Genomic DNA, 57671 nt, shown 5'->3' with positions numbered 1-57671 from the left:
TTACAAGATTTGCAGGAAAAATACATTCAGAGGCGCAAAGATTAATTATTTTAGTTGGTGATATTATTAAGCTTTCCCAATTAGATGGCAAGGATATTGCCGTGAAAATGGAACCAATTGATTTATATGAAACAAGTCAGGCAGTTATGGGACATTTAGAGGCGGCAGCGGAAAAGAGAAATATCAAAATGTTTCTTTCAGGAAAGCATCTGGTAATTACCGGGGCAGAGCAGATTATTGAGGAAATGATATTTAATCTGATTGACAATGCCATAAAATATAATAAAACCGGTGGAAAAATCTATGTGAATATTTTAAAAAATGACGATGGAATAAATTTGTCGGTGGAAGATACGGGAATTGGAATAAAAGACGAGGATATCGGGAGAATATTTGAAAGATTTTACCGGGCAGACAAAAGTCATTCTAAGGAAATAGGTGGAACAGGACTGGGGCTTTCCATTGTAAAGCATGGCGCCAATTTTCATAATGCCAAGGTTTTTGTTAAGAGCAAATACAAAGAAGGAACAAAAATCACCATTTTATTCTAAATTTTTCGCAAATTTAACTTAGATTTTACATTACAAATAATTACAATTTACAAGGCACCTATACTATAAAATTAAAGAAACAAAAAGAAACCAAATATTTTATAGTGGAGGGAAAAATGAACATATTTAATTTTTTATCGCTAATAGGTGGTCTGGCACTATTTCTTTATGGAATGAACATTATGGGAGAAGCCTTAGAGAAGCGTGCCGGTAATCAGTTAAAGTCAATTTTGGAAAAACTCACATCCAGCAGATGGAAGGGATTCCTTCTTGGAGCAGGGGTGACTGCCATAATACAAAGTTCATCAGCCACTACTGTTATGGTAGTAGGATTTGTAAACTCAGGTATTATGACACTTAAACAGGCTATTGGAATAATAATGGGAGCCAATGTTGGTACAACCATTACAGCCTGGATATTAAGCCTTACGGGAATTACCAGTGACAACATTTTAGTAAGCCTTTTAAAGCCAACATCATTTACACCGATTTTGGCAATGGTTGGAATAATTCTTGTAATGGGAAAGAAAAATTCAAAAAATGCTGATTTAGGAAACATATTATTAGGATTTGCAGTGCTTATGTTTGGAATGGAGGCAATGTCATCGGCAGTAAGTCCTCTTAGAGAGGTTCCTCAGTTTCAACATATTCTTACAATGTTTAGTAATCCTGTATTAGGTGTGTTAGCAGGAGCTGCCCTTACTGCAATTATACAAAGTTCATCAGCATCAGTTGGTATTTTGCAGGCATTAGCAGCTACAGGAGCAGTAAGTTATGGCAGCGCCATTCCTATTATAATGGGACAGAACATCGGAACATGTGTTACTGCAATGATTTCTTCTGTTGGAGCTAATAAAAATGCCAAGAGAACAGCTGTTGTTCACCTTACATTTAACATTATAGGAACAGCGGTAATACTTACGGTATTTTGTATAGTAAACAGTCTTATACATTTTTCTTTTATAGATGAAAGTGCCAGCCTGCTTGGCATTGCAGTAATACATTCGTTATTTAACATTTTATGTACAATGCTGTTATTCCCATTTGCAAATCAGTTGGAAAAGCTGGCATGCTTTATTGTGAGGGATGCAAAAGTTGGAGATTCTCTTCAGTTGTTAGATGAGAGACTTTTGGCAACACCAACTATAGCTATTGAACAGTGTAAGAAACAGGTTCAGACTATGTTTGACAAAACAATACAGGGTGTTAAATCTGCCTGCCAATTAATAGGTGAATATAGCGAAAAGAATTTTGAAAACATAAAAGATTGCGAAAAGGAAATTGATAAATATGAGGACAAGTTAGGCACATATCTTGTACATGTAAGTAAGCAAAATTTAAGTGAACAGGATAGCCGTGTGGTAAGCGAGTTACTTCATATTATCGGTGATATAGAAAGAATTTCCGACCATTCTGTTGGAATTGCAAAATCAGCAGAAGAGATTGCTGAAAAGAAGTTGAAATTTTCTGATAATGCTTCAAAAGAAATAAGAAAAATGATAGCAGCGGTAGCTGAAATTTTGGAAGAAACTAATATGGCGTATATAAATAATGATGCAGATGCTGCCGTTTCAGTTGAGGCAATGGAAAGGGTGATAGATAAGCTTAAACATGAACTAAAGAAACGTCATATAGACAGGCTTAAAAAAGGTGAATGTACTATTGAACAGGGATTTATTATGACTGATATTATTACTGCACTGGAAAGAATATCAGACCATTGTTCTAACATAGCCGGATGTGTTGAGGAAATTGCCCACGGCAGTCTTGGACTTCATGAGTATAGCAGGGAAATTGACAAAATGCCTGGAAGTGAGTTTTACAACATATATAAAGATAAGCTTAGTAAATATACAGCAGAATTGTAAGGAGGCACTATTATGCATGAAATGTATGGAGTTATATGGAAGGTTGCATTAAGGATACACGAATTTTTGCCGGTGTCAAAAAGAGGATGTTATCTGGCATTAAACACTTTATTATGGTGTTTAATGGGAATGATACTATATGGAGCTGCCATTTTATTGACACCATACATATTTAGCACATTATACTGTTTTGCAACGGCAGGTTATCTGGGAATGATAATGGGATTCGGTGGAGGTTCCATGTTCATCCTGCGAAATACCCAGCCGGATGATTTGGAAAATTAAGAAAATATATAAGGTTAAAAATTGTTAGCATTTTAAACCGAAAATTATAGTGTAGCAGCAAAAGTCACCATGTTATTGAGGGTATCATTTAAAAATATTCTTGTCAATAACAACTAAGATTGTTAAATAAAAACGAAAATATATAGAACGCAGATAAACAGGCATACAAAAGAATAAACAGCTTAGAATTGTGTGTAACATAAAATAAGTTGAGAGAAAATCCTTATGAGTACAGAGAAAACCACCGGCTAAGCCGGTGGGGGTGGATATAAAGTTATTGACTTGTATCCTGTACCTGATTGCCATCCGGTTCGATATGGAAATTGTCCATATATATTAGATGTGATACAGGAACAATTTCATAGCCTTTTTTCTTCAAACCTTCAATTACTTTAGGCAAAGCTTCAGCAGTATATTTTGCACCATTATGCATAAGGATAATAGAACCGTTTTTTAAATCTTTGTGGTTAAGGATGGTACTTACAATAGAATCGGTACCATAGTTTTTCCAATCCTGACTGTCAATATTCCATTGAATGGCATAATAATTAAGAGATTTAGCCTGGGTTAAAAGGGTATTACTATAGTCACCATAAGGAGGGCGGAAAAGATTCATGGTAACTCCGGTAAGCTCTTTTACTTTTTCAGTTACAGTATTAATTTCGTCAGATATTCCGGCGGCATCTAATTCAGGCATATGTTTGTGATGGTAGCTGTGATTACCCAAATCATGACCGGCAGCCTGCATTTTTTTTACAGCCTCAGGATATTTTTCAACCCAGTTTCCTGTAATAAAAAATGTTGTTTTAACATCATATTTCTTTAGAACACTTAAAATCTTTTCTATATCTTCGTTTCCAAAATCGGCATCAAAGGAAAGGGAAACAAGTTTTTTATTGGTTTTTACATTACATATAGGAATGTCCTTTGGGGTATTAGTAGCAGTCAGGGAATCAAAGCCTTCTTTAAAAATATTTTCCTGATAATGGTATGTAACACCAGCCACTGCAATAAGAATGCATAGCCAAAAAATACTTCGCCTCAATAATGAAATTTGCTGTGAACCAGACATAACAATTCTCCGGAAACTTATTATTATAATTTATGCTAAAAAAAATATAATATGATTGTGCAATTCATCAAATTAATATTAATTTTATTTAATAAAATAAGAAAGAGATTAAATATTATCGGGAATAATATTAATGATGCAATTTGTTGATTTTTGCAAAAATGTTTATATAATAAATTGTGGAATTAAATTACGGGTCATGATATTTTCTTGAGGAATGAGAGGCAAAAGAATGAAGAAAAAAAGTTTAATGTTAGTCATGCTTACCCTTGTATTAGCACTGGGAATGAGTATGCAGGTATCTGCGAAAACAAAGGTTAAAACATATAAGGTGACATATGTTTTAAATGGAGGAACAAATAATAAAAAGAACACTTCAAAATATAAATCAAACAAATCAAAAAAATTATATTCACCGTCTAAAAAGGGATATCTTTTTAAGGGCTGGTATACAGATAAATATTATAGAAACAAAATAACTACCATTAAAAAAGGCTCAAAGGGAAACAAAAAGGTATACGCTAAGTGGCAGGCTAGAACATATCAGATTTCTTACAACGTAAATGGCGGAACTTTAAATAAGTCAAGCGTAAAAACATATACATGTCAGGTAACAGTGAAGCTGGCTGCACCAACAAAGAAAAATTATGTATTTATGGGGTGGTATAGAGACAGTAAGCTGACAAAGAAGGTTGCAAGAATTGCCAAAGGAACAACGGGAAATATTACATTATATGCCAAGTGGCAGCTGGAAAAGTTGAATATAAATAAAGTTGGAAATGAAGATATGATATGGAGCTGGTGGTGTTATCCACAGGTGGTTTCATATGCAAACACTAAAGATAATGTTTACTGGGGATTTACCACAAGTGAAGGTTACAGCGGCGTGGCATCCTATAATAATGATACAAAGAAAACAGAAAAGACATATCTGAAAAAGACAACCTCTACTGACGACCATAATGCAATGGCAGTGACTGTTATGAGAAACGGCAAAATAATGTGTGTTTATTCAGGCGGACATAACAGTGATAATGAAATTCACGTTAGAATATCAGGTGAAGCAGAAAGCATTAAAAATTTCAACACGGATGTTGTTTTAAGGTCTCAGGGAAAGACCTGCTACAGCCAGATTTTACAGTATAATAATAAGTATTATATTTTTTACAGAGTTGATAATAAAAACTGGGCATACCGTTCTTCCACAAACGGATTGTCATGGAGTAACGAAACTATATTAGTTACTTCATTAATACAATATTATTGTAAATTTATGCCTACAACAGAAGAAGGAAGAGTCCGTATATGCATGATATCAAACCCAACGTCAGGAGATCCAAATATTAGAATGGGATTTTTGGATTTAGACACAGGAATGATGTACGATTCAGATAACAAAACAGAATTGGGAAAGAGTAACATATCACGGAAAGAATTTAATGTGCTGATAAAGAAACCGGCAAATATTACCCAGCGTATGTTGGATGTGGCAATAACAGCACCGGAAAATCCACTGATTTTATATGCAACATTTTCAACTGACAGGACAGACAAAAATTGTGTGTATAATCTTTATGACACAGATAAAACTATTGAAATATGTAACGGTGGAAATCCACTTTGGAACCCTAAGTATCAGCTGGGGGCATCCTTTATGGGAACTGACAGAATTGTAGTTGCCAGGGAAGAAAATGATTATGATAATATAGAACTTTACGATTATTCTCAGGGACAGGTAACATTGAAGGAGTCGGTTTATTCAGAAGAAATCGGAACCATTCAAATAAGAAATGCCCGTCCTATTGTGGATGTAAACCAAAAAGCATTTTTGTGGCACAGAGGATTTTACAATTCTGACACCTATACGGATTTTTATACTGAGACAAAAATATACACTATGGATTAAATAACAAAATTCTCCTAAAACGGATATTTAAACAAATAGCTGTTTTAGGGGATTTTAATTTTTGAAAAAAATTGATAGAATAATTCTAATGAAATTGCAGCATGTTTGATGAAGAAAAGGAGATTTTATGAAAATAGAATGGAAACAGTGCTTTAAAGTAGGGGTAAGTGTATTTATATTATTTTTATGTATAAATTACTGGAGCGTGGTGGGAAACACCATAGGAGTGTTCTTTAGCGGAATAACACCTATTCTCATTGGATGTTCCTTTGCTTATATTGTTAATATATTTATGTGTTCATTTGAAAAAAGATATTTCCCCAACAGCAAAAAAGCAATCGTTATTAAATCAAGAAGACCTGTATGTATGACAGGGGCAATTTTAATGGTTTTAGGTGTGATTGTGTTATTAATCTATATGATAATTCCTGAACTTGTAAATTGTATAGAAACTTTCTTAAATGCACTGCCGGATTTGGCAACCTATGTTTCTAAAAATGAATATGTACAAATGGTGGTATCTCCTAAGTCATTGGAAAAATTACGAACCATGAAATGGGATACTTACGCTGAAAAAATAGGTGGATTTCTGTTTTCTGGAGTAGGAGGTGCGGTAAATACCGTGGCGGAAGTGGCATCTTCAGTTATTTCTATAGTAGTGACAGTGGCCCTTGGACTTATTTTTACTTTCTATTTTCTTATGGGAAAGGAAAGAATGGCAAGTCAGTTTAAAAGAATAACCTATGTAGTCTTTAAAGAAAAAATGTATAATAAAATTATGCATTGGCTTAATGTGTTTGACCAATGTTTTCATGGATACATAGTTGGAAAATTAATAGATGCGGTGGTTTTAGGTGTAATGTGTATTGTTATTATGCTTATATGTCATTTGCCTTATGCAGTTATGATTGGAACATTAGTGGGATTTACTGCGTTAATTCCTGTAGTAGGTGCTTATGTAGGTGCAATTATCGGAGCATTAATGATACTTACCCAGTCACCAATGAAGGCACTATTGTTTGTGGTATTAATAGTAGTAGTTCAAATGATAGAAGGCAATGTAATATATCCTAAAATCATGGGAAATTCACTAGGGCTTCCGGGAATATGGGTGTTAGCGGCAGTAACTCTTGGAGGAAGTTTGTTTGGAATAATCGGAATGTTAATCGGAGTACCTATATTCGCAGGTTTTTATAAGCTGATAGCAGAGAGCATAGAAAAAAGAGAAAAAAAGATGGGTGTAAAAAGTTAAAAAATGTATGTGTTTTTTTACTTGTAGCGTATATTAATATTGAAAAGAAATGACAAAAATGGTATTCTTATGGTATGGAATTTTAAAGGAGGAGAATAGAATGAGAAAGAGTATATTCCAGAAAATGTCTGCTGTATTTTTGTCAATGACATTAGTAGTAGGCATGGCGGCTTCAGTACCTGCTGCCGTAAAAAAAGGTACAGACATCTCTGCCTCTAAAGCATGGCAATCATTCTCAGTTCAGACAGGTGAAGATAAGAATGAATGGAAAAATGCTTTAATAAAAGATGGTCAGAAATATGACAATAAGGAAAATGTATTCAAAAGCTACACAGAAAATGCTTCTATGAAGACAAAGACACCTAAAAGTTTCCTTATGGATATTGTAAGCACAGGTTCAAGTGCTCAGTGGGGACCAAGCAAGAAAGTCGATGACTTGGGAAATGTTGTTTGGGAAGCAAAGATGAGCAATCCTTGGGGCGTTACAGCAACAAAGATAGTTAATATTGAAAAAGGACGTACTTACACAATTTCATTTAAAATCAAAAGCACACTTGAAAATGAAATTAAAAAGACACAGAACGTTCCGGGAAAATATTACTATGAAACAAAGGACAAGAAGGGTAAGACAATAGTTCATTACACTACTTCTGTTGTAAAGAAAAATGGTAAGACAGTGGATAAGGCTACAGGAAATCCGGTAAGCCACGTTGGAACAGTTGTTGGAACAGGTGTTATGAATTATGTTAAGCATGTTCATTTCAAAGCATACAGAAATAATGAAAAAGACGGCGATCCGGCTCTTACATTACAGAATGTTAAAGCTACATACAATGGAAAATCTGTTTACAGCAAGAAGGGTGATTACACATTCATCGCATTAGACAGCAGAAATAAAGATTATGTTACTGTAACAGCTAACGTAACAATTCCTGGTGACAGCTTAGCATACAAGCAGAGCACAATGGGATTTAAGTTTGCATTTGGTTCATTTACAATGGAATATCCAAATGAAAATGATATGAGTGGAACAATTGATGTTCAGGATTTCAAGGTAGTAGCAGGAAGTGATGTTCCTAAAGCTACAAAGGTATCAAAGGCTACAGCAAAGGCTAAAAAAGGAACTATGAAGGTTTCTCTTAAGAAGGCTAAAGGTGCTAAGGGATACGAAGTACAGTATTTCACATCATACAGCAAGAGTTCTAAGTCATATTCAGGAAAGAAAACTGTTAAGGCTAAAAAGAATGTTGTAACTATTAAGAATAAAAAGAAATTTAAAGCTAAAAAGACAATATATGTCAGAGCAAGATATTACAAGACAGTAAATGGCAAGAAAGCATATAGCGTTTGGTCAGCTATTAAAAAAGTAAAAGTTAAATAGGAAAAAACTTAAAATTTCCAAAAAGGGTAATTTTAATATAATTAAAAAGGGGCAGATGGCTAATAACCATCTGCCTTCTTTATTTGTATTAAATTGTTTATTAATTACTGTAATGGTGAGAACAACGTTAATCTTTTTCTAAGTGAACAAAAATGACTTGAAAAACGGTTTGTTGTTGTTACATTAGCATTGTTACATATATAAACATCGTTGTTATTACCCATGCCGCCTTGGATAACCCAGTGCTTGCAACTGCCGTTCCATGACTTTATCCAGCTTTCATTTCCTGTACAGTTAAGTCCTACGGCATCAGAATTAAGATAATTAACTAAATCCTGCTTAGTATCAAACTTGCCAATATATATGGCTACGTGATGGGCACGTCCACTAGAAGAGGTATAGGCTATAATGTCTCCCGGTATTAAATGCTCCATATTAGATTCGGTGTCAACATCATTTAATTTAAGTGATGTTTTAAACAACGGGTAAGTTGTTTTTCTTATATTTCCTTTTAAGTAATAAGTACATTTCTTTCTTGAAACTTTATAAGTTATTTTTACGTTTCCGCTTTTCCAGTCATTGGCAACGGGAGATTTGTTTACCTTTACACTTGTAAACTGTCCCGAACGGGTTGCTTTTTTTCCCGGAGCTAAAGTCTTACATGATTCTACATACTTGTTAACTAAAACATTACATGGATATTTTTTATGTACATACTTCTTAACGAATTTTCCCAGATTCTTATGAAAATCAAGCTTTAAATCCGAATCGGAAGTTTCAAATACCACTGCATTAGAACTATCTGATAAAAGTTTGTCCTTATAACATTTAATTTTGTAGTAGTAAACTGTGCCGGCCTTTGCTTTTAAATCCTTAAAGGTACCGGTGGTGCTTTTTTTAATGGTTTTGATTCGCTTAAAACCATTGTTTGGTTTAACACTTCTGTAAATCTTGTATCCGGTAACATCCATTCGCTTCTTCCAGGATATCTTGACACCTTTGTTTAATTCTACAATGGAAGTTATATATGTTTTAGGAACAACCGGGACAACCTCTGTGGTAGCTTCTTCCTCCGTTACGTCTACTGACAAGGTAGTTGTTTCCGGTGGTGGTGTGTCCTCACTCCCTAAATTGTTGGTTCCGTCATCTGCATATATCAATGAAGATATAGCTAAAATATTTATGGACAATACCATAATAAATAGTAATTGTTTCAAATGTTTCAAATATTTTTCCTCGATTCTTAGTGCTTAAGCAGGAAAAAGTCCCAATAATATATTCAATTTATTATAATCTGACCTTTAACCCACGTATAATATCATACCATTTTATGGTAACCTGTTCAAGAAAATGTTACGAAAAAATTACATAAAAATTACGAAAAAGCTTTGTGCAATAATATTGAAATAATAAAACAGTGTGATAAGATAAAAAAGGTTAGAATCAACTAACTAAGAATGAGAAAAGGAGTGTAATAAACATGATTAAAACAACTATAAAAATAGATGGAATGGCATGTGGAATGTGCGAGGCACATGTAAATGATGCCTTAAGAAAAGTAATAAAGGCAAAGAAAATTACATCTTCCCACAAGAAAAAAGAAGCGGTTGTGGTTAGCGAGAATGAATTAAATGAAGAAGAAATAAAAAAAGTGATAAATGATACAGGATATACATATATTTCCATGACCAGTGAACCATATAAAAAGAAATTTTTCTTTTAAAACAATTAAAAAAACACTGTTCATAAAACCTGAATGATTTGTCAAGAGAGTTGTTGCAATAATGCAACAATGTGGTAATATGGAAGGAAATATACGTATTACATATTGGAGGCATAAAATTGAAACTCTCTCAGTTGAAACAGGGACAGACAGGAAGGATAGTAAAAGTAGGCGGTGAGGGTCAGCTTAGACGACACTTTCTTGATATGGGACTCATACAGGGCACAGACATTCAGTACATAAAAGCTGCACCTATGGGAGATCCTATAGAATATAAGATTTGGGGATATGAACTGACACTTAGAAAGGATGATGCTAAGTGTATAGATATTGAATTACAGGAAAATAAGAAAAAGAAAAAGGAAAGCAGTGATGTAAAGTATAATTCAACGGAGCATCCCCACATAGGTGAGTCGGGTATATATCATGTTAAGCAAAGAGGGGAAAAAATCGAAAAGGGACAGTTGATTACTTTTGGATTGGCAGGAAATCAAAATTGTGGCAAAACAACATTGTTCAATCAGCTGACTGGCTCAAATCAGCATGTGGGAAATTTCCCAGGGGTAACGGTTGACCGGAAAGACGGTCAGATAAGAAAACAGGAAAATACCATGGTGGTGGATTTGCCGGGAATATATTCCATGTCACCTTATACCAGTGAGGAAATTGTATCAAGGCAGTTTTTCTTAGATGACAGACCAAGAGGTATTATAAATATTGTAGATGCTACGAATATTGAAAGAAATCTTTATCTTACAATGCAGCTTATTGAACTGGACATTCCTATGGTTTTGGCATTAAACATGATGGATGAGGTTACAGCCAACGGCGGCTCAGTAGATGTTAATATGTTAGAGGAATCCCTAGGCATTCCCGTGGTGCCTATATCAGCAGCTAAAAACGAAGGGGTAGACGAACTTATTGAGCATGCTATGCATGTGGCAGTATATCGTGAGCGTCCCGGAAGAATGGATTTTTGCGATGCAAATGGAGAAGATGGTGGAGCAATTCACAGATGTATACATTCCATTATGCATTTAATAGATGATCATGCCCATAATAATAAAGTTCCAATCAGATTTGCAGCAGGCAAGCTTATTGAAGGGGATGAGGATGTTATAGCAAGACTTCATCTTGAAGAAAATGAAAAAGAAATGATAGAACATATTATTCTTCAGATGGAAAAGGAAAGCGGCATGGACAGAGAAGCAGCTTTGGCAAAAATGCGTTTTACATTTATTGATAAAATATGTAAAACGGCAGTGGTAAGGCCACAGGAAAGCAGGGAAAGAGCAAGAAGTCGTAAAATTGATAAGCTGCTTACAGGAAAATATACGGCGATTCCTTCTTTTATTGTAATAATGTCTCTGATTTTCTATCTGACTTTTGGAGTAATAGGTCTTTATCTTCAAAACCTTATGGATATGGGAATCAGTGCCCTAAGCAGCCTGTGCGAAAATGCAATGATTACTTTTAAAGTAAATGAAGTAATCCGGTCGTTAATTATTGATGGTATATTTGTAGGGGTAGGCAGTGTTCTTAGCTTTTTGCCCATAATAGTTGTATTGTTCTTTTTCCTGTCATTATTAGAAGACAGTGGATACATGGCAAGAATTGCATTTGTAATGGACAAGATATTTAGAAAATTGGGCCTTTCCGGTAGAAGCTTTGTACCTATGATTATAGGATTCGGATGTTCAGTGCCGGCCATTATGGCAACAAGAACATTACCATCAGAGCGTGACAGAAAGATGACCATAATGCTTACGCCTTTTATGAGCTGCTCAGCAAAAATACCTATTTATGCATTTTTCTCAGCAGCATTTTTCCCGGATAAGGCTGCGTTGGTTATGATAGGTTTGTATTTTACGGGAATAATAGTAGCAATTATATATGCCCTGATACTTGACCGCACTAAGTTTAAGGGAGAACCGGTTCCTTTTGTTATGGAGCTACCTAATTACAGAATGCCGGGAGCTAAAAGTGTGTTAAGACTTATGTGGGACAAGGCAAAGGACTTTTTAACCAAAGCTTTTACAATAATCTTTTTAGCATCACTGGTTATATGGTTTTTACAGACCTTTGATTTACATTTCAATATAGTAAAGGATGCAGAAGACAGTATTCTGGCAATGATAGGTGGAATCGTGGCACCTATATTTAAACCATTGGGATTTGGTGACTGGCGTGCATCTACAGCCCTGATAACGGGATTTACCGCAAAGGAAAGTGTTGTAAGCACACTTACGGTATTGCTAGGAACAAAGGCTCTTAGCACAATGTTTACTACTAAAAGTGCCATAGTATTTTTGATATTTACCCTTTTGTACACACCTTGTGTTGCAGCAATATCATCAGTAAAGCGGGAACTGGGAAGAAATTGGGCAGTGATAGTAGTTTTATTACAATGCAGTATAGCATGGATAGTAGCGTTTGGTGCCAAATTGATTTTGACATTAATATAAATGACTTTTTGTAAGGAGGCAATAAATTTATGAAACGAGACAGCGTATGGGGAAAGTATAATGGAGTTGACATTGAAAATCTTGAAAAACTAAACAAGAGATATATTGATTTTCTGTCTCAGTGTAAGACAGAAAGAGAATGTGCTGCAAGGTCAGTGGAAATGGCAAAGGCAAAGGGATACAAGTCCATTGAGAATGTAATAAAAGAAGGAAAGCCTCTTAAGGCAGGTGATAAAATATACGGTCTTTATATGAACAAGGCAGTAGCATTATTTAACATAGGAAGACAGCCGTTGGAAAAAGGTATGAATATTTTAGGTGCTCACATTGATTCTCCAAGAATGGACATTAAGCAGAATCCGTTATATGAAAAAGAGGATATGGCATATTTTGATACACATTACTATGGCGGAATTAAAAAATATCAGTGGGTTACTCTTCCTCTTGCAATACACGGTGTTGTAGTGAAGAAGGATGGCACCTCAGTTAATGTAAATATAGGTGAAAAAGATACTGACCCGGTATTTTGTGTTACTGACTTACTGATTCATTTAGCATCTAAGCAAATGGACAAAAAAGCCGCAACTGTAGTTGAAGGAGAAAATTTAGATATTTTAGTAGGAAGTATTCCTGTAAACGAAAATGAAAAGAAAAGCGTAAAGGCAGGAGTTTTGAAAATATTAAAAGATAAGTACGGAATGGATGAGGAAGATTTCTTCTCAGCAGAGCTGGAGGTGGTTCCGGCAGGACCGGCAAGAGAAATGGGATTTGACGGAAGCATGGTTATGTCATATGGTCAGGATGACAGAGTTTGCGCTTATACATCATTAGAAGCTATTCTTGACAGTAGTGTTAATGAAAGAACATCCTGTTGTCTTTTAGTTGACAAAGAGGAAATCGGAAGTGTAGGAGCAACAGGTATGCAGTCACGTTTCTTTGAAAACATGGTAGCCGAATTAATTAATTTAAACGGAAACTACAGTGAATTAATTCTTAAGAGATGCCTTAAAAACAGTAAAATGCTCTCATCTGACGTAAACGCAGCTTATGATCCGTTATATGCAGATGTATTTTCAGAGCAAAGCACATCTTATATTGGAAAAGGTGTTGTGTTTAACAAATTTACCGGCTCAAGAGGAAAGTCAGGCTCTAATGATGCCAACGCAGAATACTTAGCAGAAATAAGAAAGGTTATGGATGACAATAAGGTTTATTTCCAAATGTCAGAGTTAGGAAAGGTTGATGCCGGCGGTGGCGGAACCATTGCATACATTATGTCATTATACGGAATGGAAGTAATTGACTGTGGTGTGCCGGTGCTTAGCATGCATGCACCTTGGGAGGTTACAAGCAAAGCTGATGTTTATGAGGCTTTCAAGTGTTATAAGGCATTTTTAAGAATGAAATAGAAAGAAAAGCGTTGCCATAAGCATTATGCTGTGCATAATGCTTATGCCGCGCTGTCGCGCTATACAGATACACAAAAAAGGTCTGCCTGTGAGCAAACTCCCGGCAGACCTTTTTTGTGTATCTGTGCAACGCTTGTAGGAACGCGCAAATTTGTATTTGACACTTGGTGTTTACTATTATATAATCAAGAATAATGGCGTTGACGGAGAGAAGTAGCTTTAATTATCGCTAACAGAGAGCAGGTGTTGGTGGAAGTCCTGTAGAATGAATTAATGTGAATAACACTCCTAAGCTGCAACCTGAACGTTTAATAATCAGTAGGGAAGCCGTTGTCGAGCGATAATCGATGGGTTGTAAGACCATGAGTGGCTGCATAAGCAGTAAATCAGGTGGTACCGCGGACATATTAAGTAATTAGTGAGTTCGTCCTGGATTAATTTTTCAGGATGGGCTCTTTTTATATTTAATAGGAAATTCTATTATTTTAACCATACCGTAATTTATAATATTGGAGGAAGTGTAATGGATATTAACACAAATAACATTTATCGTGATGTAACAATGGATTCATTGTCAGAAGCTAATGTTGGACAAAATGTAAAGATTGCAGGCTGGATTGAAAACATTCGTGACCACGGTGGAGTATCATTTATTGATTTAAGAGATATGTATGGAGTTATGCAGGTAGTTATGCGTGACACATCATTACTTGAGGGATTAAGTAAGGAAGACTGTATTTCAGTAGAGGGACCTATTGAGCATAGAGATGAAGAAACATATAACCCTAAGATTCCTACAGGAACTATTGAATTAGAGGCAAAAAAGGTTGAAGTTTTAGGGAAGGTTTACAAGCAGTTACCTTTTGAAATTATTACATCAAAGGAAACCCGTGAAGATGTGAGACTTAAATATCGTTACCTTGATTTAAGAAATCCAAAGGTTAAGGATAACATGATTTTCCGTTCAAAGGTTATTTCATACCTTAGACAGAAAATGGTAGATATGGGATTTTTGGAAATCCAGACACCTATTCTTTGTGCATCATCTCCGGAAGGTGCAAGAGATTATATTGTGCCATCAAGAAAGTTTAAGGGAAAATTCTATGCACTTCCACAGGCACCACAGCAGTATAAACAGTTACTTATGGTGTCAGGATTTGATAAGTATTTCCAGATTGCCCCTTGCTTTAGAGATGAAGATGCAAGAGCAGACAGATCACCGGGAGAATTTTACCAGTTAGACTTTGAAATGAGTTTTGCCACACAGGAAGATGTATTTAGAGTTGGCGAGGAAGTTTTAGCTGACACATTTAATAAATTTGCACCTGAAGGATACGAGGTTACACAGGCTCCGTTCCCTATTATAAGCTATAAGGAATCAATGCTTAAATACGGAACAGATAAGCCGGACCTTAGAAATCCGTTAGAAATAATTGACGTAACAGATTTCTTCCAGAGATGTACATTTAAACCGTTCCACGGAAAAACTGTAAGAGCAATTGTAATTAACCAGAAGTTGTCAAAGGGACAGCACGAAAAATTACTTAAGTTTGCTCAGAGCATTGGAATGGGTGGTCTTGGTTACCTGGAAGTTTTAGAAGATGGAAGCTATAAGGGACCAATTGATAAGTTTATTCCTGAAGATATGAAGGAAGAAATAAGGGAAATGGCATCATTAAAGGCATTAGATACTATTTTCTTCATTGCTGATAATGAGAAGAATGCTTCACTTTATGCAGGACAGATTAGAACAGCTCTTGGTGAGAGACTTGATTTAATTGATAAAAAGTCATACAAGTTCTGTTATATTAACGACTTCCCTATGTATGAATATGATACGGAAGCTAAAAAGATGATATTTACACATAATCCGTTCTCTATGCCACAGGGTGGACTTGAAGCATTAGAAACAAAGAATCCGGAGGATATTTTGGCATATCAGTACGATATCGTATGTAACGGTGTTGAATTATCAAGTGGTGCAGTAAGAAACCATGATATGAGGATTATGGTTAAGGCATTTGAAATTGCAGGATATACAGAAGATGACCTTAAGGAGAAATTTGGAGCCTTGTACAATGCATTCCAGTTTGGTGCACCACCACATGCAGGTATGGCTCCGGGAGTTGACCGTATGATTATGTTACTTCGTGAAGAAGAAAATATTAGAGAAATTATTCCATTCCCTATGAACGGAAACGCACAGGATTTAATGTGCGGTGCACCGGGAGAGGTAACAGAGCAGCAGCTTAGAGAGGTTCACATTAAGGTTAGAGCATAAGGAGGAGATTTATTTCTAATATGGCGGTTACACTTATTTTAGGAGCAATAGCAATTGCATTAATAGCGATTATTGTAGCAGTAATTGCAATTGTCATTAATCACAGTAATAAAGATTGATAAAATATTGTCTGCTGGATTTATTAGTCCGGCAGATATTATGTAGAAAAGTGAAGGTGAGATAGATATGTATAAAACAGTAGTTTTTGATTTGGATGGAACACTTTTAAATACTCTTGAAGATTTAACAGATGCAGTTCTTTATATTCAGAAGAAATTTGATTTCCCTCTTCATAATATTGAATTGGTGAGACAACATGTGGGAAATGGAATAAGAAAGCTGATTATACGTTCTATTCCTGATGGAGAGGACAATCCAAGGTTTGAAGAGGTTTATCAGGAGTTTCTGGATTATTATCAGAAGAACTGTCAGGTAAAAACCAGAGCCTATGATGGAATAATGGAACTTTTAAAGGAACTTCATGAAAGCAACATAAAAATGGCAATTGTGTCAAATAAGGCTCATGGAGCAGTTGATGAATTAAATGAAATTTATTTCAAGGATTATATAAAGGTTGCCATAGGGGAAAACGAGGCGGCAGGAATTAAGAAAAAGCCGGCACCGGACAGTGTTTTCCATGCATTAAAGCTTCTTGGAAGTAAAAAAGAGGAAGCGGTTTACGTGGGAGATTCAGAAGTAGACAGGGCAACAGCAGAAAATGCAGGTATGGATTGTGTGTTATGTAGCTGGGGCTTTAGGGAAAGAGAACTTCTTGAAGGTCTTAAACCAATAGCTATAATAGATGAGCCAAAGGACCTGCTTAAAATAATTAAATAACAAAAAGCCTGTAGAGTTATTCAAAAGATATATGATATATGATATTATATACACAAATTCATTATTACATAAGAGTGGGTTTGTGTATTTTTATGTAGATTGATTGAGAGAAAATTTAAGGAGGGAAAAAAGAATGCAAAGAAGGAGAGTTTTGTCAATTTTGCTCGTGGTTATGCTGATAGTCACAATTATTTATCCAATGAATAAAAATGTTCAGATAAGAGCAAATGATAATGGAGCGAAAACACATATATTATCTAACCCGACGAAGGATACCACAGGAAATACCATTTGGGACTGCGTTTATTTTGGAAACTATTATCAGAATGATGTAGAAGGAAAATACAAAGAACCGATTAAATGGAGAGTACTCAAGGTAGATGGGAATGATGCATTTCTTTTGGCAGACAAAGGATTAGATGTGAAACCATGGCATGAGTCAGGGGATGGTGTTGATTGGGAGACATGTACTCTTAGGAGCTGGCTTAATGGTTATAAAAGCAGTATGAATAAAAATGGGATAGATTATTCAAATGACAATTTTATGGATACAGCTTTCACAGCAGAAGAACAGCAGGCAATTAATACAACATTAGTATCAAACGCTCAGGATCCGTTTTTGGATTCACCGAAGGTCAATGATACATACGATCAGGTTTATTGTTTGGCATATAAGGAAGCGTTAAATACGGAATATGGCTTTTCAGGAGAGTATAATGTAGACCCTACAAGAGCGCTTGTTGTTACTCCATATGCAAATGCCAAATTGGATTGGGAAACATATCCGTGGCTGATGCCGGGGTGGTGGCTTAGAACAATGGGAGATGATAAATATCGTGATGTCAACACTTATAAGGGAAAATGTGCGGCATATGTATTTCAGTCCGGTTTTGTTTATCCGAATGGTTCATCAGTAAATGATACATTTATGACAGTACGTCCGGTACTGCATTTAAATACACAAAATACTGATGTTTATTCCTATGCAGGAAAGGTAAGTAGTGATGGAACAGAATCAGATGTTCCGACAACACAGGAAGTAACAACGCCAAATGAAACAACAACACAGGAAGGAATCGAGACATCTCCTGAAGCAACCACAACACCAAATATAGAAACAACAAAGGAATCGACAACACCGGAAAATCTCCCTCTTACACCGGGACAGGCAGATGCAAATCTTTGGTTTGAAATTGGTGGATATACATATTATTGCGGTCCGTGGAATGGGTCTACGGTACAGCTGGGGGCAGACCCTGAGGATCCGGATCATGTTCAGATGCAACAGCTGACAAGTAACTGGGGAAGTGCCTGGGGATTGCAGCTCAAGAAAACAGTAACCGGATTGGTGCCGGGTAAAATATATACAATATCGATCGATATGTATTCACCATCAGAAGACGGTTCTTATAAAATTACAAACGATCTGAATGAAAGTGAGCCAAGAAAATTAGTGATTGGCACAACAACTCTTTCCACAGAACTTATGGCAGATGGAGATGGAACAATTGAATTTATGGTAGGAGCCGGATTAGTCGGAACTTCAGTTGTTCTTGATTTTTCTAATGTAGTTGTAAAAGATGAAGATGGAAATATCGTATATCCAAAAGCAGAAGAGCAGACAACGAAAATGGAAGAAAACACAACGGTGGCCCCAACAACGGAAGCCCCAACAATAGAGGCACCAACAGAGGCACCTACACAGGCACCGACAGAGGAACCTACTACAGCTGATCCTAAGACTATTACAATCAGTGATGATGTTAATATTGAAGGATATCAGGTAAGTACGACCCTTGGAGGAAGTAGAGTTGTTGGTTCTGTAGAACCTACAATAGATGGAAAGAATGTTACTAAGTGGGGATTTGTTTATGCGGTAGATACAATAGATGGAAATTCTTTGGGAGTAACAGATGCAGATATGTATGTTGGTTCAACTAACAAATATGTAGTTTCATTAGATTCTACACCGGCAGGAACAAGTAATACAGTTCTTGGAAAATCAACAACAGCAACATATTTTGTAAGAACTACATTGTTTAGTACAAACACTGCCAGAGAGTTCACAACAGAATATAAGGTAAGAGCATACGCGGTTCTTAGTGATGGAAGCTATGTATATAGTAAGGCACATACTTACTCAGTATATAAGATTTGTGATCAGCTGTATCAGTCAAAGAAGATGAATTCAAGCGCTGCACATGATTACTTATATAATAATATTCTTAAGGTAGTTGATCCTTTATATAAAGAAGTAGATTACAACTGGAGCAGTATAGTTGTTAAATAACAACATAATAATATAATTACGGGGGACCGTTGAATTGGTACATATCAGTTCGACGGTCTCTTTTAACTTCTGACTGCCCATTTCGAAGGACCTTTCACTCAGATCAAGGATGGGCATATCAGATGAAAGCTTATTCACATAGACTAAGAGAAGAGAAAATATTTCAAAGCATGTCACGAAAAGGTAATTGCCTTGATAATTCAGTCATGGAAAAATTCTTTGGTCTGCTTAAACAAGAAATATACTATGGAACTGTTTATTACAGTTATGAAGAATTGAAAACTGAAATTGAAAAATATATAAGATATTACAATGAAAAAAGAATTAAAGAAAAACTAGGATGGTTGAGTCCTGTCCAATACAGACTCAGCCTCTTGGTTGCATAAAAAATGCGTAACAGATATTAAAACCTGTTACGCAATAAAAGTCTAACTTTTTGGGGTCACATCACAACTCCGCAGGCTTTTTTTGCAAGGCTATCAGCTAAATCATTATATTTATCACCGGAATGACCTTTCACTTTCTCAAAAGTTATGTCAACCGATTTTTTGATTTTATCATAATATTTTTTGTAGGCAATGGTACCGTCCTTATTGGTTTTCCACTCTCCGGTACACCATTTTGCAATTCCCATATAATCATAATATATTGAAAGCTTCTTAATGCCTTTTTCCAAGGCATATTTCATAGCCGCCATGGAACCGTAAATTTCACCGGCAACATTCCTCATAGAAGCCATTTGGACATCATTTCCGGAATCATAAAGGTGGGTTTCAGTACCATTATGAAACATAACCACACCGTATCCAAAAACACCGGTTGCAGAATTAAAGCTTCCATCCACATATGCTACTGCCTTAGACGGAGTGGTAATAGGCATGTCACTGTCAAAGGTTGTATCATCATCTTCATCCTTTGGTGCCTCTGTGTCAAAAAGACTTAACTGAGTACCCTCCTGCCCTAAATATGCGTAGGCATCAGATATGTTTTTGAAGCTTTTGTACAATGCACCGGGATATCCGTCAACGTTTGCTTTACATTCCTCCCAGGTTTCGTATATTCCAGTTTTTTCACCAACTTTAACGGCATAATATTTTTTTGCCATAAGATTTCATCTCCCAAAATAATTTATTCATTAATCTGCTCCGTGGCAGAAGTCTGTTCTGTAGTAGGAACCTGCTCTGTATCAGAATTGTCTGTAGCAGTATGGTTTTTCCAAGGGTTACTGATATTAGAATCCGTGGGATCCCAGGTTTTATAAGGGTCCGATTCCTTTATTTTCTTAATCTTTTTAACTTTAATAGGAGACTTTTCTCCTTTTTCGCTATAAATAGTTACAGATGTTCCTTCATTACAATGGTCATAAATCCATTTAATATCCTTAACACGGAAACGTATACAACCAAGGGAGGAAGCTGTTCCTAATTTATTATACTCCCAATATTCCAAAGAATCGTTAGTTGCATATTGGTAAGGTACTGAATGAAGCATAATCTGACCATAAATGCGGATGGCGTACTGGGCATAGGTATTATCTACCATAAGGCGCCAGTCATATCTCTCAGAAATACTAAAAGTACCAAGTGGAGTAGATTCCGGGTCTTTACCGGTGGAACAGATAAATGCCTTGTGAGGAATACTGTAAACCCCCTTTTTGTCAATGCCATAAACAACAGCAAAATTTTCAGCACGGTTTATCTTTATCATATAAGGGTGCTTGGCCTTGTGGTCAATGGCTTTTTTTTTCTTAACTTTTTTCTTTGTAGTTTCTTCAACAGTGGTGGTTTCCGGCACTGTTGTAGTTTCCCGGGTAGTAACATTAACTGTAGTACATGTCTCTATATTTGTAATATTGTCGGGGTTATTTTCCTGTAATACTAATGCTAAAAACATAATAAAAATAGTAGTGGAAAAAATACCCAGCATAATGTGATTTTTGTATTTTATCATTGGTTTTCTCCGTTAATTTTTCTTGCTAACTTATTGTATAATGTTAAAGAATTAATTGCAATAGGATAAAATTACTAATTTCATTCTATCAACTTTATTGACGGAAATAAGGGTATTTGATATTATTTAGAAAGAGCTATTTTGAAAGGAGCAGAAACAAAAATGGGTTACACAAAACAAAAAATCTTAAATATGGCAGAGACGGAAGATATTGAATTTATCAGACTTCAGTTTACGGATTTGTTTGGAACATTAAAGAATGTTGCCATTACAAAAAGCCAGCTCGCAAAGGCACTTGACAATAAAATTATGTTTGACGGTTCATCAATTGAGGGATTTGCCAGAATAGAAGAGTCCGATATGTATTTATATCCGGATTATAATACCTTTGAGATATTACCTTTCAGACCACATCAGGGAAAGGTTGCAAGAATGATTTGTGACGTATATAAGCCTGATGGAACACAGTTAGAAAACGATCCGAGATGCATTTTAAAGAAGGTTATTAAGGAAGCATCAGATATGGGTTATATTTTTAATGTAGGACCGGAGTGTGAGTTTTTCCTTTTCCACACAGATGATAATGGCGGACCTACAACTATCAGCCACGAAAAAGGAAGTTATTTTGATTTAGGCCCTACTGATTTAGGTGAAAATGCACGTCGTGATATGGTACTTAACCTTGAAGAAATGGGATTTGAAGTAGAAGCATCACATCATGAGGTGGCACCTGCACAACATGAAATAGATTTTAAATATGGCGAAGCATTAGATATAGCTGATAAAATTATGACATACAAGCTTACAGTTAAAACCATTGCAAAACGTCATGGTTTATATGCATCATTTATGCCAAAACCAAAATACGGAATGTGTGGTTCAGGTATGCATATTAATATGTCATTGTCAGATAAAGAAGGAAATAACATATTTGCCAAAGCTGATGATGAAAACGGACTTAGCGAGGAAGCATACAGCTTTATAGCAGGATTAATGGAACATATGAGAGCTATGACAGCCATAACTAATCCTATTGTAAATTCATATAAGAGATTAGTTCCGGGATATGAAGCACCTACATATATTGCATGGTCAGCTACTAACAGAAGTCCACTTATAAGAGTTCCCGCTGCAAGAGGAGCAGGCACAAGAGTTGAGCTTAGATGTCCTGACTGTGCTTGTAATCCATATCTTGCCATTGCAGTATGTTTAGCAGCAGGACTTGATGGCATTAAGAGAAAATTAAAGCCTGTAACTAGTGTACAGAAAGATATTTTCTCAATGACAGACGACGAAAGAGAAGAAATTGGAATTGAAAGTCTTCCAAAGAACCTGTACGAAGCTATACAGGAAATGAAAAAGTCCCCATTTGTAAAGAATGTACTGGGAAAAGATGTATACAAGAAGTATATTAAGGCAAAAGAAGATGAATGGATGGAATACACTTCACAGGTAACAGATTGGGAAATCGACAGATATCTTGACCGAATCTAGTTTAGGAGGGCAAATTGGCAGGAATTATAGTAGTATTCCCCAAGCCGGAGGACAGCAAGGCCATAAAAAATCTGTTGGTGCATAACGGATATGAAAGTGTATTTAACTGTACTACGGGTTCAAAGGCGATTACATTGGCAGATACTTTAGGTGAAGGGGTTATTATCAGTGGGTACAGAATGACTGATATGCCTTATACAGACATCCTTGACAATGTAGAAGGAAGATTTGAGATGTTGCTTGTGACATCGAAGCAAAAGCTCCTTGAAGATAACCGTGGCGTGGCAATGGTAGAAATGCCTATTAAGGTTAGGGATTTCTTAAATTCAGTGGAGCTGATGCAAAACAATATTTATGCTAAATTAAGACGTAAAAAACGCGTTGTACACCAAAGGACTGAAGAAGAACAAAGTGTAATAGATGAGGCAAAGTCAGTTTTAATGGAGAAAAATAATATGTCAGAAAACGAGGCTCACAGATACATTCAGAAGTCGGCCATGGACAGTGGCAGAACTATGGTGGAAACTGCGATATCGGTTCTGAAAATTATGTATAAAGAATAAGGAAAGAAGGACAGAAAAAGATGTACAAAATTAATGAAAACTACTTAAAGTTACCGGGAAGTTATTTATTCTCAAATATTGGGAAAAAGGTGACTGCATATAAGGCTGCAAATCCGGACAAAGATGTTATCAGTCTTGGAATCGGCGACGTTACACAGCCGTTAGCACCGGCTGTAATTGAGGCATTGCATAGTGCCGTGGATGAGATGGCAGATGCTGCTACATTTCATGGATACGCACCGGACCTTGGATATGAATTTTTAAGAAGTGCAATCAGGGACAACGATTACAGGGAAAGAGGAGTAGACATTGCTTTAGATGAAATTTTCATCAGTGACGGAGCAAAGTCAGACTCAGGAAACATTGGTGATATTTTTGCTGTTGATAATAAAATAGCAGTTTGTGACCCTGTATATCCTGTATACGTTGACACAAATGCCATGGCAGGCAGAACTGGAGATTACATTGCTGATGAGGAAAGATGGAGCAACGTAATTTATATGCCTTGTACCAAGGAAACAAATTTTGCACCGGAACTTCCAAAGGAGACACCGGATATTATTTATCTTTGCTTCCCTAACAACCCTACAGGTTCAACAATTACAAAAGACCAGTTACAGGAATGGGTAGATTATGCTAACAAGGTTGGAGCAGTTATTATTTATGACGCTGCTTACGAAGCATATATTTCAGAGGAAAATGTTCCTCATACAATTTATGAATGTGATGGTGCAAAGACATGTGCCATCGAACTTAGAAGTTTTTCAAAGAACGCAGGATTTACGGGAACAAGACTTGGATTTACGGTTATTCCTAAAGAATTAAAGTCTAACGGTGTTATGCTAAATTCATTATGGGCAAGAAGACATGGAACAAAATTCAATGGTGCACCGTATATTATTCAAAGAGCCGGAGAAGCTGTTTATTCAGAAGCAGGAAAGGCACAGACAAAGCAGCAGGTGGCTTATTATATGAATAATGCTAAGACTATTATTGAAGGTCTTAAGTCAGCAGGATACACAGTTAGCGGTGGCGTTAATGCACCATATGTGTGGTTAGAGACACCTGATGGAATGTCATCATGGGATTTCTTTGACTATCTGCTTACAAAGGCAAATATCGTGGGAACTCCAGGTTCAGGATTTGGACCAAGTGGAGAAGGATATTTCCGACTGACAGCATTTGGAACATATGAAAACACATTAAAAGCAATAGACAGAATTAAAGCATTATAAAATTAAAAAGTGCTTTTATGGATTATATTAAATAAGAAATGGATGCTACATTAGTGGCATCTGTTTTTTGTAGCAAAAGTGTGACTGTGGATGTTATGCTCACACAATCCAAATAGTTGTTAAGTATATTTACCATCCATAAATTTTATTATAATAGGAATCCACTTACTATGATTAAAAACAAGAGGGAAAATAGTGTTGCATATAATTATATAGCTATTGAGTGTGGATACAGAGGAATTATGCATTTATGGTAGGTTAAAGAAAAAATGTTATTTTAACCGGTAATAATGTCATTTAAACAGTGTTGTATTGAAAAAAAATGTTAATATGTAATAATTGTCATTGTAAACATTAAATCTGGATTGAATACAATTTAATCTGCAAGACAGAAAAGATAATCTGAGAGGAGAAACAAATTAGGATGAAAAAAAGAATGTTGACAATGGGATTAATCATTTGTTTTTGTTTGGCTATGTGTTTGACGCTAGAAACAACGGTAGAGGCCAAAACCGTGCATTGGAATGGGTATGTTTTTGATGTGCTTGATTACACGTGCTGGGATAAAGGAGGGCATATTGATTGGGAATATGAGGGAAATGTTTTTGGTAAACACATTAAAAAGGCAGCAGCTAAATGGAACACCGAAGCAAGTGCTATTACTGTATCTAGATGTAAATCAATTTTTAGAAAGGATACAAGCACTACGGTTTGTGATGTCACCATAGACGATTATAATAAAAATGACGGAATCAATGCATACCTATCAACAAACATTAGAGGATTTGGTGATATGAGATTGAACAGGTATTATATGAACAGCAATAATATGACACGATTGACTAAAATTGCAGTAATAACACATGAATTTGGGCATGCGTTAGGTATGGATGATAGTAATTCAAAAAAAACAATAATGTATAAGAGTACACCAGTGGTTAATGGGTTACAAAAAATTGATAGTGCAGCATTGGAATATTTAATGAGAAGTCATACTGGATATTGGGGGTAGAATAAGATGAAAAAAATAATGATGATATTAATATGTTTAACGGTAATAGTTGGGGCACTTGTGATAAAAGATGTAGGGGGAAAAAACAATGATAAGAATAAGGATAAACAGGTTGGCTTAAATATAGTACATGCAAACTATAGTTATAATGTGAAGAGTTTAACGGATACAGTAAAATTTATGGACTGTATATTTGTTGGAAAGGTTAAAAGCATAGATGGATACTGCTATGAAGCACCTATAGTTGTTGATGGAAAATCAGGAGAAGAAGTTGTTTATGATACATATACTAATTATGAAATAGAAGTTTTGAGTATATTGAAAGGGAATATTCAAAGAGGAACAACGATCTGTGTGAAAAAGAGGGGCGGTTTGGAACGTGATGGAAAGAGTATTTTAATAATGGAAAATGATGTGTTACCTGATGTTGGTGAAAAGTATCTTTTTATGGCATTAAAACAGGAAGATGGAAGTTTACTTCTTTCTGGCGAAGCATCGAATATTTCGTTAAATAAGTATAAAGATGTGAAAAAAATATTGGAAAGGTAAGGCTATATGAAAAAAAAACAGATATGTATTTTTGTAATTGTAATTATTGCTGTTATTATTGGTGCAATGATTTATTTTTACAGCAATGGAAATAATAATACGATTGAATTAAAGAAATCTGATGGTGGAATAGAAGTAAGCTATGTGGATGGAAATTATAAAAATGAGTCAAAAAGTAATTTGGCTGAGATAAAGCAGGATAAAATCTGGAATGATGATAAGTATTGCATAGTTGAGGGTACAGTAGAAAAGGCGAATAATATAGAAATCAGGATTGATGATAAAAAAATGTATAATGCCATTATTGAAATCAAGGTTGAATCAGACATTAAAGGAAAAATAAAAGAAGGAAGCACGATTTCTGTTTTATCAGGATGTGCCACCATGAAAGAGGAAATATATCAGGAAGATTCATATATTAACTCTCAGATAGAAGAGGGGGACAGAGGAATATTTATAATTCACAAATATGGTATAGATGACACTTTGGAATTAAACCAAAAGATTTTATATTTGTCAGAACTTGCCGACTATGGATTTGAAGATGCTGAAAGATTTGCTTTTATTGAAAAAAATGGGAATATATTATTTAGCAGTAACTTTTATAGGGATTTAAAAGATAATGCCAAGCTTGATGAGGTGAAGAGTTACATAGAGGACAAAATTAAATAAATGTAAGTTAATACGTTACCGGATATGTTTATAGTAAGACGTCCGGTAACATTTTTTTGTAGCAAAAGCCCGGCAAGCTAATCGCATTTGCACGAAATATCATTTGTTGGGCATAAGAACATCGAAAAACTACAACTTATGAAACACTTGATGTGTTTCATAATCTACACTTTGAGATATCCGCTGCCTACAATCGGGTAGGAGTCAGCCTACTTGATTTAATAGAATTGTATATAATTGGTGGCTTTTTGCATATTGTTGGCAAATTTGAGATTAACAATATTAAAATGTTTCAAAATGTGATAAAATGCTGAAATTAAAGTACATTGTGTGAAAAAAGGAAGAAAGACAAATATGATGAACATTGGAATGTATGACCTAAATAAAAATGACCGCACAATTTTGGAAAGAATATTAATTGATATGAAAACAGATGATAAAATATATAATTATAAAAACTATAATGATTTAGTTAAAAGTCTTGAGAGATTAGATTTAATAATTCTTGAAATAACATTATGGGATTGTGATGGAATAAGTCTGGCAAGAAAGATTAAAGAGAAATATAAAGATCTTGATATTATTTTTATTTCAGATAATTTATCAAGAGTAGATGAGGCTTTTGAGGTTAAAGCATATACCTTTTTACAAAGACCATTTAAAGAGGAAAAAATGGCTAATATTTTATGCAAATTACATAAAGAAAAAGAAAGAAAATATTTTGTAATAGAAAATAAAAAAGAGATTATTAAGGTCAGTGAACATGACATAATTTTTTTGGAAGGCTATGGGGATGGAACATATATACATATGAAAAACGGAGTTATTGAATCTAAACATTCACTTGTATGGTGGAAAGAAAGGCTTAATCAGGTTGAGTATTTCTCACCATATAGAGGTTATTTAATAGCTTTGAAATATGTTTTAATAATAAAGGAAAATAGCGTTATTATGGAGTATTGTAGTGAAGAAGTTCCTATGGCGAAGAGAAAAAGAAAAAAGGTGAAAGAGATATTTGTTAGGTATATGAAAATGCAATATGTCAGGTAAGGTGAAAAATGTTTGTCATTTGAAACGAAAAATATTGAAAAAAATTAGTCGCTGGCATACAAAGCGAATGGATTGATACTTTGCAAAGGAAGAATAGAGAGGATTTATGAGAAGTTTAGTAAGAAAAATAATGTGTATGGCATTAGTAGTTGTAGTGCTATGTGGTTGTGGAAAAACAAATGAAAAAGTTGGAAAAAACGTAGATACGGAAAACATAAAAATCCCTAAATATAAAAAGGTTATCCTAACAGATTTGGAAAACTGTAATATTAATTTTATTAAAAATATGCCATATACCGATTTTGATTTTAAGATTATTTCCACGGAAAAATTAGACGAAAAAAAATTAGATATTAAATTTGATACAACATTGGAATATGAGTGGAGTATATCTGATAGCGAAGTTGAAGGTGAAAATAAATTTAGTTATCCTCTGCTGTGTGCATATAATGGTTATGAGGTAAAAAAAATAAAATCACAAATTGAACAGGTAAGTAATGAAGATTATCAAAGATGTGTAACAGAAAATAAAAATTTCCCCAAAATTTATGTATATACGGTTTCAACTGAAATAAACATGGAAAATGTAAGTAAAGATAGGGATTATGAAATAAAAAACATGATTGTTACATATGATGGTGATGAGTATAAATTTGACATTGGAAAAATAAATGTAAATAAAAAACAGGCAATGAAAGAAACTTTTGCTCAGGATATAGATGGTGAAAATTCAGCAATGCAGACAATAGATGGCTTGGATTATATATCAATGGATTCTGATTTTGATATAACATTGGATGGTATTATAGAAACATTTAAGGATAAATTGGAAATAAAGAATATATATTTAAAAAATATTGATGATAGCATAAAAGTTAAAAACATAAGTATTTCTACATCTAATGAAAATGGTACAGTGGAATTTGATTTTGATAAGAACGGAAATAATATAATTCCAAAGGAAACAAGTACAACTGTTGTTCTAAAATGCAGTAATGATATTTTAGAGAACAATATCGGAAGTTACATTTCGCCCATAGTATGTATTGATTATAAATTGGGCAAAAAAACAGGTACTTTGAATGTTCCGGTAATGGCGAGAGGGTACTCAAGAAGTGCACAGGAAATATATGCATACAAAATTGATAAGGTTGACATATTTAATCTATATTTGAAAAATTTAGCAAAGGAAGATAAAGAATAGTGAAAGCAAAATACTTTTTGATATTTGTAGTGTGTGTATTGATATATTGTATTCCATTAGGGGCGGTTATATCAATTTCCAATAAAGAAATAAAAAAATATAATGAGGACAAGGATTTTAAGACTGAACTTATGGCATATGGTGCAATAGAGGAAGTGAAGAAAACCGATATGCGGGAATATTATAAAGTGGATGTAACAGTAACATCTATAGAAAATTTAAAAATCATATTGAGCAATGAGGCAAATGTTCAATGCAGGGAAGGTGAGGAAATTCACAAGAATGATGTGTTGGCTAATGACAGAGGAAATGTTATTTTTCAGTTTTTTGCTGAGGCATTATAGTTATGCTGGTTGATATTTTAATATCAATTGCCACAATTATGATTTCAATGTGTGGAATTAAATTGTATAAATGGTTTGCAGAATATCAGGTATGGAGCATAAGAATAACATCATATTCTGTAATCACGTTAGTCATCTGTAGTGTGTTTCTATCCTTGTTTTTTAGTGTCTTGTTTGCAGTAATGTCTAGCAGGGTAGAAATTGTTAAGTACCTTAAATGTGAATAATAAATGAATAATCAATATCCAATGCACATTTGTCTGAAAATCTGTTATAATAGGACTGGCGATATTTAGAAAATTTTGGAGGAATACAATGCAGGAGAGACCAAGTAAATTAGTTTTTTGGATGTTTTTTGGAGGACTTATTCTTATAGTTGCAGGAAATATGGCAGATTATTATGTAAGTGGAAGTCATATTGGAACAATTCTTACGGTTGTTGGATTTGTGGTATGGGCAATTTTACTGGTTATGAAATTCTTTTATGATAAAAAAAATAAATAATGGATTAGTGGAAAGTGTTATTTAATAACAACATTTTTCATTAGGTAAGGTAAAAAAGAAACGGATTTGCAATGGGATATTAAAATCTGTTTCTTTTTATTATAATTCTGTTATAATAATATAGGAAATTTAAGGAAAGGAGGAAGAACGTGTTTAACGGACTGTTTAATAAGAGTGGAAAACATTCGGCAGCTGTATTTGTTGATTATGAGCATTGGTATTATGGGTACAATAATATTTTTTCCATGAAACCTAATGTAGAAGAGTGGTATGAAGAATTAACTGAAGAGTATAGTGTAAAGAACATAGTATTTTTTGGCGATTTTCATGGAAATTCAATAGAAAAGGAATTGCCACGATTAGAAAAAATAACGAAGAATGTAGTTCATACGGCAAGCACAAAAGACGGTGTTGATAAAGATTTTACGGATTTTATTATTTTAGATGCAATATATCGTGAAGCTGCAAAGAAGAATTCACCGGATGTTTTTATTATTTTTACAGGGGATGCACATTTTAATTTGGCAATAAAGTATTTGCGTGAGTTGAAAAAGAAAGTCATTATATATGGAGTAAAACATTCCCTTAGTAATAAGCTTAAGTCATCAGCCAATTCATATGTTGAAATGCCAAGGTCTAAACAGGAGCAGCAGTATTATTATGATGCAATATTAAATTCATTATATATCGTAAAGAAAAGACGTAAAATGGCTACATATGGCAAGACAATAGAGAGCGTTTCTGCTCATAGTGGGGTATCAAAAGAGCGTATTCAGGCGGCATTAAATGACCTGATGAATAACAAATATTTGAATCTTGAAGAAATAAAATATCATGGGAAAAAACCTAAAATTTTAACTGTTGACTGGGAAAGAGTAGAGCAGGATGGCTTATGGGAAAAAAATAAATAAAATGTGACAACATAAATAACACTATCTTTATCCACAAGATAGTGTTATTTTTTTCTTTTCATGGCAGATATGAGGTTTAATAAAGCGTCCACTTCTTCAAGGGATAAACCGGATAAATCAATATTATTTTTATGCTCAATGCCAAGCAAAAAATCAGTTGTAACTCTGAAAATATTTGAAATTGCAATTAACACATCATAGGATGGCATTCTTAGTCCGTTTTCGTAGGCGCTTATTACGGATTTGGTTAATCCTAATTTCTGAGAAAGCTGGAATTGGGTCATATTATTCTGTATTCTTAATGTTTTTAGTCTGTTTCCAAAATCAACCATTTCAAAACCTCCTAAACACAGTTTACTATATAATATGTAAACAATGGGTTGATTATGTGTTTATTTAGTTGACTAAGAAAGATTGTTTGATTATAATTTTAATATATACATTAATATTTCAAAATAAAAAAAATTAATGTATGTAACTTGAGGGTGTAGGTATCAGAAAATAAAAAGGAGAAAATGAAATGGAAAAGAAAATTAAGAAACTATTGGTTATTTTATCAGTAATTGTGATGTCTTTTATTGTACTTCCAAATACCGGTGTAAGTGCGGCATCAAAAGCTAAGTTAAATAAGAAATCTGCAACAATCTATGTTGGAAAAACAGTGACACTAAAGGTTAAAAACAATAAGAAGAAGGTTAAGTGGATTTCATCAAACAAAAAAATAGCAACAGTTAGTAAAAGGGGAAAAGTTAAGGGAAAGAAAGCAGGAAAAGTTACCATAACTGCAAAAGTTGGTGGCAAGAAATATAAATGCAGGGTTACAGTTAAGAAGAAAAAGGCTACAACTGTAACTGTCAAGGATAAAATAAAGAATGCCTGCATAAAATATGGTACTGTGTCTGAGGATATGTCCGGTAAATATTATTATTTAAGCAGACAGACAGTTTCCAATGATGATGAAAGGTATGAATATTTTACCTGTGTGAAATATTATCCTGCAACGAACACAGTAAGAATAAGTGTTTCAATTGATGATACTTACTTGTCGGAGTATGATTATACGACATTTGATGTTACTAATGTAAAGGATGCTACAAGCAAAATCTGGTATAGTGATTCTTATGATAATTATGGAGAGGGCATAGTATATAAGAAGCTGATTCATCAGAAGAGTGCAGTTGCTTTTGGTGTAACAGATATGACCGATGATGTTCAGTCTATTGAGGAGTTAGCCACATCATCTGTTGCAATTGGCTTACTGGATTTCGACTACATTATGGGTACATATTCCGTAGGGGTATCATCTGGTGATTTGGGATTTACTACGTTATATTCACGGTATAATTAATTTCATATTTAATTTCTTACATAGATAGCTTAAAAAGAGATAAAATAAGCAGTAGCAATTTAATTTCCCGGCTACTGCTTATTTTTGGCTTTTTTTTTGATATTGATTTGTTAGCAAAAAAGTACATGTCAGACAATGAAAAGTTTGCAGATGTGTTTAATTACTATTTATACAATGGAAAGCAGGTTATAAAACCAGAAAACTTACATGAAGAGAGCATAAGTGAAATTGCCCTTCCCTATAGTGAAAAAAACAAAAATACCTTTATTGAAAAGTACAGGGACATTATAAAAAGGTGTGTGGTAAAAAGTGACAATCACTATACATATTTTCTGCTAGGAATAGAGAATCAGTCAGAGATTCATTATGCAATGCCTGTAAGAAACATGCTTTATGATTCTCTAAATTATTCCGGGCAGGTCAGCAGGATAGAAAAAAATCATAAAAAATGTAAAGATAAGCTTAGTTCAGCAGAATATCTGTCAGGAGTGACAAAGAGTGATAAAATCACACCAGTTATAACACTGGTACTATACTGGGGCAATGAAGCATGGGATGGTCCTAAAAGTTTGTATGAAATGTTTAAGGAAACAGACCTTGATATTTTAAGATATGTAAATGATTATCACATAAACCTAATAGAACCAAAAGACATAAAGGATTTCTCAAAATTTAGAACTGAACTAGGGAAAGTGCTGGAGTTTATTAATGCATCAGACAGTTTGGCAAAAATGAAAGAAATATTGGAAAATAATCATGAATACTATTTACATATGGATCTTGAATCTGCTAGAATGATAGAAACATTTGGAAAGGCAAAGATAGACATGAAGCAGTATGAGAAAAATAAGGAGGAAGTTGATATGTGTAAGGCAATAGAAGACATGATTCTTGAGGGCAAACAGGAAGGTATACAGGAAGGCATACAGGAAGGAATAAAAGCGCTTATAGAAGTGGCAAAAGAGTTAGGTGCTACAACTGATATAATTGAAAAGAAGGTAGAAGAAAAATTTAATTTGTCAAAAGATGAAGCTGTCCAGGCAGTAAACAAATATTACAATTAGAGTGCAAGCCGAGCCAGCTCGATTTCACTTCGTTTCATCTCGCTGTGGGCTGTCGCCCAATAAATATAAAATAAAAAGTAGTTGTCTGAGTATGCAAGCATCCTCTTCCAACTACTTTTATTTTATATTTGCTCGGCTCGTAATTAATCAAAGTATCTCTTCAAAAGACCTTCAAATGCCTTACCGTGTCTTGCCTCGTCTCTTGCCATTTCATGTACTGTGTCATGGATTGCGTCAAGGTTTGCAGCTTTTGCACGTTTTGCAAGGTCAAATTTTCCTGCTGTTGCTCCGTGTTCTGCTTCAACTCTCATTTCAAGGTTTTTCTTTGTTGAGTCTGTTACAACTTCACCAAGTAATTCTGCAAATTTCGCAGCATGTTCTGCCTCTTCGTAAGCGGCCTTTTCCCAGTATAATCCAATTTCAGGATATCCTTCTCTGTGAGCTACTCTTGCCATTGCAAGGTACATACCAACTTCTGAGCATTCTCCTTCAAAGTTTGCTCTTAAATCAGCTAAGATGTCTTCACTTACTCCCTGCGCTACGCCAACTACATGTTCTGCAGCCCATTCTTTTTCGCCTTCTTCTACCTTAGTGAATTTATCAGCGCCTACTCCACATACAGGACACTTTTCAGGTGCTGAATCTCCTTCGTGAACATAACCACATACTGAACATACAAATTTTGCCATTTTGATTTCCTCCTAAATATTTAAAAATAAATTAATTATAAACATACTATTAATTGTCGGATTTACAATTGTTACAGAAGCCATAAAAATAAGTATGGTGACCGGTTATTGTGCCGGAACAATGTTTAGCAGCCTCTTCACATATCGGAATCTCCTTCATAAAGATGTCCTCAACAGCACCACACTTAGTACATATGAAGTGATAGTGGGGCTCTACATGACCGTCAAAGTGTTCCCGACCGTCTCCTAACTTAAGGGAAAGTGCTTCACCATGTTCTACAAGAAAACGTAAATTTCTATAAACCGTACCAAGACTGATATTGGGCAAATCCTCCCGTATGCTGCTATATACCATGTCAGCAGTAGGGTGATCATATCGTGATGCCAGGTTCTGTTTAATTAAATCTCTTTGTAGACTTCGCTTTTCCATATAACACAACTCCTAAATCAATAATAGTAACTATTACTAGTTTAGCAAATAAATTAAAAATGTCAATAGTTTTTTTGAAAAAAATAAATGCTATATTATTTTTGACGGACAAAGATGAAATTAGCCATTTATCCATGTCCACGGATTAATGCATTGCCACACAATTTTCTGAATATATGAACATCTGAAATTCTCATAGAATAGCATACCAACTACGTCATCATATTAAACAAAAAGAAAAGATTAAATTTAGACAAAATGTTTATTGATACAAAAACGTTTCTTTATTATAACTATTATAAGGAAGTTGAACGGGTTAAAAAAATAGGAGGATTACCATGAAAGGTATAAGAAGAGTAATTGCTGTTTTTGTAATGATGGCAATGGTGATTGGAGTGGCTCCATTTTCAGGTAAAGAGGTAAGTGCTACAGATAACTTTAGAATTACCGCTCCTGAGAGCAACTCACTTATTGGAGCAGGTCATTTTGACATTAAGTGGACTAATATTGAAACAAAGAATGTGAAAACTTACAGAGTCTACATGGACAAGAAAAAAGTGGGAGAAACAACAGATAACAAGCTTGATTGTTATACCACAAAGGTTGCCGTGCACTCTGCATATGTGGAGGTTGAATATGTGGATGGTACCAGTGATAAGACAGCAACAATTAGTTTTGCTGTTTCAAAAAAAGGTTTAGGTTTGGCAACAGATATGGGAGCGAAAATTAATCTTAAAGATATGAAGTGCAGCTGGTACTATAACTGGGGAAATAATCCAAGTTCAGGAAGTCAGTATCAGAACGTTGAGTTTGTTCCCATGTTATGGAGAGAAAGAAATCAGGCAACCATAAAAAGAAAATTGAACGGATATGTAGAAAGCGGATACAAATATGTGTTGGCATTTAATGAACCGGACATGTCTAAACAGTGTAATATGTCGGTAGATGAGGTTTTTAATTTGTGGCCGGCAATGATGAATGATAACATTAATGTCAGTTCACCGGTTACAGCTACATGGCCTACAGCTTCAGAAGATTGGTTTATTCCTTTTATGGAAAAAATTGATGCAGACAAGAATTTAGATGTGGATTTCATATCTATTCATTGCTATCCTGACGGATGGGACGGTGGAGCAGAAATGGCAACATGGTTTGTTACAGATGTAGTGGATAAGGCATGGGAAAAATATCATAAACCAATTTGGATTACTGAGTTTTCTAAGAGAATTTTCAGTTCAAATGCACAATCAGCCAAAAAAACAGCGGAGTTTTGGAAAGCTGTAATGCCTTTGCTGGATGAAAGGGAATATGTGGAGCGGTATGCAGGATTTTGTTTCAATAATGAAGCAACAGGATTGTGGCTGTATAAAACCGGAAAGCTGACAGAAGCCGGTGAAGTTTACAGGGACTATGGAAACCCAAAAATCAATAATGATACAAAGAATGATGAGACAACTAAAAAGCCGGAAACAACAACCAAAGCGCAGGTGCCAATAGCTAAAAATGTTAAATTGGCAAGGGCTAAGGTAGTTAAGGCAACAAAGTCCAAAAAATCACGCAAGGTGAGAATTACATTAAAAAAAGTTAAAAAGGCTACCAAATATCAGGTCCAGATTTCCAAGAAGAAGTCCTTTAAAAAGGTATTGGTATCAAAGACCGTTAAAAAAGTAAAATTCACTTTTAAGAGCCGTAAGCTGTCAGGAAAAACACTTTATGTAAGAGCCAGAGCCATAGCATATGTTAAGAAAACAAAGATATCCGGCAAGTGGAGCAAAGTTAAAAAAGTAAAAATTACAGGTAAATAAAAGCAAAAAAGTAGCGTTAGTGAACAACTCATTAACGCTACTTTTTTTAGTATAATAAATATTATTTGCTTAACTTTTCGTGAATGCTTGCAGCTGCCTGTTTTCCTGCACCCATTGCAAGAATAACTGTAGCAGCACCTGTTACGGCATCGCCACCGGCATATACATTTTCTCTTGTTGTTTCGAGAGTATCTTCGTTGACTACCAGACATCCCCATTTGTTTGCTTCAAGACCTTCAGTTGTAGTTCTTAAAAGCGGGTTAGGAGAAGTACCAATTGACATGATAACTGTATCAACATCAAGTTCAAAGTTGCTTCCCTCAACAGGAATTGGACGTCTACGTCCTGAAGCATCAGCTTCTCCCAGTTCCATCTGAATACATTCCATCTTGCAAACACGACCATTTTCATCGCCAATAAGTTTTACAGGATTATGTAATGTCTTAAAGATGATACCTTCTTCCTCTGCATGTTCAACTTCTTCTTTTCTGGCAGGAAGTTCTTCCATACCTCTACGATAAACAATATATACGTTTTCAGCACCAAGTCTTAAAGCAGTTCTTGCTGCATCCATGGCAACATTTCCACCACCAACAACAGCAACATTTTTGCTCTTAATAACAGGAGTATCATACTCAGGCTTGTAAGCCTTCATAAGATTGGCTCTTGTAAGATATTCGTTAGCTGAATAAACACCAATTAATGCTTCACCTTCAATACCCATAAATGATGGAAGTCCGGCACCGGAACCGATGAATACGGCTTTGTAACCTCTTTCCATAATTTCGTCAACTGAAAGTACACGACCAATAACCATGTTAGTTTCAATATCAACACCAAGCTTTGTTAAATTATCAACTTCCTTCTGAACAATAGCCTTAGGAAGTCTGAATTCAGGAATACCATAAACTAAAACACCACCGGCTTTGTGGAAAGCTTCAAATATTGTAACCTGATAACCAAGCTTTGCCAAATCTCCGGCACATGTAAGTCCTGCAGGGCCGGCACCGATAACAGCAACCTTGATACCGTTACTTTCAGGTTTTTCCACATCATCATTGCTATGAGCAAGATGATAATCAGCTACGAATCTTTCAAGACGTCCAATAGAAACAGGTTCGCCTTTAATTCCTCTGATACATTTTCCTTCACACTGGTTTTCCTGTGGACAAACACGTCCGCAAACAGCAGGAAGACCGTTGGTGCTGGTAATAATCTTGTATGCTTCATCAAATTCACCTGCTGCAACCTTTGCAATAAACTCAGGTATTCTGACGCAAACAGGGCAACCACTCATACATGGCTTATTTTTACAATTAATACATCTTGTTGCTTCTTCCATAGCCATTTCAGCTGTGTAGCCAAGAGCAACCTCATCAAAATTCTTATTTCTGACATTTGGCTCCTGAGAAGGCATTGGAACTTTTGTTAAACTCATATTTGGCATTATTTTGCACCTCCTAAATTCTCAGCAGCTTTATACATACGACAGTTTTCTCTGTCATGTGCTTCAAAATCTCTGTAAGTAGAGTTACGTTTCATTAACTCATCGTAATCAACCTTATGTCCGTCAAAATCAGGACCGTCAACACAGGCAAACTTGATTTTGCCATCTACAGTAACACGGCAACCACCGCACATTCCTGTTCCGTCAATCATAATTGGATTTAAAGAAACAAGAGTCTTAATATTATAAGGTTCAGTAACCTTTGAAACGAACTTCATCATTGGAATAGGTCCGATGGCAATAACAAGGTCATAATTGTTTCCTTCGTCAATAAGGCTCTGAAGCTTGTTTGTTACAAAGCCCTTTTCACCATATGAACCATCATCTGTTGTAATGAAAAGTCTGTTACAGATGGATTTATATTCATCTTCTAAAATAACAATATCTTTACTTCTGAATCCGGCAATAACGTCAACGTCAACACCAGCCTTAAATAAAGCTTTAGCAGACGGATAAGCAATGGCATTACCTACGCCACCACCAATAACGCAAACCTTCTTTGCATCACCGAAGTCTGTAGCGGTACCTAAAGGACCAACAAAATCTAAAATGTAGTCACCTTCCTTCATTTGTGAAAGAAGCATAGTTGACTGTCCTACAATCTGAAAAATAATAGTAACAGTACCCTTATCCGGGTCAGTATCAGCGATAGTAAGTGGAACACGCTCGCCCTGTTCATCAATACGGAAAATGATAAACTGACCGGCTTTTGCCTTAGCAGCAATAAAAGGCGCCTCAACATCAAGGCGTACAACTGTATCATTTAATTGCTGTCTTCTAACAATTTTGTACATTTATTTTCCTCCTAAAATTTAAAATGTTCTTAAATACTTAATCTCTCAAATAATTACAAAAAGTCAACGTAAAGTATAGCATAGTGTTAAAAATTTATCAATTATGAAAGAAACTATTTTATAAAGATTATTAAATATTCTGATACTAAAACAATAAAGCAGCATAATACGGAAACTTTGAAAAGTCCGGCATTAAACCATGCAGCAATAATTCCACCAATAAGTGCTAAAACTCCGGCAACCGGATAGTGAGTGGCATTTATAATGGCAGGAAATGTCATTACCGATAATGTAACATATGGAACATAATATAAAAATGACTGCAAAAATCGGTTTTTAATCTGCTTCTGAATAAGGGTAAGGGGAAGCACACGTATTGCAAAACTTACGGCTGCCATTATAAATATGTAAATATAAATTCGTGTATTCATTATTAAGCCTCCTCCTTATTAGTGCCAACAGGAAACAAAACTGCTGCCAAAACAGAAATAACAATAGTTAAAATAATAGTTTTAGTTCCATCAGAAAGGGAAGAAATCAGTGGAATATAGGCAGCGGCGAAGCTTGCAACAAAGCTTACGGCAACAATGCCTGCAATGATTTTGCTTTTTCTTGATGGTGGAATAATAATTGCCAAAAACATTCCATATAAAGATACGCTTAAGGCACTGGTAATATTACCGGGCAAAAGATTACCTGCCATGGCACCTAAAGCAGTTCCAACTGCCCAACATGGACCGGCGATGGAAACTGCACCATATGTATAGTAGGGATTAAGATATCCCGGTCTTGCAATTGCAATGGCAAAAAGCTCGTCCGTTAAATAAAATCCCATTAATATTCTGTGAATAATTGAAGTGTCAGGGCTGATTCGCTGGCTCATGGCACAACTCATAAGCATATATCTGGCATTGGCAATTAATGTGATTATGGCAATTTCAGCAAAGGAGGCAAGAGCCGCAATTGTTACAAAGCCTGCATATTCTCCCGCTGATGCATTACATAATGCACTGGCGAGAAAGCCCTGAAATGGAGTCATTCCTGCATTTTTTGCGGCAATACCTAAAGAAAAGGATACGGCAAGGTATCCTAATGCAATGGGAACACCGTCATGCATTCCCTTAATAAAGATTTTTTTGTTATTTAATCTGGTTGTATTTTTACTATTCATCTTAATCTCACCTTAGTTAATTTCAAAAAAATATTATACAACAACAGCTAAATAAAATAAAGCCTATAAGATACTTTGAAAATGCAAAAAGCAAATTCAAAATCCCTTATAGGCTTAAGTTCATTTATACAAATTATGTATATTCATATTAATCATTATCTTTAGACATATACCATGCCCAGATTCCGGCAGCGGCAAACACAAGTGCCATTACCACAACGGCTATAATTGTACCCATGATTTATATACCTCCTTATTTAATTGTACTAAAATAAAACCTTTAAAAAGGTGGTACATAAAATTACTTTTTGCCGTCCTGTTGGTGAATATAATTTAGAATTACGGTATGGCTGTTTAAATTATCGTTGCAGCATACCAAAGCTATTAAGTCTGAACAAAAGCTGTTATGAAGAAAGAATGCAGCATTAGCTACAATTCCACCAAAACCTCCTAAATATGTGGAGGAGCTTTTTAGTTTATTAGAAGAAACAGTTGTGTTTTGATTTTCGCTTTTGGTAGAAACGCTAACAGGTAAAACATCTTTTACAGAATAATATGTAGTAGTTTTATCCGGTGCGAAATCATCTAAAACTGATTGTGGAGTCAGAACATTATAAAACATCCCTGAAAGAATCAAGGATATGGATAACAAAATGCATATGAAATTTTTATTTTTTGAAATACGCATATTAATTCTGCCTCCTAAGGATTAAATTATATCAGAGAATGGAAGATAATTCAATTGCAGGGGGATTAAAAGTCATAAAAATGCTTTAAACCACTAGCATTTTTCATCAACAAATAGTATAATGTTCAATGGTTTGCTTTGGCTTAATTAAATATGGAACATTGCAAACAGAACTATTGATATATAATTATATAAATGTTAGGAGGAGACCAATATGGTTAGAGCGATAGTTGGTGCTAACTGGGGCGATGAAGGAAAAGGAAAGATTACAGATATGCTTGGCGAAAAGTCAGACATCATTGTAAGATTTCAGGGAGGAAGTAATGCAGGTCATACCATTATAAATGATTATGGTAAATTCGCATTACATTTACTTCCATCAGGAGTATTTTATCAGCATACTACATGCGTTATCGGTAACGGAGTTGCACTGAATATTCCTTATCTTCAAAGAGAAATAGATGATATAGTTTCAAAGGGAGTCCCAAAGCCACATATTCTTGTTTCAGACAGAGCACAGATTCTTATGCCATATCACATAGACTTTGATGCATATGAGGAAGAAAGATTAGGCGGAAAGGCATTTGGCTCAACTAAGTCAGGTATTGCTCCTTTCTATTCAGATAAATATGCAAAGATTGGATTCCAGGTATCAGAATTATTTGATGAGGAAACACTTAAGGAAAAGGTGGCAAGAGTAGTTGCTCAGAAGAACATTTTATTAGAGCATATGTATCATAAGCCACTTATTAATCCGGATGAATTACTTGAGACATTACATAGTTATAGAGATGTAATTGAGCCTTATGCATGTGATGTGTCATTATTCTTAAACAATGCCATTAAGGAAGGCAAGACAATCCTTCTTGAAGGACAGCTTGGAACATTGAAGGATCCTGATTTTGGTATTTATCCAATGGTAACATCTTCATCAACATTGGCTGCATATGGAGCTATTGGTGCAGGTATTCCACCTTATGAAATTAAGGATATTATTACTGTAGTTAAGGCTTATTCCAGCGCCGTTGGAGCAGGTGAGTTTGTAAGTGAAATTTTTGGAGATGAAGCTGATGAACTTAGAAGACGTGGCGGTGACGGTGGTGAGTTTGGTGCCACAACAGGACGTCCTCGTAGAATGGGATGGTTTGACTGCGTTGCATCACGTTACGGTGTAAGAATGCAGGGTGCTACAGAGGTAGCCCTTACTGTACTTGATGTATTAGGATACTTAGATGAAATCCCTGTTTGTGTAGGATATGAAATTGACGGAGAGGTTACAAAAGACTTCCCTGTTACAGCTAAACTTAAGAAAGCAAAGCCTGTTTACGAAAAGCTTCCGGGATGGAAAGAGGAAATTCGTGGAATTACGGAATACGAAAAATTACCGGAAAACTGTCGTAAATACATTGAATTTATTGAGAAAGAACTTGGCGTGCCAATTACTATGGTCAGCAACGGACCGGGACGTCATGAAATTATAAATCGTAAGTAAAAAATAAAACCGGTGGCTCGCAGCCACCGGTTTTATTATGCATATTAGTCAATTAATTTCTGCCACAGCAATATTTATATTTTTTTCCACTTCCACATGGACATGGGTCATTTCTGCCGATTTTTTTATCTTTAAATACTGTGCCTGATAATTTCTGCTCTTTATATAATTTCTTCTGCTTGTCTGCATCAAGAATGTCGTTCCATTCTTCAAGACCGTAAAGCCAGTCTGCCTTAGCTTCAACCATGTTCTTGTAAAGAAGCTCATCATCATAATCAAGACTTACTTCTCTGGTTTCTGTCAACTCCTCTAAGTTGTTTGGTGTCTTGAGGCTTTCGTTAATTCCGTCAAGGAAACCAACCATAGTAAGAACTTCCATGTTGTATTTCTTGGCAAGTTCTTCAACTGTACCGGAAACAACTGTGCCGTGATTTTTAAGCAGATCTTTGTAAACTTCCACTTCCTGAGCAAAATATGCACCCCAGAACTGATCATACTGTTCCTGAGTCTGTTGCTGATTATATGCAATTTCTCTCCATGTTTCCAATAAATACTTCTTATCCATTGTTATCCTCCAAAATATAGTTATAAACACTCTAATTATACCGACCATATTGAATAATTGCAATAGATTAATCTTTCATATATAATAGGATACAGTGTAAAAGATAAATCTTTTTCTAATAAAGGATTGTTTTGCAGAGACAAATAACAGAAATGAGGGATTATATGGATAAGGTAAGACGTACTCTTGCAATGATAGGAGTTATAGTAATTGTTATATGTGCAATATTAACTTTGATTTTTGCGTTGCTGACAAATTTCGGTGTGGGAGATTTCTCAAATGCATGGAAAGCAAGTGCATGGTGCATGGTTGTAATACCGGCATTTATATATGCAATGTTACTTATATACAGAATATTAAATGGAAGAGGCACCAAATAACATAATTAAACCGACCACCAAAAGTTACATACAATTGGCAGGTCGGTTAATTATTGCGTAAAACTTTTAAACGTTCCTTGGCTTCCTTTTGTTTGGATTCGGAGTGACCGATAATAATGTCATATTCAGTGGCACGGATGGCATTTAAAAGCTCTAAGGCTTCATCGCTGGTTTTATGCCTGTCAGTTATTACGGATCCACTTTTTATGGCAAAACAAAGGGAGTAATCCGGAGATGTGCTGTTTGGATTTAACCGTAATTCACCTACCCTGTAGCACCAGATTATATCCTTTAAGGGGATTATGGAAACATAGCTTTTGTCAATATCTATAAAATAATTTTCAGTTATGTACATTGAATTTATTTGAAGATAATTCTCTGATAAAAGCTCACTTTGGGCGTTATCAATAAGAGCTTTTTGCTCTTTCTTTCCAAGAAAAGTACATACGGGATAGAAATAGGGAACGAAAATGCCCATTATTTCTGATATAACTTTTTTAATGGAAACAAATAAAATAAAGAGAGTTATCCACATAATAGCCATATAAAGCTTTGGAGAATAATCTGGGGAACTTACAACGAAATCTTCCGAGAAACCGGACAGGTCGTTTATATTCCAGTTTAAATCATTGGCAAAGGCTGAAAGCATCTTTTTAAAAGGACGGTTTCTTTTGATCACTTTGGCCTTGAAATCATAATCCTTTAGAATTTTTGCCGGGGTATCACTTACAGGAACAATGGCAAAAATGCATTTATCTTCATCGATAGAGTAATAATAACCATATTCCCTGCCAAAGGATTTATTCAGATTGTAACCGGTATAATACAGTCTGTCAGCATGGACGCTAACATATTTATGACCGGCGTCAACATCACTAATGTTATCAATAACATCCGGATGAAAAATATTGTAAAAAGGGCACAAAAAAAGAATAGCCGGCATAATCACGGTTATTATAAGGGGAAATATAAGTTTTCTCTTACATACTTTTTTTATGTTAAATATAATGTCTACCATAATGCACCTTTTTTGAAAAATATAAGTACAGTATAAATGAGTAAAGTAATTTAATCAAGGTTGCGTTTAAGAGGGATTATTGGTAAAATTAAACTAGGTATGTTTAGAAGGAGAAAATTATGGAAGCGTACACCGGATTTGCCGAGGTTTATGACAAATTTATGGATAATATAGACTATCCCATGTGGTGTCATTACCTGTGTGAACTGCTGAAGGATAACGGGGTAGAGACAGGAACGTTGGTTGAGTTAGGCTGTGGAACAGGAAATGTTACAATGGGTCTGGCTAAAGAAGGTTATAATATTATTGGAACGGACATTTCCCCGGAAATGCTGGGAATTGCATTTGAAAAATTAACTGATGAAGTGAAAAATAATATTCTGTATGTAGCTATGGATATGCGGGAATTGGAACTGCCATGTCAGGTGGCAGCAGCAGTTAGCATATGCGACAGCATCAATTATATAACGGAGTATGATGATTTGGTTATAGTTATTAAAGGAGTTAAAAAGTATCTTGCACCGGAGGGTGTATTTATTTTTGATTTAAAGACTGTTAAGTACTTTAGGAGCATAGGGGATAATGTAATTGCAGAAGACAGGGACGAATGTAGTTTTATCTGGGATAATTATTTTGATGAAAGTGACAATATAAATGAATATCAGTTGTCATTGTTTATAAAAGGGGATGACGGCAGATATGATAAATTCGTTGAAGAACATTACCAGCGGGGATATTTAATAGAAGAAATTAAAGAGGCGGCAAAGGAAGCCGGTATGAATATTGTGTCATTATATAGGGCATTTAGCCATGAAAATGCAAGTGAAGATGATGACAGAATATATGTGGTATTAAAGAAATAAGGAGATTTATAATGGATTATATAGTAAGAGCAACGGCGGCAAACAGACAAATAAGGGCATTTGCCATTACTTCAAGGGAAATGGTTGAAACAGCCAGAGAACATCATAATACCAGTCCTGTGGCTACGGCGGCATTAGGAAGATTGCTTAGTGCAGGAGCCATGATGGGGGTAATGATGAAGGGTGAAAAGGACATGCTCACCATTATGATGAAAGGTGACGGCCCTATAAACGGTGTTACGGTTACAGCAGATTCTCACGGAAATGTAAAAGGATATGTGGGAAATCCCAATGTTATTATTCCGGCAAATTATGCAGGAAAATTAGATGTAGGCGCTGCCATAGGTTATGGAACCCTTACGGTAATTAAGGATATGGGACTTAAGGAGCCTTATTCCAGCCAGGTCCCTCTTGGCACCAGTGAAGTAGCAGAGGATTTAACTTATTATTTTGCGGCATCGGAGCAGGTTCCGTCAGCAGTGGGACTGGGAGTTCTTATGTCAAAGGACAATACCGTAAAGCAGGCAGGTGGATTTATTGTACAACTTATGCCTTTTGCGGAAGAAGAGGTAATAGACAAGCTGGAAAAAAGAATTAACAGTATTTCCAGTGTAACGGAAATGCTGGAAAAGGGCATGACACCTGAGGATATTCTTACAGAAGTTATGGGAGATATGGGTGTTGAGTTTACTGACAAAATCGAAACCGGATTTAAGTGTACCTGCAGTAAGGAGAAAATTGTAAAGGCATTAGCAGGCATAAGTAAAAAAGATTTAGATGAAATCATAAATGACGGCAAGGAAATAGACGTTAAATGTGATTTCTGTAATACAACTTATAAATTCAGTGTGGAAGAATTGAAAACATTGCGAAAGCAGTATCAATAGGGAATAGGTTAATTTATGGAGGAAACAAGGTGAAAAAGATAGTAACTACTGTTATGATAATGATTTGCAGTTTATTCATGACAGGTTTGATGAACAACAGTGTAAATGCAGGACAATTAGACAAAAACGAAAGCTATGTCTTAGAGAAAATATCAGAAGATAAATTTCCTGCCAAAGTACAGCAAAGATATATAAATCAGCTGAAAAATTATTTTTGCCAGGATGATATTTCACTGGGAAAAGGAGAGGCAGAGGATTTTGTTAAGTATTTAGGTGAAGCTTTGTCCGGAAAAAATGGAGATACACCTAAAGAAATGGCGGATAGCTATATCCGTTTTGAAAAGGCTGGTTCAGCGATAGGTTTATTATTGTCCTATGACAGCAGGGAAAATGTATTTTATTTTACGGATTCATCAGGATATATTGTACTGGATTTTCAGGATGTTGTAAAAAATACAGGAAATGAAAAATCAGTGATGCCTACGGAATTAATATTTACAGCTATTATTGGTTTATGTATCATAGGTCTTTTATTAAACCTTGGAAGATGGGGAAGAAAAATAAGACGAAATAGCGATACATATGAAGATGATGAGGATGAAAGTGAATTGGAAGTGGCTAACAGACGTACAAGAAGAGCCAGAATGCAGACATTTTCATACAAGGCTGTAAAGCAGATTCTCCGTTACTGTTTTGTACCTATCATTATGGGATTAATTGTAATTGGAGCCGTAATGGTGGGAATGACATTTTTTGACGATATAGCATCAAGTGTTAAGAACAATTTTATTAATACTCAGCCTGTCTATGTTGAAAGTAACAGACAGTTTGTTAAAACTACAGTTAAGAAGGATAAGCAGAAAAAGACAATTAAACTTTCAGATATACCAACTCCAAAATACGGAGACCAGTATGGTGAAATAACCTGTGATAAGTTACAGTTAAAAGCTCCGGTTTATTTTGGTGACAGAGGAAATATTCTTAAAAAAGGTGCAGGTCAGTATAATGGAAGTTTTCTTCCGGGAGAAGGGGGAACAATATTAATTGGTGCCCATGATACTACATATTTTAAGAAACTTGAAAAGGTTAAGAAGGGGCAGACTTTTGAATTTACAACGGAATATGGAGTTTATGAATATAAAGTTAAGGATATTAAAATTGTAGAGGAAGATAAATATGATGAGGCATATGACCTTAGTGCAGATAAAGAAAGCCTTGTTTTATATACATGCTATCCATTTGGTAAGTTAAAGGGTACGAAGGAAAAGAGAATGTTTGTATATCTGGACAAGGTAACCGGTCCGGATATTCAATACTAGGAGGTGCATGGCAGTGAAAGGAAGAATAATACGAAGAAGAATCATAAGTTATATACTGACATTTATTCTCATGCTGTGCATAATGGGAATATCCTTAATAGGAATGGGAAAGTATAGTATGTTTAGTGAACGTGCCGTATTTCACGCATATGACAAGGTGGGCCTGTTTACTAAAATCTGTTCAGAATTAAAGGAAGAGGCTTATAACATAGGCATTCCTTATGGAATTGAAAGTAATGATTTAAATGGTGTGTTTATAAGAAAAAATGCCATGAGAGATTTAATGGCAACCTTATCCGCTGATATTAATGAGGAAAAAGCGGTTATAAATACTTCATATATAAAGACAAAAATAACCCGGAATATAAAGAAGCAATATAAAGGAAAATTAACGGATGAGCAGCAGAAATCTTTAGATGAATACATCAATAAGGTGGAAAAAATCTACCAAAAGAAAATGGTTATCCCATGTTCTGAATATATTGCAAAAATGATTAACATTTTTACAAAGCTGTTTTTAATAGGAATACCTGTTTGTGTTCTTATTGCAATATTGTGTATGTTCTATCTGGTGGCATCAAGGTCGAAAACATATCGCGGAATGCGGTATATTGCTTACGGAGTATTAGGAGCAGGGGTTACATTATTAACCCTGTTTGCAGCATTGATTTCTAACGGATTTATTTATAAATTTAATATATCTGATGCATATATGAGAAGATTTTTTACTTATTATGTAGGTCACGAATTTTTAATGCAGGTTATAATGGGAATTATATTAATGGTAATTGGTGTGATTTTGGTATTTATAATATCAAGAAAGAAGTTTAGAAATTAAGAAATATTAAAAATAGTTATAAATTACTGGACTTTCAAACTTTAGAGTGTTAAAATGTAAAAATAGAATAGATTTACAGGGTTATTATTAATAGCCGGAGGTTTGAATTATGAGTAAAAAAATAAGAACAACAGAAGTTGATCATTTGTTTGATGCTATTTTATGTTTAAAGGACAAGGAAGAATGTTATACATTTTTTGAGGATGTGTGTACGGTAAACGAACTGTTATCCATTTCCCAGCGCTATGAGGTGGCAAAGATGCTAAGAGAGGGAAAGACCTATCTGGAAATTTCCCATTCCACAGGAGCTTCAACGGCTACCATTAGCAGAGTAAACCGTTCATTAAATTATGGAAATGATGGATATGATATGGTTTTAGAACGTGTAAAAGATAAATAAAGTAACAAAAAAAATCCGGAATGCGGCATATGCCGCTTCCGGTGATTTATTTCTTGTCTTCGGTATTGTTGTCAGGGAGAGAATCAATAAGTTTCTCAATCATTATTTTTCTGATAAACATATCATAACTTAATGACGTTATAATACTTAAAGTATGAAGATATTCCTCATTATCATCATTGGAATCAATGCCATCAAAAATGTTTTCTGAGCAACCGGATTCAATAGATGCCGGATTGGCAAGATTTTGATTGTTTATATAATCAAGAAAATTATTAATTATATTTTCCATAGGCGTATCTTCGTTATGAAAGTATTTCTCAATTAGCGGTGACAAAATTTTGGTAACATCATTAATTGATATAACATTTTTAAAAAAGTAAATCATAGTAAGGATAATAATATGATCCTTGGAATATTTTTTCTTTTCAGGTGATGGCAGAAGGCGGCTTTTGGCATAGTTATTTATCATGGTTTTAGTAAGCAGCTTATCGTTTTCGTGTCTTTTAGTTGCAATAAATTTATTATTTAAATAAGTGGTAACCTGATCCATATAAAGGTCAATGTTAGGCAGGTCATCTATATTAAAATTACGCACTTCATCTAAAACCTGCTTAATGATTTCATCTGAGTTCATATTATTCCTCCTAAATTTAAATAGAATATAATTTGTATAGACTTTATTATAATATGTAGTATTAAAAACTACAAGATAAAATTATTTGAAAGGTAAAACGGTATTAAAGATGAGCAGTATTTATGAAACACTTAATGATATGCAGCAGTTAGCATGTTATCATACGGAAGGACCGTTGCTTATATTAGCGGGGGCAGGAAGCGGCAAGACAAGAGTTCTTACCCATAGAATAGCGTATCTTATTGAAGAGAAACATGTTAATCCATACAATATTATGGCAATTACATTTACCAATAAAGCAGCTGCTGAAATGAGAACCCGTGTAAATAAGATAGTTGGCTTTGGTGCGGAGCAGGTGTGGGTAAGCACATTTCATTCAGCATGTGTAAGAATCCTTAGAAGATATATAGATAGAATAGGCTTTAAAAATGATTTCTCAATTTATGACACAGACGACAGTAAAAAAGTTATCAGGGAAATTATTAAGGGATTAAATCTGGATTCCAAAATGTATAGAGAATCCTCTGTTTTAGGAAAAATATCTGATTTTAAAAATAAGCTTATGACTACAGGCGATGTGGCTTCCATGGCACAAAAGGATTTTAAACTCCTTAATATTTCCAGAATATATAATGAGTATCAGGATACCTTATATAAAAACAATGCTTTGGATTTTGATGATTTAATAATGATGACAGTGAAGTTATTCAGACAGCTTCCGGAAGTTCTGGAAAACTATCAGGAAAGGCTTCAGTATATTATGGTAGATGAGTATCAGGATACCAATGCGGCACAGTTTGCCTTTGTGAAGCTGTTAGCGGAAAAAAACAAAAATCTTTGTGTTGTAGGTGATGATGACCAGTCAATTTATAAATTCAGAGGAGCGGATATATCCAACATTCTTCAGTTTGAGAAGTATTTTCCTAATGCAAGGGTAGTAAAATTAGAGCAGAATTACCGTTCCACGAAAAATATATTAGAGGCTGCCAATTCAGTTATACAGCATAATACAAACAGAAAAGATAAGGTATTGTGGAGTGATAATGAAGAGGGAGCAAAGATAGATATATATAAGGCAGAGGATGGATATGATGAGGCAAAAATGGTGGCGAATACCATTAAGGAAGAGGTTTTAAATAATAATGCCTCATATAATGATTTTGCTATTTTGTACAGAACCAATGCCCAGTCCCGTGCCTTAGAGGAAAAGCTTCTTATGAAGAGTATACCTTATAAAATCATAGGTGGTCAGAATTTCTATCAGAGAAAAGAAATAAAGGACATGCTGGCGTATTTGAAAATAATAAACAATACAACAGATGATTTGGCAGTGGAGCGTATTGTAAATGTTCCAAAACGTGGAATAGGCGAGACCACCATAGGATATGCCAAGGAATATGCTCAGGAAAAGGGAATGGATTTGTACGATGCATTGGTAAATGTAGAGGATATTCCTAAGTTATCAAGAGCCGTTAATAAGGTTAAATATTTCCTGTATCATATGGAAATCTTTCAGGAGGCGTATGAAACAGGTTCCCTTAAGGATTTAGCTGAAACTATTTTTGTTAAAAGCGGATATCAGAATGAACTGTTGAATGATGGAAGCGACGAGGCAAAGGGAAGAATCGAAAATATCGAGGAACTTATAAGTAAAATAGCTGAATATGAGGCAACGGAAGAGAATCCTACCTTGGACAGGTTTTTAGAAGAGGTTGCTTTGGTTTCGGATTTGGATACTTTTGATGAAGACAGCGACTACGTTGTTTTAATGACTGTACACAGTGCAAAGGGATTGGAATTTCCAAATGTATTTTTGTGTGGAATGGAAGATGGTCTGTTCCCGGGATATATGAGCATAATGTCTGATGACAATGAGGAATTAGAAGAGGAGCGTCGTCTTTGCTATGTGGCTATAACAAGGGCAATGAAAAAGCTTACTATCAGTTATGCAAAAAAACGTATGGTAAGAGGTGAAACCCAGTACAATGTGGTATCAAGATTTGTTAAGGAAATTCCACCACTTATTGTTAGCAGTAAAAATGTGGAAGACAGATTAGCGGAAAAAAGCTCTTCATTTTCACAGTTTGGCGGAGGAAGTGCCGGGGTAATAAGACGTGGAAGAAGTGAAGAAGTTAATTTCGGAGGAGTTGGTGGCTCAAGAAGCTATGCAGCAAGTGCAAGAAAAAATGCATATAAGGCAATGGCCACGAAGCCTGCGTATGGTTCAGGAACAAGACCTTCTTTTGGAAAAGAATTTAAGGTAACAAAAGCTGATATAGATTATGTTGTGGGGGACAGAGTAAAACATATTAAGTTTGGCGAGGGAACGGTTTTGGGAATTGAAGACGGAAGCCGTGATTATCAGGTAACTGTTAATTTTGATACTGTAGGTCAGAAAGTTATGATGGCATCTTTTGCCAAATTGAAAAAAATCTGATGTTTTTTACATAAAAGGACACACGTACAAATTTAAAATTTTTGTAGTAAATCCTAAGCATAAATGATATACTAATGTAAAAGACATAACATAGCAGATATGTAATGAATTGTGAAACATTCATTGTTTAAAATTTGATTAAAGAGGTGACAATATGGACGAAATCATGAAGGGCGTAAAGATTGGCAAGCTTTTAGGCAAAGATGAAAAAAAAGAAACCTGCAAGGTTATCGCCATTGTAGTTGGCGTTATTGCAACAATTGCAGCCATAGCAGGAGCAGCATATGCTATTTACAGATTTGTAAACAGAGATGATTATGATGATTTCGAAGACGATTTTGATGATCTTTTCGATGAAGATGATGAAGACGAAGATGACTTTGAAGACTAGTGTGTGATGCAGAAAAAAGACAGCTATAGAGGGTCAGAAGCTCTTTATAGCTGTTTTTTTGCTAATAATGAAAATAATACATTGGATTGGAGATAAAATGAAAAAAGGTGTTGAATATACAGGTGTTGTAACAAAATTAGGATTCCCTAACAAAGGTGAAGTGGATTGCAGGGAAGATGGAGTGGCAACAGTTAAAGGAACCATACCGGGACAGACAGTGCGGTTTGTGGTTTCAAAAAAAAGAGCAGGAAAATCCGTTGGAAGGCTAAAGGAAGTGGTGGAAAAATCCCACCTTGAAGATGTCACACCAAAATGCCCGCATTTTGAATTTTGCGGAGGTTGTTCATATCAGACTTTAAGCTATAAAAATCAATTATCATTAAAGAAAAATATGGTGAAGGATATTCTTGATAATGCCATAAAGAGTGAATATGACTTTGAGGGCATAATTGAAAGCCCGGTTCAGTGGGAATACAGAAATAAAATGGAATTTTCTTTTGGGGACGAATACAAGGACGGTCCTCTGGCTCTTGGGATGCATAAAAGAAACAGTTTTCACGATATTGTCACAGTTAATAAATGCCGGATTGTAGATGAGGATTACAGAAAGGTAATGGATTGTGTTCTCAAACATTGCAGTGAAAGAGAACTGCCTTTTTATAAAAAGTTAAAGCATGAAGGCTATTTGCGCCACCTTCTTGTAAGAAGAACCACCAGAACTAAACAGATGATAGTGGCAATTGTTACCACGTCGGATGAACAGTGGGAAAAACAGGCACAGCTTGATGTAATGGTGGAAAAACTCAGGGCTCTCAATTTAGAGGCAGAGTTATGTGGCGTTCTTCACATAATTAATGATGGTTTGGCAGATATAGTGCAAAGTGACGAAACAAGAATTTTGTACGGACAGGAATATATTTATGAGGAGTTGCTGGGACTTAAATTCAAAATATCAGTTTTCTCATTTTTTCAGACAAATTCATTAGGTGCTGAGGTTTTGTATTCTAAGGCAAGGGATTATATTGGTGACACAAAGGATATGACGGTGTTTGACCTATATAGCGGAACGGGAACCATTGCCCAGATAATAGCACCGGTGGCAAAGAAAGTGGTAGGTGTGGAAATCGTGGAAGAGGCTGTTCATGCAGCTAAAGAGAATGCCGAACTTAACGGTCTTGATAACTGCGAATTTATAGCAGGGGATGTGCTTAAGGTAATTGACGATATTAAGGACAAGCCAGACATGATTATTTTAGACCCACCAAGAGACGGAATTAATCCTAAGGCATTGCAGAAGATTATTGATTTTGGCGTGGACAAAATGGTGTATATAAGCTGTAAGCCAACAAGTCTGGCAAGGGATTTGGAAGTGTTGCAGCAGCAGGGATACAAGGTGGAAAAGGCAAGTGCCGTGGATATGTTTCCGGGGACGGTGCATGTGGAGACGGTAGTTGCACTACATCGGACAGATTTGTAAAAATCCTTGATTTGCGCGAAGGCAACGAGGAGAGTTCCGGAGAAACAACTGGCTGTAAAGCCAGTGTTTATGCGAAATTTGACGACTGCCTGCGAGTCGGGAAGTTTGTAAAACTTTTCGACTTCCGGCACTTTGAGGGGTTTTCAGGTTTGACCAGAGTGATCGAAAAACATACAAAAAGGCAATTTCAGACGGTGTGAATGTCTCAGTCGTATTGGACTGCGGCTTCGGAAACACATCTAGGTAGGAACAAATCGTTCAGAGCCAACCTCGAAAACACGATGTGTTTCCTCGGTGAGGCGTATCCGCCAAATAGATTTCCAGACAAAAGTGTTTGTTCATGCAAGCTTGACTTGCACTTTTGCAGGAAATTTGCTTGGCTCTGAACAATATTATATCATTCAACTAAATAACAGAAGCGTGAAAGACCGTTGATTTTCAAGAAAAATTGAAAGTGAGCGGTCTTTCTTTATATCTGAAGTTCATTATATCAGATGGACTTCTGGGAAGATGAATTCGATGTATTCGAGAAAGGCGATTTTATGGAGACGATACGGAATGTGGAGATAAATCAGTTGCATGATTTTAAGAATCATCCGTTTAAGGTAGAGGTAAATACGGAATTATGCGAGCTGATGAAAAGTATTGAGAAAGAAGGAGTGATTGTGCCACTTCTGGTAAGGACAAATCCCTATGGAGATGGGTATGAGGTGATATCCGGTCACAGGCGAAAGGAAGCTGCTATATGGGCAGGAGAGATTAAGGTTCCGATTGTGATAAGAGAATTGGATGATGATCAGGCAATTGTGGCAATGGTTGATTCTAACCTGCATAGAGAAAATCTTAAACCAAGCGAGAAAGCATTTGCATATAAGATGAAGCTTGATGCCATGAAGCACCAGGGAAAGCGGTTACCGGAGGTTTCATCATTATATGATGGTGCAGAAGTGCTGGCGGATAATGAAGCAAATCATGCAACTTCGGCTCAAGTTGGACCGAAGTGTGACACAGATGGAAATGGCAGAGCACATTAAATTGGATGGAAAAAGATTGACGGCAGCAGTTAAAAATATTTGTGTTGTAAAAAGCAATACATGGTGGCACACTATAAGAAACAGGAGGTGCATACTATGGCAACAAAAACTGCAAATGTAACAGCACGAATTCAACCGAATATAAAAGAGCAGGCAGAGGCAATTCTTGACAGACTTGGAATTCCTGTATCTGTATTCATAGATATGACTTACAGACAGGTTATTATGCGTGATGGAGTACCATTTTCACTAGATATTCCGGATAAACTTGTTACAAGAGATTCTATAACACAAGCTGAATTTGATACGATGATGCAGACCGGGCTTGCACAGGCAAAAAAGAACGATTCGGTATCTGTTGATGAGGCTTTTAATCAATTAAAGTCGGAGATATAGTGCATGAATGAATATGAGGTAAGGGTAACAAGGCTGGCATTAGGGTAGATGAAAGAGATAGTGCATTATATTTCAAATGATCTAATGGCACCGGACGCAGCAGATAATCTGCTTGACAAGATGAAAGCAGAGATTACTAAGTTGTCGAGTTTTCCGAAAAAGCATGCCTTGATTGATGAAGAGCCATGGAGGACTGAGGGAGTACGCAAGATTGTTGTTAAAAATTTCCTGATTTACTATTGGATTGATGATGAAAATAACAGAGTTCAGGTAACAGCAGTTATTTATAGCAGAAGAGACCAAATCAGGCAGCTAAGTAATATGGATATGGAGTAGTGGCTTAATCCATAAGGATTACCATAAAAGTATATAGTTGCAAATATATAAAACTGAATACGCGCAATGAAAGAAGCAGATATGTGGAAATATTCCACGTGTCTGCTTTTTTCATGCCCTAAAGATAACAACAAGTATCAGATAAGCTTGTTTCATACAGTTATATATCCCACACCTCAGGTGTACCGGCAGGGTATTAGGGGCAGCCGCCACTAACGAGATGGGTTTTCGTAACACGAAAAACGTATCTCGCCTACTATGTTACAGAAATTTCCAAAGCAGACATTTGGAAAAGAGTTAGGACGACAGGGGTATCATGTCGTCCTTTCGTGTCCTGTAGGGGAAGGTGATCCGCAGAACATGTATCAGTCCTATCTTCGATTGGAATTTGAACCAGAAACCAACAAGGATAGGGAGACAGATCCGTTACACCCTGCTATACCGGAATCTCCATAGGAGAAGGAGCGGAAGGATGCAGAATACAAGAAAAGGATAGATGAATTACTTGCTAAGCTCTATGCCGATGAGAAAGCTCGCAGGGAAAAAGAACGGAAAGAGATGGAAGCAGAACAGGAGCGAAAACGTAGGCTTGAGGCAGAAAAAAAACACATAGAGCAGGAAAAAAAACCGCTGGAATACTTTGAGAGAATGCTTCCGTCATATGATGAGTATGAGAGAGAGAAGTATTCGAAGAATTATGAGTCAGAGAGTGAATTATTAGTGCAGGAATTTAAGTCTGTAACATTACAACAGGATGATATAGATGTTGATATTATTGGACAAGGGAAGCGAATTCTTATTGACAATGTATGGGCACTCTACTATAATATTTAGTAGAGTGATTAAGATAGGAGTTATAGCTATGAGATTACAGATATATATGTCTCCGATGTTAAGTGAAAGATTATGCAAAGAAGCTTTGGATAAACAGATGAAACCATGCGAGCTTGCTGATCAAATATTAAAAGATCATTTTGGAATAAGAGAAGATAAGGAAGATTATCAGAAAGCATTGCACAATTTAATTGAAGAGATAGATCAATTCCTTAAAGATGACGAAAAAGTAAAAAAAGTGGGCGGTACATTTACCTTACTTGATTTTGAAAGTTTTCGGAGTATTGGAACACCAGCTGTTCGGAGTGCAGTAGGAAGAGGGATTGCTAAATATTTTAAAGAACGTAAAGATGTGGAGTATTGCAGAGATGCAAATGGGGAAATATGTAGAACAAGATCAAGGCATGCAGCAATATATAAAATTAGGCAAGATTAAGATGTATAACCTTATAGCACAAAAAAATAGAAAGGAACGGTTTTATGCCACGACCAGAAAAAGAATTTGGAGAACGTAGTAATGATGATATTATACGTGAGATTTTGCGAGAATATGCAAGTAGAGAAAATCCAATAGGAAAAGCAGAGATTATCAAACATGTAAAAGCGATGGGATATATAAAGGAAAAAGATAAATCTAAATCTAAAATAGAGCGCAAGGCAATTGAGGGGTTTTTGGATAGAATGGGTGCAAGAGTCTATGAAACGGAAGAAGAATGCGACGAAATTATAAGAGAATGTCGAGTGACTGAGCGAGAAATAATATTTACTAAAAAAGGGCAGAAAGGAAGGACGATTGGATACTGGATGATGGAAACATTATCTGACACGGAATGGATGTTTCTGATGGATTCAGTACTTAATAGCAAAATCTTGACCAAGAAAGAGGCAGATAATCTTGCAAATAGGATTACATTTCTGGCTGGCAAGAGATTTTCTGATTTGACGAATTATCGTCACCGTATGGGGAATCAGCCGTATTTTGTTGGAGATGATGATATAGATGAAAAAGTTGGTTATATAGAAAGTCGCGTCTTACAGCAAGTTCGGTTAATCAGACAGGCGATTAAGCAGGGGAAAAAGATAAAATTTAATCTGTGCGTGTATGATTATGGAAATCAGAAGGTAAGGCTGGTACCATATGGAAGATATGGAAAGGTGCTGCCAGAGACACCGGAGAAGTATAAAGAGGATGTACACAGGATTTGTTCACCATTTGATATTATATTTTTTAATGGACGCTACTATATGTTGGGAGCTGATTTGGAAACGGAAAGACGTACAGACTTGAAATATAAGCTGTACAGAATTGATTTGATGACAGACGTTACAATTAATCGAGCGAAAGCTGTTACAAAAGAGGAGGTCGGACTTTTAGAATTAAATGATCTATTTGAATATAGAATGGAAAATCCGTATATGTTCACAGGTAAGGTTGAGAGAGTAAGAATACGTATAGATGCAGATCAATTCACACAGGTTGTGGATTGGTTCTCAGATCGCTTTAAGGTTGTAGGATACGATGCGGACGAAAACAAGTATTATGATATAGAACTCAAAGTAAATCTCAATAGTTTTACTTTTTGGATATTGCAATATAGCGGATGTGTAGAAGTTCTTGACAGAGAGAAAAAAGGCGAGAAATCCTATAGAAATAAGATTAAAGAAACATTGAAAAAAGCATTGGAAAAGTATGAGGAGTATGACCAATGAAGATAATAACATGGAATATAAATAGATTTGATGGGGTATGGGACTGGTATGAAAAAAAGAAAGATAAAGACACCAAATATCGAGAAAAAATGGCAAAAGCAATCATTGGATATTTGGTTAAATTAATATCAAATGAAGAGCTGACTTGTAAAAGTAAATTCCGTGTGAAAGACTAAATTCCACACCCTGTTAAAAATTGACCTAAATTTAAAAGTTTTTGGTTGAATAAAGGGGAATAAGTGTTAAAATTTAAGTACATTTTTCTTTAAATCTGAAAATCAGGGCATAGAAAACAGACCTCTGGAATTCTTGTGTGAAAGATTAAATTCCACAGGTCGGTGTGAGAAATGTGA

59 protein-coding genes, 1 pseudogene and 1 other annotated feature (1 of these 61 running past the window's edge) are annotated in these 57671 nt (G+C 35.4%); of the genes and pseudogenes, 45 read left to right on the top strand and 15 right to left on the bottom strand.

The annotated features are described in order from the left end of the window. The 3 genes from H8S00_RS00300 to H8S00_RS00290 all read left to right on the top strand — a co-directional run. Window positions 1-551, top strand: the 3' portion of a protein-coding gene (locus H8S00_RS00300; protein WP_021953729.1) for a sensor histidine kinase. It extends 802 nt beyond the left edge of the window; only the last 551 of its 1353 coding nucleotides appear in the window; the start codon falls outside the window, past its left edge; its stop codon occupies window positions 549-551. Window positions 552-667: 116 nt separating this feature from the next. Next, complete coding sequence (locus H8S00_RS00295; protein WP_186839771.1) at window positions 668-2419, top strand: Na/Pi cotransporter family protein; 1752 nt, start codon at window positions 668-670, stop codon at window positions 2417-2419. 12 nt (window positions 2420-2431) lie between these two features. Next, window positions 2432-2704 (top strand): hypothetical protein, encoded by a 273-nt coding sequence (locus H8S00_RS00290; RefSeq protein WP_186839770.1) that lies wholly within the window; start codon window positions 2432-2434, stop codon window positions 2702-2704. 274 nt (window positions 2705-2978) lie between these two features. Here the strand turns inward: H8S00_RS00290 and H8S00_RS00285 are convergent, their stop codons facing one another. Next, window positions 2979-3776 (bottom strand): polysaccharide deacetylase family protein, encoded by a 798-nt coding sequence (locus H8S00_RS00285; RefSeq protein WP_186839769.1) that lies wholly within the window; start codon window positions 3774-3776, stop codon window positions 2979-2981. A 232-nt stretch (window positions 3777-4008) separates the two neighbouring features. Here H8S00_RS00285 and H8S00_RS00280 point away from each other — a divergent pair, with 232 nt between their 5' ends. From H8S00_RS00280 to H8S00_RS00270, 3 genes are all read left to right on the top strand, one after another. Beyond that, the gene (locus H8S00_RS00280) at window positions 4009-5682 is read left to right on the top strand and encodes an InlB B-repeat-containing protein (protein ID WP_186839768.1); all 1674 of its coding nucleotides are present in this window, start codon (window positions 4009-4011) and stop codon (window positions 5680-5682) included. A 127-nt stretch (window positions 5683-5809) separates the two neighbouring features. Beyond that, complete coding sequence (locus H8S00_RS00275; protein ID WP_021953734.1) at window positions 5810-6934, top strand: AI-2E family transporter; 1125 nt, start codon at window positions 5810-5812, stop codon at window positions 6932-6934. 100 nt (window positions 6935-7034) lie between these two features. After that, window positions 7035-8315, top strand: a complete 1281-nt coding sequence (locus tag H8S00_RS00270) for a hypothetical protein (RefSeq protein ID WP_186839767.1) — start codon at window positions 7035-7037, stop codon at window positions 8313-8315. A gap of 104 nt (window positions 8316-8419) precedes the next feature. Here the strand turns inward: H8S00_RS00270 and H8S00_RS00265 are convergent, their stop codons facing one another. Then, window positions 8420-9511 carry a hypothetical protein gene (locus H8S00_RS00265; protein WP_186839766.1) on the bottom strand — a complete coding sequence of 364 codons (1092 nt, stop codon included), beginning with the start codon at window positions 9509-9511 and terminating at the stop codon, window positions 8420-8422. Window positions 9512-9795: 284 nt separating this feature from the next. Between H8S00_RS00265 and H8S00_RS00260 the strand changes: the two genes are divergently transcribed. The 7 genes and pseudogenes from H8S00_RS00260 to H8S00_RS00230 form a co-directional block, all read left to right on the top strand. Continuing rightward, a complete protein-coding gene (locus H8S00_RS00260; RefSeq protein ID WP_118589106.1) occupies window positions 9796-10038 on the top strand; it encodes a heavy-metal-associated domain-containing protein in 243 nt (80 codons plus the stop codon). A gap of 119 nt (window positions 10039-10157) precedes the next feature. Continuing rightward, window positions 10158-12503: a ferrous iron transport protein B gene (gene feoB / locus H8S00_RS00255; RefSeq protein WP_186839765.1), complete on the top strand. Its 2346-nt coding sequence runs from the start codon at window positions 10158-10160 to the stop codon at window positions 12501-12503. A 29-nt stretch (window positions 12504-12532) separates the two neighbouring features. Continuing rightward, window positions 12533-13912, top strand: coding sequence for an aminopeptidase (locus H8S00_RS00250; RefSeq protein ID WP_186839764.1), 1380 nt, complete (start codon window positions 12533-12535; stop codon window positions 13910-13912). A gap of 191 nt (window positions 13913-14103) precedes the next feature. Continuing rightward, window positions 14104-14347 (top strand) — a binding site (T-box leader). Between the two features lie 88 nt (window positions 14348-14435). Further along, window positions 14436-16193 (top strand): aspartate--tRNA ligase, encoded by a 1758-nt coding sequence (gene aspS, locus H8S00_RS00245; RefSeq protein WP_207721385.1) that lies wholly within the window; start codon window positions 14436-14438, stop codon window positions 16191-16193. A 186-nt stretch (window positions 16194-16379) separates the two neighbouring features. Then, window positions 16380-17030: an HAD family hydrolase gene (locus tag H8S00_RS00240; protein ID WP_021953742.1), complete on the top strand. Its 651-nt coding sequence runs from the start codon at window positions 16380-16382 to the stop codon at window positions 17028-17030. A gap of 133 nt (window positions 17031-17163) precedes the next feature. Then, window positions 17164-19320 (top strand): DUF6273 domain-containing protein, encoded by a 2157-nt coding sequence (locus tag H8S00_RS00235; protein ID WP_186839763.1) that lies wholly within the window; start codon window positions 17164-17166, stop codon window positions 19318-19320. Between the two features lie 95 nt (window positions 19321-19415). Further along, window positions 19416-19706: pseudogene (locus H8S00_RS00230) on the top strand (transposase); the annotation flags it as partial. Window positions 19707-19762: 56 nt separating this feature from the next. Here the strand turns inward: H8S00_RS00230 and H8S00_RS00225 are convergent. Together H8S00_RS00225 and H8S00_RS00220 are read right to left on the bottom strand one after the other, a co-directional pair. Continuing rightward, the gene (locus H8S00_RS00225; RefSeq protein WP_186839762.1) at window positions 19763-20425 is read right to left on the bottom strand and encodes a ribonuclease H1 domain-containing protein; all 663 of its coding nucleotides are present in this window, start codon (window positions 20423-20425) and stop codon (window positions 19763-19765) included. Window positions 20426-20448: 23 nt separating this feature from the next. Then, window positions 20449-21270, bottom strand: a complete 822-nt coding sequence (locus tag H8S00_RS00220; protein ID WP_021952476.1) for a L,D-transpeptidase — start codon at window positions 21268-21270, stop codon at window positions 20449-20451. 162 nt (window positions 21271-21432) lie between these two features. Between H8S00_RS00220 and glnA the strand changes: the two genes are divergently transcribed. The 11 genes from glnA (at window position 21433) to H8S00_RS00165 (ending at window position 30808) form a co-directional block, all read left to right on the top strand. After that, complete coding sequence (gene glnA / locus H8S00_RS00215; protein WP_021952475.1) at window positions 21433-22764, top strand: type I glutamate--ammonia ligase; 1332 nt, start codon at window positions 21433-21435, stop codon at window positions 22762-22764. A 14-nt stretch (window positions 22765-22778) separates the two neighbouring features. Beyond that, complete coding sequence (locus H8S00_RS00210) at window positions 22779-23327, top strand: ANTAR domain-containing response regulator (protein WP_118589099.1); 549 nt, start codon at window positions 22779-22781, stop codon at window positions 23325-23327. Between the two features lie 20 nt (window positions 23328-23347). After that, on the top strand, window positions 23348-24562 hold the full coding sequence (locus H8S00_RS00205; protein ID WP_021952473.1) for an LL-diaminopimelate aminotransferase: 1215 nt from the start codon (window positions 23348-23350) through the stop codon (window positions 24560-24562). A gap of 424 nt (window positions 24563-24986) precedes the next feature. Then, entirely contained in the window at window positions 24987-25574 is a 588-nt protein-coding gene (locus H8S00_RS00200; protein ID WP_118589098.1) for a matrixin family metalloprotease, read from the top strand. Between the two features lie 6 nt (window positions 25575-25580). Next, the gene (locus H8S00_RS00195; protein ID WP_118589097.1) at window positions 25581-26123 is read left to right on the top strand and encodes a hypothetical protein; all 543 of its coding nucleotides are present in this window, start codon (window positions 25581-25583) and stop codon (window positions 26121-26123) included. Window positions 26124-26129: 6 nt separating this feature from the next. Beyond that, window positions 26130-26795: a hypothetical protein gene (locus tag H8S00_RS00190; protein ID WP_118589096.1), complete on the top strand. Its 666-nt coding sequence runs from the start codon at window positions 26130-26132 to the stop codon at window positions 26793-26795. 330 nt (window positions 26796-27125) lie between these two features. Then, window positions 27126-27845 carry a LytR/AlgR family response regulator transcription factor gene (locus H8S00_RS00185; protein WP_147365646.1) on the top strand — a complete coding sequence of 240 codons (720 nt, stop codon included), beginning with the start codon at window positions 27126-27128 and terminating at the stop codon, window positions 27843-27845. 106 nt (window positions 27846-27951) lie between these two features. Continuing rightward, window positions 27952-29049, top strand: a complete 1098-nt coding sequence (locus tag H8S00_RS00180; RefSeq protein ID WP_118589094.1) for a hypothetical protein — start codon at window positions 27952-27954, stop codon at window positions 29047-29049. Further along, window positions 29049-29393: a hypothetical protein gene (locus H8S00_RS00175; RefSeq protein ID WP_118589093.1), complete on the top strand. Its 345-nt coding sequence runs from the start codon at window positions 29049-29051 to the stop codon at window positions 29391-29393. Before H8S00_RS00180 ends, H8S00_RS00175 begins: the two co-directional genes overlap by 1 nt. A 315-nt stretch (window positions 29394-29708) precedes the next feature. Further along, complete coding sequence (locus H8S00_RS00170; protein ID WP_118589091.1) at window positions 29709-29897, top strand: hypothetical protein; 189 nt, start codon at window positions 29709-29711, stop codon at window positions 29895-29897. A gap of 149 nt (window positions 29898-30046) precedes the next feature. Then, the gene (locus H8S00_RS00165; protein WP_243053033.1) at window positions 30047-30808 is read left to right on the top strand and encodes an NYN domain-containing protein; all 762 of its coding nucleotides are present in this window, start codon (window positions 30047-30049) and stop codon (window positions 30806-30808) included. Between the two features lie 44 nt (window positions 30809-30852). Here H8S00_RS00165 and H8S00_RS00160 read toward each other — a convergent pair whose 3' ends face one another. Then, the gene (locus H8S00_RS00160; protein ID WP_021952465.1) at window positions 30853-31140 is read right to left on the bottom strand and encodes a helix-turn-helix domain-containing protein; all 288 of its coding nucleotides are present in this window, start codon (window positions 31138-31140) and stop codon (window positions 30853-30855) included. A 188-nt stretch (window positions 31141-31328) separates the two neighbouring features. Here H8S00_RS00160 and H8S00_RS00155 point away from each other — a divergent pair, with 188 nt between their 5' ends. Beyond that, the gene (locus tag H8S00_RS00155) at window positions 31329-32156 is read left to right on the top strand and encodes an Ig-like domain-containing protein (protein WP_118589090.1); all 828 of its coding nucleotides are present in this window, start codon (window positions 31329-31331) and stop codon (window positions 32154-32156) included. A 107-nt stretch (window positions 32157-32263) separates the two neighbouring features. After that, on the top strand, window positions 32264-33220 hold the full coding sequence (locus H8S00_RS00150; RefSeq protein ID WP_186839761.1) for an Rpn family recombination-promoting nuclease/putative transposase: 957 nt from the start codon (window positions 32264-32266) through the stop codon (window positions 33218-33220). Between the two features lie 143 nt (window positions 33221-33363). Here the strand turns inward: H8S00_RS00150 and H8S00_RS00145 are convergent, their stop codons facing one another. Beyond that, on the bottom strand, window positions 33364-33909 hold the full coding sequence (locus H8S00_RS00145; protein WP_118589088.1) for an NADH peroxidase: 546 nt from the start codon (window positions 33907-33909) through the stop codon (window positions 33364-33366). 49 nt (window positions 33910-33958) lie between these two features. Continuing rightward, window positions 33959-34339 (bottom strand): Fur family transcriptional regulator, encoded by a 381-nt coding sequence (locus tag H8S00_RS00140; protein ID WP_118589087.1) that lies wholly within the window; start codon window positions 34337-34339, stop codon window positions 33959-33961. 338 nt (window positions 34340-34677) lie between these two features. Here H8S00_RS00140 and H8S00_RS00135 point away from each other — a divergent pair, with 338 nt between their 5' ends. Next, window positions 34678-36144, top strand: a complete 1467-nt coding sequence (locus tag H8S00_RS00135; protein WP_021952459.1) for a glycosyl hydrolase — start codon at window positions 34678-34680, stop codon at window positions 36142-36144. 61 nt (window positions 36145-36205) lie between these two features. Here the strand turns inward: H8S00_RS00135 and gltA are convergent, their stop codons facing one another. The 5 genes from gltA to H8S00_RS00110 form a co-directional block, all read right to left on the bottom strand. After that, window positions 36206-37591, bottom strand: coding sequence for an NADPH-dependent glutamate synthase (gene gltA / locus H8S00_RS00130; RefSeq protein WP_021952458.1), 1386 nt, complete (start codon window positions 37589-37591; stop codon window positions 36206-36208). Continuing rightward, window positions 37591-38445, bottom strand: coding sequence for a sulfide/dihydroorotate dehydrogenase-like FAD/NAD-binding protein (locus H8S00_RS00125; RefSeq protein WP_021952457.1), 855 nt, complete (start codon window positions 38443-38445; stop codon window positions 37591-37593). Before H8S00_RS00125 ends, gltA begins: the two co-directional genes overlap by 1 nt. A gap of 113 nt (window positions 38446-38558) precedes the next feature. Beyond that, window positions 38559-38876: an AzlD domain-containing protein gene (locus H8S00_RS00120; RefSeq protein ID WP_021952456.1), complete on the bottom strand. Its 318-nt coding sequence runs from the start codon at window positions 38874-38876 to the stop codon at window positions 38559-38561. Window positions 38877-38878: 2 nt separating this feature from the next. Further along, window positions 38879-39616, bottom strand: a complete 738-nt coding sequence (locus tag H8S00_RS00115) for an AzlC family ABC transporter permease (protein WP_118589086.1) — start codon at window positions 39614-39616, stop codon at window positions 38879-38881. A 301-nt stretch (window positions 39617-39917) separates the two neighbouring features. Continuing rightward, window positions 39918-40304, bottom strand: a complete 387-nt coding sequence (locus H8S00_RS00110) for a hypothetical protein (protein WP_118589085.1) — start codon at window positions 40302-40304, stop codon at window positions 39918-39920. A 214-nt stretch (window positions 40305-40518) separates the two neighbouring features. On the opposite strand from H8S00_RS00110, the gene H8S00_RS00105 reads away from it, so the two are divergent. After that, complete coding sequence (locus H8S00_RS00105) at window positions 40519-41796, top strand: adenylosuccinate synthase (protein WP_118589084.1); 1278 nt, start codon at window positions 40519-40521, stop codon at window positions 41794-41796. Window positions 41797-41848: 52 nt separating this feature from the next. Here H8S00_RS00105 and H8S00_RS00100 read toward each other — a convergent pair whose 3' ends face one another. Continuing rightward, window positions 41849-42361, bottom strand: coding sequence for an SEC-C metal-binding domain-containing protein (locus tag H8S00_RS00100; protein WP_021952451.1), 513 nt, complete (start codon window positions 42359-42361; stop codon window positions 41849-41851). A 164-nt stretch (window positions 42362-42525) separates the two neighbouring features. Here H8S00_RS00100 and H8S00_RS00095 point away from each other — a divergent pair, with 164 nt between their 5' ends. Beyond that, window positions 42526-42741, top strand: a complete 216-nt coding sequence (locus tag H8S00_RS00095; RefSeq protein ID WP_021952450.1) for a hypothetical protein — start codon at window positions 42526-42528, stop codon at window positions 42739-42741. Between the two features lie 46 nt (window positions 42742-42787). Here H8S00_RS00095 and H8S00_RS00090 read toward each other — a convergent pair whose 3' ends face one another. Beyond that, window positions 42788-43759 carry a hypothetical protein gene (locus tag H8S00_RS00090; protein ID WP_118589083.1) on the bottom strand — a complete coding sequence of 324 codons (972 nt, stop codon included), beginning with the start codon at window positions 43757-43759 and terminating at the stop codon, window positions 42788-42790. A 119-nt stretch (window positions 43760-43878) separates the two neighbouring features. Between H8S00_RS00090 and H8S00_RS00085 the strand changes: the two genes are divergently transcribed. The 5 genes from H8S00_RS00085 (at window position 43879) to H8S00_RS00065 (ending at window position 48066) form a co-directional block, all read left to right on the top strand. Beyond that, the gene (locus H8S00_RS00085) at window positions 43879-44622 is read left to right on the top strand and encodes a class I SAM-dependent DNA methyltransferase (protein ID WP_118589082.1); all 744 of its coding nucleotides are present in this window, start codon (window positions 43879-43881) and stop codon (window positions 44620-44622) included. 11 nt (window positions 44623-44633) lie between these two features. Further along, window positions 44634-45509 (top strand): Hsp33 family molecular chaperone HslO, encoded by an 876-nt coding sequence (gene hslO / locus H8S00_RS00080; protein ID WP_021952447.1) that lies wholly within the window; start codon window positions 44634-44636, stop codon window positions 45507-45509. A 29-nt stretch (window positions 45510-45538) separates the two neighbouring features. Next, the gene (locus tag H8S00_RS14005) at window positions 45539-46828 is read left to right on the top strand and encodes a class D sortase (RefSeq protein WP_118589080.1); all 1290 of its coding nucleotides are present in this window, start codon (window positions 45539-45541) and stop codon (window positions 46826-46828) included. A gap of 13 nt (window positions 46829-46841) precedes the next feature. Then, window positions 46842-47666, top strand: a complete 825-nt coding sequence (locus H8S00_RS00070) for a hypothetical protein (protein ID WP_147365647.1) — start codon at window positions 46842-46844, stop codon at window positions 47664-47666. 109 nt (window positions 47667-47775) lie between these two features. Further along, the gene (locus H8S00_RS00065) at window positions 47776-48066 is read left to right on the top strand and encodes a YerC/YecD family TrpR-related protein (RefSeq protein ID WP_021952444.1); all 291 of its coding nucleotides are present in this window, start codon (window positions 47776-47778) and stop codon (window positions 48064-48066) included. A 46-nt stretch (window positions 48067-48112) separates the two neighbouring features. Here H8S00_RS00065 and H8S00_RS00060 read toward each other — a convergent pair whose 3' ends face one another. Further along, window positions 48113-48703: a DUF1836 domain-containing protein gene (locus tag H8S00_RS00060; RefSeq protein ID WP_021952443.1), complete on the bottom strand. Its 591-nt coding sequence runs from the start codon at window positions 48701-48703 to the stop codon at window positions 48113-48115. Window positions 48704-48812: 109 nt separating this feature from the next. On the opposite strand from H8S00_RS00060, the gene H8S00_RS00055 reads away from it, so the two are divergent. The 11 genes from H8S00_RS00055 to H8S00_RS00005 all read left to right on the top strand — a co-directional run bounded on the left by H8S00_RS00055 (window position 48813) and on the right by H8S00_RS00005 (window position 57494). Further along, window positions 48813-51140: an ATP-dependent helicase gene (locus H8S00_RS00055; RefSeq protein ID WP_118589190.1), complete on the top strand. Its 2328-nt coding sequence runs from the start codon at window positions 48813-48815 to the stop codon at window positions 51138-51140. A 154-nt stretch (window positions 51141-51294) separates the two neighbouring features. Further along, window positions 51295-51531, top strand: a complete 237-nt coding sequence (locus tag H8S00_RS00050) for a hypothetical protein (RefSeq protein ID WP_021952441.1) — start codon at window positions 51295-51297, stop codon at window positions 51529-51531. Between the two features lie 67 nt (window positions 51532-51598). Beyond that, window positions 51599-53008: a 23S rRNA (uracil(1939)-C(5))-methyltransferase RlmD gene (gene rlmD / locus H8S00_RS00045; RefSeq protein ID WP_366459097.1), complete on the top strand. Its 1410-nt coding sequence runs from the start codon at window positions 51599-51601 to the stop codon at window positions 53006-53008. A gap of 494 nt (window positions 53009-53502) precedes the next feature. Beyond that, complete coding sequence (locus tag H8S00_RS00040) at window positions 53503-54042, top strand: ParB/RepB/Spo0J family partition protein (protein WP_243169521.1); 540 nt, start codon at window positions 53503-53505, stop codon at window positions 54040-54042. 96 nt (window positions 54043-54138) lie between these two features. After that, window positions 54139-54438, top strand: coding sequence for a type II toxin-antitoxin system RelB/DinJ family antitoxin (locus H8S00_RS00035; protein ID WP_055068119.1), 300 nt, complete (start codon window positions 54139-54141; stop codon window positions 54436-54438). Window positions 54439-54486: 48 nt separating this feature from the next. Beyond that, a complete protein-coding gene (locus H8S00_RS00030) occupies window positions 54487-54774 on the top strand; it encodes a type II toxin-antitoxin system RelE/ParE family toxin (protein ID WP_186839760.1) in 288 nt (95 codons plus the stop codon). A 258-nt stretch (window positions 54775-55032) separates the two neighbouring features. Then, window positions 55033-55230 carry a hypothetical protein gene (locus H8S00_RS00025; RefSeq protein WP_118594971.1) on the top strand — a complete coding sequence of 66 codons (198 nt, stop codon included), beginning with the start codon at window positions 55033-55035 and terminating at the stop codon, window positions 55228-55230. 102 nt (window positions 55231-55332) lie between these two features. Then, on the top strand, window positions 55333-55608 hold the full coding sequence (locus tag H8S00_RS00020) for a hypothetical protein (RefSeq protein WP_118589068.1): 276 nt from the start codon (window positions 55333-55335) through the stop codon (window positions 55606-55608). Between the two features lie 28 nt (window positions 55609-55636). Further along, window positions 55637-56044: a hypothetical protein gene (locus tag H8S00_RS00015; protein WP_118589067.1), complete on the top strand. Its 408-nt coding sequence runs from the start codon at window positions 55637-55639 to the stop codon at window positions 56042-56044. A 44-nt stretch (window positions 56045-56088) separates the two neighbouring features. Next, window positions 56089-57318: a WYL domain-containing protein gene (locus tag H8S00_RS00010; protein ID WP_118589066.1), complete on the top strand. Its 1230-nt coding sequence runs from the start codon at window positions 56089-56091 to the stop codon at window positions 57316-57318. Continuing rightward, complete coding sequence (locus H8S00_RS00005) at window positions 57315-57494, top strand: hypothetical protein (protein ID WP_186839759.1); 180 nt, start codon at window positions 57315-57317, stop codon at window positions 57492-57494. The genes H8S00_RS00010 and H8S00_RS00005 overlap by 4 nt, the downstream gene beginning before the upstream one ends. Window positions 57495-57671: the final 177 nt, after the last annotated feature.

Source organism: Eubacterium segne, assembly GCF_014287775.1.
Lineage (GTDB): Bacteria > Bacillota > Clostridia > Lachnospirales > Lachnospiraceae > Eubacterium_G > Eubacterium_G segne.
This window is presented reverse-complemented; position numbering and strand designations above follow the sequence as displayed.

What these genes read in the sequence shown, in the direction of transcription:
- H8S00_RS00050 (WP_021952441.1), top strand. Translation starts at nt 51,295, where the DNA reads ATGGACGAAATCATGAAGGGCGTAAAGATTGGCAAGCTTTTAGGCAAA.
- H8S00_RS00090 (WP_118589083.1), bottom strand. Translation starts at nt 43,759, where the DNA reads ATGGTAGACATTATATTTAACATAAAAAAAGTATGTAAGAGAAAACTT.
- H8S00_RS00280 (WP_186839768.1), top strand. Translation starts at nt 4,009, where the DNA reads ATGAAGAAAAAAAGTTTAATGTTAGTCATGCTTACCCTTGTATTAGCA.
- H8S00_RS00005 (WP_186839759.1), top strand. Translation starts at nt 57,315, where the DNA reads ATGAAGATAATAACATGGAATATAAATAGATTTGATGGGGTATGGGAC.
- H8S00_RS00140 (WP_118589087.1), bottom strand. Translation starts at nt 34,339, where the DNA reads ATGGAAAAGCGAAGTCTACAAAGAGATTTAATTAAACAGAACCTGGCA.
- H8S00_RS00020 (WP_118589068.1), top strand. Translation starts at nt 55,333, where the DNA reads ATGGAAGCAGAACAGGAGCGAAAACGTAGGCTTGAGGCAGAAAAAAAA.
- H8S00_RS00145 (WP_118589088.1), bottom strand. Translation starts at nt 33,909, where the DNA reads ATGGCAAAATTTGTATGTTCAGTATGTGGTTATGTTCACGAAGGAGAT.
- H8S00_RS00265 (WP_186839766.1), bottom strand. Translation starts at nt 9,511, where the DNA reads ATGGTATTGTCCATAAATATTTTAGCTATATCTTCATTGATATATGCA.
- H8S00_RS00085 (WP_118589082.1), top strand. Translation starts at nt 43,879, where the DNA reads ATGGAAGCGTACACCGGATTTGCCGAGGTTTATGACAAATTTATGGAT.
- H8S00_RS00155 (WP_118589090.1), top strand. Translation starts at nt 31,329, where the DNA reads ATGGAAAAGAAAATTAAGAAACTATTGGTTATTTTATCAGTAATTGTG.
- rlmD (WP_366459097.1), top strand. Translation starts at nt 51,599, where the DNA reads ATGAAAATAATACATTGGATTGGAGATAAAATGAAAAAAGGTGTTGAA.
- H8S00_RS00170 (WP_118589091.1), top strand. Translation starts at nt 29,709, where the DNA reads ATGCAGGAGAGACCAAGTAAATTAGTTTTTTGGATGTTTTTTGGAGGA.
- H8S00_RS00195 (WP_118589097.1), top strand. Translation starts at nt 25,581, where the DNA reads ATGAAAAAAATAATGATGATATTAATATGTTTAACGGTAATAGTTGGG.
- H8S00_RS00125 (WP_021952457.1), bottom strand. Translation starts at nt 38,445, where the DNA reads ATGTACAAAATTGTTAGAAGACAGCAATTAAATGATACAGTTGTACGC.
- H8S00_RS00100 (WP_021952451.1), bottom strand. Translation starts at nt 42,361, where the DNA reads ATGGATAAGAAGTATTTATTGGAAACATGGAGAGAAATTGCATATAAT.
- hslO (WP_021952447.1), top strand. Translation starts at nt 44,634, where the DNA reads ATGGATTATATAGTAAGAGCAACGGCGGCAAACAGACAAATAAGGGCA.
- H8S00_RS00025 (WP_118594971.1), top strand. Translation starts at nt 55,033, where the DNA reads ATGTTACAGAAATTTCCAAAGCAGACATTTGGAAAAGAGTTAGGACGA.
- H8S00_RS00225 (WP_186839762.1), bottom strand. Translation starts at nt 20,425, where the DNA reads ATGGCAAAAAAATATTATGCCGTTAAAGTTGGTGAAAAAACTGGAATA.
- H8S00_RS00240 (WP_021953742.1), top strand. Translation starts at nt 16,380, where the DNA reads ATGTATAAAACAGTAGTTTTTGATTTGGATGGAACACTTTTAAATACT.
- H8S00_RS00060 (WP_021952443.1), bottom strand. Translation starts at nt 48,703, where the DNA reads ATGAACTCAGATGAAATCATTAAGCAGGTTTTAGATGAAGTGCGTAAT.
- H8S00_RS00160 (WP_021952465.1), bottom strand. Translation starts at nt 31,140, where the DNA reads ATGGTTGATTTTGGAAACAGACTAAAAACATTAAGAATACAGAATAAT.
- H8S00_RS00010 (WP_118589066.1), top strand. Translation starts at nt 56,089, where the DNA reads ATGCCACGACCAGAAAAAGAATTTGGAGAACGTAGTAATGATGATATT.
- H8S00_RS00055 (WP_118589190.1), top strand. Translation starts at nt 48,813, where the DNA reads ATGAGCAGTATTTATGAAACACTTAATGATATGCAGCAGTTAGCATGT.
- glnA (WP_021952475.1), top strand. Translation starts at nt 21,433, where the DNA reads ATGGGTTACACAAAACAAAAAATCTTAAATATGGCAGAGACGGAAGAT.
- gltA (WP_021952458.1), bottom strand. Translation starts at nt 37,591, where the DNA reads ATGCCAAATATGAGTTTAACAAAAGTTCCAATGCCTTCTCAGGAGCCA.
- H8S00_RS00105 (WP_118589084.1), top strand. Translation starts at nt 40,519, where the DNA reads ATGGTTAGAGCGATAGTTGGTGCTAACTGGGGCGATGAAGGAAAAGGA.
- H8S00_RS00115 (WP_118589086.1), bottom strand. Translation starts at nt 39,616, where the DNA reads ATGAATAGTAAAAATACAACCAGATTAAATAACAAAAAAATCTTTATT.
- H8S00_RS00235 (WP_186839763.1), top strand. Translation starts at nt 17,164, where the DNA reads ATGCAAAGAAGGAGAGTTTTGTCAATTTTGCTCGTGGTTATGCTGATA.
- H8S00_RS00220 (WP_021952476.1), bottom strand. Translation starts at nt 21,270, where the DNA reads ATGATAAAATACAAAAATCACATTATGCTGGGTATTTTTTCCACTACT.
- H8S00_RS00110 (WP_118589085.1), bottom strand. Translation starts at nt 40,304, where the DNA reads ATGCGTATTTCAAAAAATAAAAATTTCATATGCATTTTGTTATCCATA.
- H8S00_RS00295 (WP_186839771.1), top strand. Translation starts at nt 668, where the DNA reads ATGAACATATTTAATTTTTTATCGCTAATAGGTGGTCTGGCACTATTT.
- H8S00_RS00040 (WP_243169521.1), top strand. Translation starts at nt 53,503, where the DNA reads ATGGACTTCTGGGAAGATGAATTCGATGTATTCGAGAAAGGCGATTTT.
- H8S00_RS00015 (WP_118589067.1), top strand. Translation starts at nt 55,637, where the DNA reads ATGAGATTACAGATATATATGTCTCCGATGTTAAGTGAAAGATTATGC.
- H8S00_RS00275 (WP_021953734.1), top strand. Translation starts at nt 5,810, where the DNA reads ATGAAAATAGAATGGAAACAGTGCTTTAAAGTAGGGGTAAGTGTATTT.
- H8S00_RS00030 (WP_186839760.1), top strand. Translation starts at nt 54,487, where the DNA reads ATGAAAGAGATAGTGCATTATATTTCAAATGATCTAATGGCACCGGAC.
- H8S00_RS00285 (WP_186839769.1), bottom strand. Translation starts at nt 3,776, where the DNA reads ATGTCTGGTTCACAGCAAATTTCATTATTGAGGCGAAGTATTTTTTGG.
- H8S00_RS00180 (WP_118589094.1), top strand. Translation starts at nt 27,952, where the DNA reads ATGAGAAGTTTAGTAAGAAAAATAATGTGTATGGCATTAGTAGTTGTA.
- aspS (WP_207721385.1), top strand. Translation starts at nt 14,436, where the DNA reads ATGGATATTAACACAAATAACATTTATCGTGATGTAACAATGGATTCA.
- H8S00_RS00135 (WP_021952459.1), top strand. Translation starts at nt 34,678, where the DNA reads ATGAAAGGTATAAGAAGAGTAATTGCTGTTTTTGTAATGATGGCAATG.
- H8S00_RS00205 (WP_021952473.1), top strand. Translation starts at nt 23,348, where the DNA reads ATGTACAAAATTAATGAAAACTACTTAAAGTTACCGGGAAGTTATTTA.
- H8S00_RS00095 (WP_021952450.1), top strand. Translation starts at nt 42,526, where the DNA reads ATGGATAAGGTAAGACGTACTCTTGCAATGATAGGAGTTATAGTAATT.
- H8S00_RS00200 (WP_118589098.1), top strand. Translation starts at nt 24,987, where the DNA reads ATGAAAAAAAGAATGTTGACAATGGGATTAATCATTTGTTTTTGTTTG.
- H8S00_RS00250 (WP_186839764.1), top strand. Translation starts at nt 12,533, where the DNA reads ATGAAACGAGACAGCGTATGGGGAAAGTATAATGGAGTTGACATTGAA.
- H8S00_RS00065 (WP_021952444.1), top strand. Translation starts at nt 47,776, where the DNA reads ATGAGTAAAAAAATAAGAACAACAGAAGTTGATCATTTGTTTGATGCT.
- H8S00_RS00035 (WP_055068119.1), top strand. Translation starts at nt 54,139, where the DNA reads ATGGCAACAAAAACTGCAAATGTAACAGCACGAATTCAACCGAATATA.
- H8S00_RS00270 (WP_186839767.1), top strand. Translation starts at nt 7,035, where the DNA reads ATGAGAAAGAGTATATTCCAGAAAATGTCTGCTGTATTTTTGTCAATG.
- H8S00_RS00120 (WP_021952456.1), bottom strand. Translation starts at nt 38,876, where the DNA reads ATGAATACACGAATTTATATTTACATATTTATAATGGCAGCCGTAAGT.
- H8S00_RS00190 (WP_118589096.1), top strand. Translation starts at nt 26,130, where the DNA reads ATGAAAAAAAAACAGATATGTATTTTTGTAATTGTAATTATTGCTGTT.
- H8S00_RS00260 (WP_118589106.1), top strand. Translation starts at nt 9,796, where the DNA reads ATGATTAAAACAACTATAAAAATAGATGGAATGGCATGTGGAATGTGC.
- H8S00_RS00290 (WP_186839770.1), top strand. Translation starts at nt 2,432, where the DNA reads ATGCATGAAATGTATGGAGTTATATGGAAGGTTGCATTAAGGATACAC.